The sequence below is a fragment of the Bradyrhizobium sp. ARR65 genome, from assembly GCF_000472385.1.
Classification (GTDB): Bacteria; Pseudomonadota; Alphaproteobacteria; order Rhizobiales; family Xanthobacteraceae; genus Bradyrhizobium.
This window is the reverse complement of the sequence record NZ_AWZU01000034.1, coordinates 1-57,671: the sequence shown is the minus strand read 5'-3', so window position 1 is coordinate 57,671 and position 57,671 is coordinate 1. Positions and strand designations below refer to the sequence as shown.

The window sequence follows — 57,671 nt, the reverse complement described above, 5'->3', positions numbered from 1 at the left end:
CGCGAGCTGCACAGGCTCGGCCATCACGTCGTCGTCTACGAGCCGGCAGATGGCTGGAGTCGCTTGAATGCGATCCGTGACGGGGGCCACCAAACGCTTCGCGAAGTGCCGCAGATGTTCCCGGGCATTTCGGTCCGGCTCTACGATCAATCGTTCGACTTCGACGAGGCGCTCGATGTGGCCGACTTGGTCATCGTGCATGAGTGGAATTCGCCTGATCTGATCGAACGCGTCGGCCGGCGTCGTGCACAAGGCGCGCCGTTCACGCTGCTGTTCCACGACACGCACCATCGCGCCGTCACCGCGCGCGAGGAACTCGCACGCTTCGACCTCGACGGCTTCGACGGGGTTCTCGCCTTCGGCGAAGTGCTGCGCCAGATCTACCTTGGCCTCGGCTGGGCGAACAGGGCTTTCACCTGGCACGAGGGCGCCGACACAGAGCTTTATCGCCCGCTAACGCACATCACGAAGACTCAGGACCTCGTCTGGATCGGAAACTGGGGGGATGACGAGCGCAGCAGCGAACTGCGGGAATATCTCATCGAGCCCGTGGCAACCCTCAGGCTCCGCGCCACGATTTTCGGGGTCCGCTATCCCGAGCAGGCGCTCGACGAAATCAAAGCGGCCGGGATCGAATTCGGCGGCTGGCTTCCGGCACATCGGGCTCCGCTCGCCTTCGCCGGCGCGCGGATGACCGTTCACGTGCCGCGCGGTCCGTATGTTCGTGCGTTGCCGGGCATTCCGACCATCCGGATGTTCGAGGCCATGGCCTGCGGAATTCCGATTGTCTCGGCGCCATGGGAGGATGCAGAAGACCTTTTCACGCCGGGGTCCTACGTCAGGGCAGCCGATGGCGCGCAGATGCGCAACGCGCTGCGGACGCTCTCGCATGATGCGGAGTTTGCGGCCGCGACCGCCAGTGCCGGCCTCCGCCTCGTAACGGAACGTCACACCTGTCGGCACCGCGCGCGCGAGCTCCTCGATTTTGTCGACCAGATCCGCACTTCGCGGCCCCTCGCGGCGCGGCCGGAATGCGAGGGAGCTGTCGCATGAAGATCTGCTTCTTCGGTTCAAGCCTGGTCTCATCCTACTGGAACGGTGCCGCGACCTACTATCGCGGCATCCTGAAAGAGATCGCGGCGCTCGGCCACGACATCACCTTCTTCGAGCCGGATGCATTCGCCCGCCAGGCACATCGCGACATCGACGATCCGTCCTGGGCCACGGTTGTGATCTATCCCGCGACGTCAGAAGGGTGGCAGCGCTCGCTCGCCGCCGCCGCACGATCGGCCGACATCCTGGTCAAGGCCAGCGGCGTCGGGGTATTCGACATCGAATTGGAAAACGCGGTCGCCGAAATTCAGTCAAGGGCGCTGCGCCTTTATTGGGACGTCGATGCGCCGGCGACGCTGGAAGCAATTGCCGCCGATCCAGGCCATCACCTCCGGGGCGCCATCCCTTGTTACGACCTCGTACTCACTTACGGCGGCGGCGAGCCCGTCGCGCAGGGCTATCGCGCAGCGGGGGCGCGCGACTGCGTCCCAATCTACAACGCGCTCGATCCGGCGACACACCATCCGGCGCCGCCGATACCGGAATTTGCCTGCGACCTCAGCCTGCTCGCCAACCGTCTGCCGGATCGCGAACGGCGCGTCGAGCAGTTCTTCATCGAGGTGGCCGACCGTCTGCCGGCAAGGAGCTTTGTACTGGGCGGAGCGGGCTGGGATTCCAAACCGATGCCGCAGAACATTCGCAAATCCGGCCATGTCGGCACCGGTCAGCACAATGCATTCTTCGCATCAGCGCTCGCCACCCTCAACATCAACCGAGACAGCATGGCCAAATACGGCTTTTCGCCGCCAACCCGCGTGTTTGAGGCGGTCGGCGCGGGCGCCTGTCTGATCACCGATGCCTGGGACGGCATCGATCACTTTCTCGAGCCCGGCACCGAAGTGCTGGTGGCCGCGAACGGCGACGAGGTGGCCGGGCATCTCGATATGCTCGAACCCACGCGCGCGAGCGCCATCGCGCGGCGCGCGCGAGCGCGCATCCTGGCCCATCACACATACAGGCATCGGGCCCGCCAATTTCAGCAACTGCTCGAAGGCATGAACATCAGGACAGAGGCCGCGGAATGAACCTCAAAATCGTCGTCATCGGACTTTCGGTTACCTCGTCATGGGGCAACGGGCACGCGACCACCTATCGCGCCCTGCTCGAAGCGCTGGCCCGGCGCGGCCACCGGGTCACCTTTCTCGAGCGCGACATGCCCTGGTATCGCAACAACCGCGATTTGACCAAGCCCTCGAGTTGGACCGTCCGGCTTTATCAGCACCTGCAGGACATGCCGCGGCTGTTCGGTCCGCTCATTCGCGATGCCAATCTCGTCATCATCGGCTCCTATGTGCCCGATGGAATCGCGATCGCCGAATGGGTCACCGCACACACGCAAGGCCTCACGGCGTTCTACGACATCGATACGCCGGTCACGCTCGCCGGTCTCGATGACGGCCTTGAGTATATTTCGGCGGCGATGATCCCGCGCTTTGATCTGTATCTGTCGTTCTCGGGCGGCCCGGTCCCCGGCATGATCGAGGACGTCTATGGCAGCCCGATGGCGCGCACCTTGTATTGCAGCGCGGACCTCGCATTGTATCGGCCGCGCAAGGCAAAACCCAAATGGTCACTCGGCTATCTCGGCACGTACAGCGACGACCGCCAGTTGCAGCTTGAAAAGCTGCTGCTGGCGCCAGCACTGGAGCATCCGGAGCAGCGCTTCGCTGTCGCAGGTTCGAAATACCCCGACCATCTCGCTTGGCCGGGGAATGTGGAACGCATCGAGCACATCGCTCCGCAGGACCATCCGACCTTCTATGCACAGCAGCGCTTTACGCTCAACGTGACACGGGCCGATATGCGCTCGCTCGGCTTTTCGCCCAGCGTGCGCCTGTTCGAGGCGGCGGCCTGCGGCGCGCCGATCATTTCGGACCGCTGGTCCGGTCTCGAGACGATCTTCGCCCCCTCATCGGAGATCCTGCTTGCCAGCAGCCCGCGCGAGGTCATCGAGATCATCAATGAAATGCCCGAGGACACACGCCTGTCGATTGCCGAGCACGCGCGTCAGCGCATCCTGCGCGACCACACGCCCGACCACCGGGCCCAGCAATTGGAGAACTATTATCTGGAAGCGGCAAGCCGACGGCTGGAAGTACCGCGTCGAAATGTCGCCGGCCGAACCATGCATGTCGCGGAAATGTAACTTGAGGAGATGATGACGATACATACGCCCATCACCACCCGAAACTATGATCGCAGCGCTCGCCACACGCTCGTCACCGGAGGCGCCGGCTTCATCGGATCGCACTTGTGCGACTCGCTTCTGCAGCGCGGCGACACCGTGATCTGCGTCGACAACTTTTTCACGGGATCGCTCCGTAACATCCGGCCGCTGCTGAACCACCCGAACTTCCACTTCATCGAGCACGACGTGCGCAACCCGCTTTCCGTGGAGGGTGACGTCGACCGCATCTTCAATCTCGCCTGTCCGGCCTCGCCGCGGCACTATCAGAGAGACCCGATCGGAACGATGAAGACCTGCGTCATCGGCACCATCAATGTGCTCGAACTTGCGCGGAAGAAATCTTCCCGTGTTCTGCAGGCTTCGACCAGCGAAGTCTACGGGGACCCCGAGGTGCACCCGCAGCCGGAAAGCTATCAAGGTCACGTCAATCCGACCGGGCCGCGGGCCTGCTACGACGAGGGAAAGCGCGCGGCCGAGACGCTGATGTTCGACTATCACCGGCTTCACGGGCTTGAAGTCAAGGTCGCGCGCATCTTCAACACCTATGGTCCGCGCATGCTCGAAAACGACGGTCGCGTGGTCTCCAATTTCATCGTGCAGGCGCTGCATGGCGAGCCGATCACCGTCTATGGAAGCGGAAGCCAAACCAGAAGCTTCTGCTTTGTCGACGATCTCGTCCGCGGCCTGGAGATGTTGATGCAGAGCCCGACCTCCGTCACCGGGCCGTTCAACCTGGGCAATCCGCAGGAAATGACGATCGAGGAAGTCGCCCGCGAGGTGCTGGCCTGCACCAACTCGACGTCTCCGCTCCAATTCCGGCCGTTGCCGCAGGACGATCCCAAGCGGCGCAGACCGATCATCGACGCGGCCGAGCAGGTGCTCGGCTGGCGCCCGCGCGTGCCGCTCAGGAAAGGCATCGAAGCCACGGTCGCCTATTTCGCCCTGCAGCTCGCAAGCGGCAACACCACGGTCGCGCTTTCGAGGCAAGGCCCGGCGAAGGCATCTCGCGGCCGCCTGACCCTGGCGAGCCAGCAATAGCCGATGGAACCTGCAATTATGCGCTGCGACGCTCCGGACCGTCGCTCCCAAGGGGATAGAACCGTGGGTTTTTAGTCACACTTTACTCGCTTTTTGCGGGAGTCGATCACCGGCGCTCGCGGGAATTAACATATGAAAACGCCTGACTGGAATACCTGTGGAACAAGTTTGGCGGTGCAAGCATCCGTTTCGGGGCGTTCAGTCATGAAGTTTGGCGATTCGACCGATGAGAGTTTGTTGGCCTACTATGAGAGCGTTCGGCGGCAGGTCGCCGCGGATAATCGGCTGGGAGGACGTTACCGTCTGATCGGCGCGAGCGTGAGAGCATATGCCGACCAACTGCAGCGCGAGATGAGCCGCCGGCAGTTGCCGTTCAAGCCGATCGAATGGCCCTGAGGCGTACTGAACCCGAGCGCGATGAAATCAGGTTGAATCGTCATCGCGCTTTTGAAGTTTTTGCTTAAGCATGATCTTTTCGGAAAACCGCTGCACACTTTTTCCGGACCATGCCCCAGCAGCAGGCAATCATCTTTGCCGGCCGCCGTTCTCGGCTGACGCCTCCTTTTGGTTCTTCTGGTCGCCTTGATCGCCGCCCTCCGGAGCAGTGCGTACCTTCTGTCCTTCGTGAATCGTGGTGGGTGGGTTCAACACCACTTGTTGGCCGCCATTAAGCCCGTTCGTCAATTCGAGGGTCTGACCCAGATCGCGGTAGATTTCCACGGGCTGCAAATGGATCTCGTTGTCCTTGACGGTCGCGGCCCGGAGGCCCTGCGCGTCGAAGATCAACGCCTCGGCCGGAACCAAGACATTCGGGCGTTCCCGCGGCACGTCTATCTCGACATTGACGTATATCCCAGCCTTGAGCGCGTGGTCCGGGTTTTTCACATCGACCTGAACCGGCAGGGTGCGGCTCACCGACTGAAGCGCACCTGCATTGCGCGCGACCGTGCCGGCGAAGGTCCGGTCAGGCAACTCGAAGACGTGGACCTTGGCCGGCAAGCCATCCCTGATCCCCACGGCCAGAGTCTGCGGCACATTCACAGCGACCCGCAGCACGTCGTCTTTGACCACCCCGAACATCGACGTACCGGTACCGGTATCGGCATTGACGAGATCGCCGACATCGACGTTGCGGAAGCTCACCACGCCGTCAAAAGGTGCGCGCACCTCTTCGAAGCTTGTCAGCGTTCTCAGCCGATTGACGGTTGCCTGTTGCGCTTCCACGTTGGCTTCGGCGACCTTCACCCCGGCATTGGCAGCGTCGACATTGGCCTGCTGGCTCGACACGTTGGCCTGTTGATTGTCCCGATTCTGCATCGTCTCGTAACCTTTTGCAGCGAGCGAGCCGATTCGTGCATAGGTGACGTTCCCGAGCTTCAGGTTCGCCTCTGCCACGCTCACTTGGGCGGTCGCCTGCGCAACCGCCGCCTTGAGCTGCGCCAGTTGCGCTTCCGCCTGATCGAGCTGGCGATCGAGATCGGGAGAGGCGATTTTCGCGAGCAATTCGCCCTGCTTCACCCGGCTGCCGATATCCACCTTCCGTTCGGCCACGTAACCCGTGGCGCGCGCATAGATATTGGCTTGATCAAAGGCCAACGTCTGCCCCGGCAGGGTCGTTTTGATCGGATCTGAAAGCTGCTTTGCAGCCGCGGTGCGCACCTGCGGCTCGTCGCTATTGGTCTCCTCTTGAGTCTGTTTCGCCGCAGTACTGGTTCGCCAATGGCCGAGCACCCCTATTGCGAGCACGGCAACGATGGCGGCCGCAACCAGCCACGACCACCTTGCGGAAGGAGGATTCGGCCGCCGCTCCACGCGTCGCCGCTCTTCAGTCGCTGGCTGGCGTCGTCCGTCTTCTCTCATATGTAGTCCTTCACGGATGTTACCCTGCCCCGCCGCAGCACCGAATAAAGCAAAGGCACGAACAGCAGGGTCGAGCACGTCCCAACGAGAACGCCGCCGAGCACGGCGCGCGCCAGCGCGGCGTTTTGCTCGCTGCCTTGCCCCAGTCCCAGCGCCATGGGAATGAGGCCGACGAACATGGCGGCGGCCGTCATCAGCACGGGCCGCAGTCTCGTCTCGCCGGCCTTGATCGCGGCTTCGGCAGCACCGCAGCCGGTTCTCTCGCGATGCTCGCGCGCAAAGGTCACGAGCAGGATCGAGTTGGCGCTCGCCACGCCGACGCTCATGATCGCGCCGAACAGCGAGGGAATCGAGAACGAGGTCTGGGTGACGAACAGGCTCATGACGATGCCGCAGAAGGCAAGCGGCAACGCCGCCAGGACCACGAAAGGATCGCCCCAGCTCTGAAAATTCACGGCCATCAGCAGATAGACCGCGATCATCGCGATCGCGAGCCCCAGCCCGAGATTCCGAAAGGCGCTTTTCATGTCGGAGATCTGGCCAAGCACCGATATCTTGTCCGGCACCGGCAGATTCTTCTGCTCGTCCTGCATGATCTTCGATATTTCGTCGCTGACCGAACCCAGATCGCTGTTCTGCACGCTCGCAAATATGTCGAACTTGGGCTGAGTATTGAGATGATTGACGACTGTCTGCTCGGACTGGCGGCGAAGCTTGGCGATATTGTTGAATAGCGTAACCACGCCCGCGCCCTGCCCCTGGTTCGGCGCAGTCGATACGAACAGCGGAGTGTTGCCGATGTCGGCCAGCGAATTGTTGCGATATTCCGGCGTCTGCACCCAGAGCTGGTAGGGAATGCCGGTGTTCGGGTCGGCCCAGAAATTCGGGTTGACCTGGAAGCTGCCCGCCAGGGAGACGTTGAGCGCATTGGAGACCTGCTGTTCGCTCAATCCGATCTCCTGGGCCATCTGCCGGTCGACGTCGGCGAAGAATTCCGGCGCATCGGTGATCTGCTGGATGTGAACGTCGACCGCCCCGCGCACTGCGCGCAAACGCGCCTCGATGTGCTTGGCGACCTCGAGGTCTTTGGCGGCATTGCGGCCCGTGACCTGGACGTCGATCGGCGTGATCGTGCCGAAATCGAGGATCTGCGTGATCATGTCCGAGGGCTGAAAGTAGAAGATGACATCCGGGAACGCTTCGCGCAGCACCCGCCGCAGCGTCGCGCGATAGGCGTTCGTCGAGGCGTGCCCTTCCTTAAGCGAGATCAGGATCTGGCCGTCATTGTTCGCCACGAACGATCCGTCGCCGAAGGCGAAATTGTAGTTGCTCGCGGGAAGGCCGATATTGTCAAGCACGAGGCCGAGGTCGCTGGCGGGTATCACCACGCGGATCTTGTCTTCGATCGCGGCGAAGGTCCGTTCGGCGGTCTCGATCCGCTGTCCGGGTCTGGTGCGGACGTGCAGCGTCAGCTCTCCCGCGTCGATCTGCGGGAAATAGTCCTGGCCAACGAAAAGAAACAGCCCACCGGCCAGTGCGGCGACGCAGCCCGCCACCGCAAAGGAGATGATACGCCTCGCCAGCACGACATGGAGCAACCCGACATAGCCTTCGTGAAAGCGGGCGAACGCCCGCTCGAAACCGGCGTGAAAGCGCGCGAAAATGCCTTGCCTTGTCCCGCGCGAGGCATGCACTCGCTCTGCCGGTGCCTCCTGATCCGGGCGCTGGTGCGCTCCGAAGCGCTGCTCGTGCTCCCGCTGCACGAATATGTCGATGAAGATCGGGACCACCGTGCGCGACAGCAAATAGGAGGCGAGCATCGCAAAGACCACGGCGAGCGCTTGCGGCGTAAACAAGAACTTCGGCGTATCCTTTAGAAACAGCACCGATACGAAGGCCGCACATATCGCAAGTGTCGAGATCAAGGCCGGCTTGGCGATGCCGGCGGCTCCCTCCACCACGGATTGTCGGAACGGCCGCCCGTCCTCCATCAGGCGGTAGGTGTTCTCGACTGCCACCGTCGCATCGTCGACCAAAATGCCGACGGCAAGCGCGAGCCCTCCAAGCGTCATGATGTTGATGGTGTGGCCGAGCAGCCCCAATATCGCCAGTGATGTCAGGATCGAAAGCGGGATGGATATCAGGACAACTAGAGTCGAGCGCCACGAGCCGAGAAACAACAGGATCATGAGCCCAGTCAGGCCTGCCGCGATGACCGCCTCCCGCAGCACGTCCATGATCGCGCCTGACACGAACACGGACTGATCGAACAACATGTCTATCTTGGCGCCCTTCGGCGCCGCCTGCCGGATTTGCGGCAGATAACTCTTGACGTTGTCGACCACCGAGAGCGTCGAGGCCGGGCCGTTCTTCAGGATCGTCAGCAGCACCGATTGCCGGCCGTCCGCACGCACAATGTTCTGCTGCGGCGGCGAACCGTCGCGCACATAGGCGACATCGCGAACCAGCACGGGTGTGCCCCCGGCCATTTTGATCGGCAGCGCATTGAGCGCCGCAATCGCCTCGGGGGTGGAATTGAGCCGGATCGGATATTGCCAATTTCCGATCTTTGATTGACCCGAGGGAACCGTCAGGTTCTGCGTCGACAATGCATTCGTCACATCGAGTGGGGTGAGCCCATAACCCTGCAGCGCGTGCAGGTCGAGATCGACCATGATCTGGCGCGGCGCGCCGCCATAGGGCGATGGCAGCGTGCTGCCCGGCACCTCGGTCAACGTCTGGCGCACCCGATATTGCGCATAGTCGTAGAGCTGCGACTGACTTTGCTGATCGGAGGACAGTGCGAGCTGCACCACGGGCACGGAGGAGGCAGAAAACCTCATGATCACGGGCGGCTGAATTCCGGGTGGCATCAAGGCCCGGATCGAATTCATGGCCGACACCACTTGCGTGATCGCAAGATCGATCGAGACGTCCGGCTGGAAGTAGACCCGCTCGATCGCCACGCCCTGCAGCGTCGTGCTCTCCATTCGCCTGATGCTGTTGACGTTGTTGGAAAGCGAAAACTCGCTGTAGGTCGTAATGCGCTGCGACATGTCGGTGGTGTCGAGGCCGGTATATGTCCACACTACTACGACCACGGGAATATCGACCGTCGGCAGCACGTCCTTTGGCATCACGACCGCCGCGCCCGCGCCGCCCAGCAACATCAATATCGACAATACAAAAAAAGATACGCGATATTTCAGCGCGTATTTGACGAGACCCATGTGCGTCCCTTCGGTTTGGCTGAAAATTCAACCCACGGCGAAAAGTTCGCACCCGCGTCCGGGACGCAACTCATTGTGATGGGGCCGATTTGCCGAGGCGATAGGCAGCGGGCGCGCACGGCGGGCGATCCTCAAATGAACGGCTTGCCCCCGGTGACCGCGATCGTCGTTCCCGAGGTGTAGCTCGAGAGCGGATCGGCCAGCATGACATAGGTCGTCGCAAGCTCGGCCGGTTGTCCGGCCCGCTTCATCGGAACTTGCCTGCCGAAATTCTTCACCGCCTCCTCCGGCATGGTCGACGGGATCAGCGGCGTCCAGATCGGTCCCGGTGCGACCGCATTGACCCGGATGCCCCTCTCCGCCAGCATCTGTGCGAGCCCACCGGTGAAATTCTGGATCGCGCCCTTCGTGGTGGCATAGGCGAGCAGGATCGGGTTTGGCATGTCCGAGTTGACGGACGCCGTGTTGATGATTGCGCTGCCGGGCTTCATATGCGGCACGGCGGCCTTGGTCAGATAGAACATCGCATGAATGTTGGTCTTGAAGGTGGTCTCCCATTCCTCGTCGCTGATCTCGGTGATCTCACTGAACGTCGCCTGATGGGCCGCATTGTTGACGAGGATGTCGATGCCGCCGAGTTGGTCGACGGAGCGTTGAATGACGGATTGGCAGTGGCGTGGATCACTGAGGTCGCCGGGGATAAGCACCGCCTTCCTCCCCTCGTGCTCGATCCGTGCTTTGACCTCCTGCGCGTCCTCGCTCTCATTGAGATAGGCGATCAGGACGTCGGCACCCTCACGGGCATAAGCGATCGCGACCGCGCGGCCGATCCCGCTATCACCGCCGGTGATGACGGCCTTCATGCCCGCAAGCTTGCCCGATCCTTTGTAGCTGGTCTCGCCATGGTCGGGCCGCGGATTCATTTTCGATGTTAATCCGGGCATCGGCTGCTTTTGGTTCGGATAGGGCGGCTGCGGAAATTCGCGTTGCATCATGAACTCCTGCGGCAAGATGAATGCTCAATCGGCGAAGCAGGTCGATGTTCCTCTGGCAGGCTGCGCGCCTTGGCGCGTTAAGGTTGCGGAACTCCTGACTAGAAGCCTCACATCCGTTTGAGACGAAAGCTTTGGGTTCCGGAAACGCCCGTGGCCGGCATGCGTTGGCTTGCCTCACGAGGACGGAGACAACTTATGAACTTGAAGCTCTTGACCGTAACTGCCGTTATGACGGCTGCAGTGGCCTCGCCTGCACTCGCCGATCCTCATGCGCGGTCCATGCCGGTACAAAACAAGCTCCAGCAGGAGCGCGCCTACTATCGGCATGGCTACTACGGTGGCGGCTACTACGAGCCGGGCTACTACGGCTCCTATAATCGCGGTTTCTGGCCGGGCGACGTCGCCGCGGACGTCATCGGCGGCGCGATCGGAACGGCAGGCGCGATTGCAACCGCACCGTTCGCCTACAACGCCTATGCCTATAACGGCTATTATAATAATCCCTATAGCGGCTTTGCCTGTGAGCCCGGAACGGCCTTCATAGGCGCGGATGGCTTACGGCATCTCTGCCAGTAACGATCCGGTACGCAGCAACGATGAAGCAAACGGAAGAGGCGGCCTTTTGGACCGCCTCTCTTGTTTTGATATTCCGACGTTTGCCGCCTCAACCGATCTGCGTATGCTGGCCGCCCGGCTGGCAGATCTGGTGCAGCGAGGCCGCGGTGACATCACCCGCCTGGCTTCGTGCGATGTCGCCAAGCGAGATGATTCCGACCAGCCGCTTCCGACGATTGAGCACCGGCAGGCGCCTCACCTGGATGTCGCCCATGGTCCAGGAAACCTCCTCGACATCCTGATCATCGAAGCAATATTTCACGTCCGGCGTCATCACCGCTCTGATCCTGGTGTCGGGACCACGCCCCTTTCCGATCGCGCGGACGGCGATGTCCCGATCCGAAATCATTCCGACGAGATGATCATCCTCCGCAACCGGCAGCAGTCCGACGTCAAGCTCCGACATCGCCTCCGCTGCATCTCTCACCGTGTCCTCGGGAGTGCAAAGCTGAACATCCGCCGTCATTACTTCAGAGACTCTCATGACGTCCTCCGCTTAAGTTTGGCCACCAACCGGCGACGGTGTCTCCCGTTCCCGATCTCCCAGCGATTTCATGAACACATTCACTCGCTGGGAACGCGCCCTTGCTTTGCGCATTAGCCATCGACAGATGTCGTCAGCACCGGAAGGAGTGTTCCGTGGCCAAACCTCGCGAGCCAAACGGCATTGAACCCGAGCATTCCGAAGAAGACATTCAGCGCCGGCAGTTCGGCCCACGTGGCGTACCGGGTGAGCCGGATCCCGCCAAGATGACGCCGCAGCGTGAGAAGAAGCAGCCCAAGAACGTCGATCCCGGCCACACGGCGTGAGCGTGCGGAGACGATGATGCCGGAGCATCAGGAACCTCGTCGCACTCGTCGCGGTGCCGATCCGAGATCGGAACGCAGTCTCATGATCCAGCATTTGAGCTGTGTAAAAAGAAGAAAGTGAGCTGTGTAAAAAGAAGAAAGCCTCGGATTGCCGAGGCTTAAATGATTGTATGGAAGAGGCCTTACTGCTGCTTCTTCGCTTTCGTGGATTTCATCTGCTTGTCTTTGGCGGCCTGATTGTATCCCTTCGTCGCCCAGTCTCCCTTGCCACTCATGGCCCCCGGGGCCGCCGCATATGACGGTACAGTGGTCGATGCGAGGGTCAGGCCAAGCAACGCAGCGATAGCGAGCAAAATTACCGATTTCATAAAGACCTCCTCCATAATTGGAAACGACGACAATATAAAACCAATTCAATTTAAATGCGAATACATTTATTAAGTTGAATCATTTAAATATATCGAATCTTCGGTCCGTACTCCCCCGGAGCTCCCGCCGGCACCTCGACCGCCGCCGAATTCCCACATTTCTGGTATTCCTGGCACGTACAAGGCGGCACGACCGAGGTTCGGGTTCGCGCCGCAAATTCACGAATTAAAATTTCAACTTTTCACAAGCCGTCTTTTTATTTAAATTTTGCTCCCCAAAAGTATTTTCATATTTTATATTTGCGAGACGCATGACAATGGACCAGACGATTGCCCGTTTGCGTGCCCACAAGAGCAACATTGAGAGGTATCGCCGCCTGCTCACAACCAAGCTGACCGAGGTTGAAAGGCGATATCTCGAGAGGCGCCTGTGCGAAGAACAGTCGGCCTTAGAGGCTGTCGCTGTGCTCGACCACGCTGGACTGTTCAGCGTACGCTCATAAGCCAAGCATCGACGGAGAGGATAGCCGTGGCGCTTCGCGTCGCGTTTCAGCCGCCCGCGGCTGAAACGCGCCAGACGGTGTTGCCGACGTCGTCCGCGATCAACAGGGCGCCGGTCTTGTCGAACGCTACGCCCACGGGGCGACCACGCGCCTGTCCCTGGTCGTTGAGAAATCCGGTCACAACGTCCTGGGCCGGGCCGTTCGGCTGTCCATTGCTGAAGGGCACGAACACGACCTTGTAGCCATTCAGATTTGGCCGGTTCCAACTGCCGTGCTCGCCGACAAAGGCGCCACCGCGATAATTCTGCGGAAGGCTGCTGCCCGTATAGAATGCAAGCCCCAGCGGCGCCACGTGCGAGCTCAGCGCATAATCCGGCACGATGGCTTTCGCGACCAGGTCCGGTCGCTGCGGTTCGACCCGCGGATCGACGTTCTGGCCGAAATAGCTGTAGGGCCAGCCATAGAAGCCGCCCTCTTTGACCGAGGTCATGTAATCGGGCACGAGGTCAGGCCCCAGCTCGTCGCGCTCGTTCACGATCGCCCACAGCGCATGGCTCTGCGGTTCGAAGCTCAAGCCGGTCGGATTGCGCAATCCGCCCGCATAGACGCGCCAGCGCCCGGTGTCGCGCTCGACTTCCAGGATCGCGGCGCGGTTCTTCTCCGCCTCCATGCCATTCTCAGTGATGTTGCTGTTGGAGCCGACCCCGACATAGAGCAGCGAACCATCGGCGCTCGCGGCCATGCTCTTGGTCCAGTGATGATCGATCGGGCCGCCCGGCAGATCGGCAAGCTTGCTGCCGGCCTCCGTCATCTTGGTCTCGCCCTCCGTATAGGGATATCGGACGATGGCATCGGTGTCGGCGACGTAGAGATCATTGCCGACGAGCGCCACGCCGAAGGGCGAATTGAGATGGTCGAGGAAAACGCTGCGCTGTTCCGGCACGCCATCGCCATTGGCATCGCGCAACAACGTGATGCGATTGCTCGGCCCGGTCGACCCGCCGGAGGTCGCCCAGGATTCAACGAGTCCCATCGCGATATCCTTGGGCCGCTTGATGGACGGGGCTGGCGGCGCCTTGGATTCCACCACCAGGATATCGCCATTGGGCAGTACATAGAGCGAGCGCGGATGCTCCAGCCCCGTCGCGAGCGGCTGGATCTTCAGCCCTTGCGCGACGGTCGGCGTCTCGCCCTCTCTCCATCCGATCACATGGGCAATGTGCACCGGCGGCAGAAGATACTGACTGAGAGCAGGAAGATTCGGGTGCGGCCCGATCTGCGCCTTGGGGTCGCCGCCGTCGTCGCAGCCGGCCAATGAAAGCACCGCGCCGCACAGCAGCACGAGGCCGCCGACACGCCTGGCGCGTACCATCGCCGCCTTCGATACCATCATCGCACCGCTCCGACGCCGTGACGATACACCATGGACCAGCCCAGCCAGCCGGTGATCGGCAGGATAAGGACGGTGATCGCCGACAGGATCAGGCCGGTGGGGACGACCGAGGTCCAGGCGTCGCGGGTGTGCACCATGGTGTTGAAGAAAGCGATGATGAGCACGAGCAGGTTGCCGAGCATATGAGGCCATGCTGGCTTCTGCGCCCGGATCATCCGGTTGCCGAGAAAATCGGTGAGACCGGCAATCGCCGCCAGCACGCCCATGATCAGGCCGACCAAAAGCAGCCAGGCCGAGAAATCCGCCCACATCATTTCGGCGGTCAGCGCGAAGGCGATGTCGGTCAGCAAGGCTCCGATGAAACAGACGATCGGAAACGGCACCAGCATTGGGTGGATCGGATGCCCGGCGATATGCAAGGTCGGGCGGAGGACGTTATCCGAGGTCAAATCGACGTCTCCGAGCTGTCATTCTTCGGTGCGGCTGTGTCGGAAACGAAATCTACGAGCGGCCGTTCCTATGGCGCCCGGCATCAACGCGAAGGTGAATTGGAGCTTGGCGCGGTCTGACCCGGCATGGTCGGCGCCGGCCCCGTCGAGCCACCGGCGCCCTAGCTGATCGGCGCGCTGTTGCTGTTGGCGCTATCGCTGGCGGTTTGACTCTTCCAAGGTGTGTAGGCGTACAGCGGGGCCACAATGGCGATGGCTGCCATAATTGCGATCAGCCACGCAATGCCGATGCCGCATCGCTGCGCGCGGGCTCAGCGACTTCTCTTAACCCGTATCGGTCATCATGATTGTCCATTCGCTCGGCGGCAGGCAGCAGCCAGCGTGGCCTTTCAGCTCATGCTGCCCGGCAGGAAGCAACGGATCGTGGTGCCCAGCGAGCCCTTGATCGGCCACACCATGGTGCGGCCGGCGCGATTGGGTTCCGTGATTACGGCATCGTCGGGCACGGTGATCCACTCGCCATCGATGCGGACGCGGTAATGGCCGTCCTTGGAGTCCCAATCCGGATCGGCGACCGCATAGCCGTCAGCCACGGAACAACATAGCCCCTTGCTGCTCTTCAGACTGTCAAACCAGGGTTTGAGCGGAGAATTGGCGTAACGGCCGTCGTCCCGCGCCGTTACGGACTTGACCGGCAGCGCTGCAAGCACGCAGGTGAGCACCAGCACAAAGCGTCCCTGTCTCATCAGCATGACCTAAACGCGTGGCAGGTCTACGATGAAAGCGTAACTTTGCGGCTTCAATATGCCATGCCGCGCATGGCCTGAGTGACCCAGACGCCGCGCATTTCGGGCAGCGGCGATTTCACCAGATTAGCCCAAATCCCGCCGCCAATGAGTAAAATGGCCGTGGTGGCGAACGTCAACTTCCCGAGATAGCTCATGACCTGACGCGTCCCGCACGCATTCAATGTTTGTTGATGTTCCTTCAATTCCCATGTGCGAGTTTCGTTCCTATGTCACAGGACTGCCCGATCGTTGGGCGCCTCCCACTACCGTCCACCACCGGCAGAGCCGAACCTTGCCGCCCCTCTCTGGTTTGATTCAAAAATCGAATTGAGGAGAGAGCGATGGTCGCCAACAGCAAACGCCAGCTTGCCGAGTTCGTGATCGACAAAGCGTTTGAGCCGGTGATGCGGGCAAGGCCGGACGGCAAGTCGGATTCCGACCGACGGACGCTGCAGCATCTGCAGGACGCGACCCGGGCCGAAATCGAGCGCTACCGCGGCTACGGTTCGGCGGCCGAGTTGATCACCAATTTCAAGCGGGATTTGAGGTCCGAGCCCGCCAAGAGGGTGCACGCGCAGTTGCGCCGGCTGCACCTTCCGACCCTTGAAGACATCCAGGACGAATTTGAAGGCAAGGTCCGCTCGCTCGGCCTACGCCGGCGCGACTGAGGCACAGCCGGCTCTAGGGACTGATGGTGCTTCGCAAAAAGGCCGGGCACGGCCCTCCCGGCCTAAACGTCGATCGCGTTGCGCGCGATGACATTACGGTAAAAGGATGCGCTGAGCTTCGGCCTGCGCACCAACGTTTCGAAATCGACATGGTAGATCCCGAAGCGCTTCTCCAGGCCGAAAATCCATTCGAAATTATCCATCAGGCTCCAGAGAAAATAGCCGCGAACCGGCGCGCCCTCCGCGACCGCGCGCTGGAGTTGCGTGAGATAGTTGCGCAGATACATGATGCGGTCGAGATCGTAGATCTTGCCGTCGGGCCTGATCTCGTCAGACGACGACGTGCCGTTTTCGCTGATATAAATGGTCTCGACGTCCCAGATCTTCGCCGCCAGCCGCGGCACCCAATAGGCGGTCTCCGGACCTATCCTGAGCCATTCCGAGCTCATATGCGGAAAAGAACTCGGGAAAGGCAGCACCGAAAAGCCGGGAGCGTGCTCGGCGGCAACCACATAGAATTGCGGGGCATAGATGTTCAGGCCGATGAAATCATTCCTTGAGCCGATGATCTTCAGCTCGTCCTCGGTAAAGGTCGGTGCGTTCGCGCCGGCATAGGCAAGGAAGTGGTCGGTGTATTTGCCCTCGAGGATCACGTTGAGAAAGCCGGCGTTGAGTTCGCGCGTGGCGATCTCCGCGGCGCGGACATTCTCCGGCGTGTCGATCGCAGGCAAGCAGGCAGCGATGTTCTCAGCCGGGCCGACCTTCGTCCCGGCATGCCCATGAGCGCGAACGGCCTGCACGGAAAGTCCGTGGGCCAAGGCGACGTTGTGACGAACCTGATTGAGCTGTTTCTGGGGAAGCTTGAGTCCCGGCGCATCGATGCCGAGGCCATAGCCGAAATTCACGAAGCGCCCCACTTCGTTGATGGTGAAGATGGTCTTCACGCGATCGGTTAGCCGCTCCGCCACATAGGCCGCATAGTCCGCGAAGGCCTTTGAAGTCTCGGTGGACTGCCAGCCGCCCACGCGGTCCTGCAGCGCCTGCGGCAGATCCCAATGATAGAGCGTCGCATAGGGCTCGATGCCATTCGCCAGCAGCTCGTCCACGAGGTGGCTGTAAAAATCGAGGCCCTTAGGGTTGGGCGCGCCGGCCCCTTCCGGAAACACCCGCGGCCAGGCGATGGAGAAGCGATAGGCCTTGACGCCAAGCTCCCTGATCAGCCCGACATCTTCCTTGTAGCGGTGATAGTGATCATTGGCCCGATCGGCATTCGTCCCGTCGGCGATATGGCCTTGTTGATGCGAAAAGGTATCCCAGATCGAGCGCCCGCGCCCGTCCTCATTGACGGCGCCCTCGATCTGATAGGCCGACGTGGCCGTGCCCCAGATGAATCCGCTTGGGAAGCTGCCGGACGCCAGTCGGCCGGCCGCCGGCTGCGCGGGCGTCTCGTCCGCTTTCGCGGGCGCCGCGGCGATGCCGAGCGCAAGGCCCGCAAGCTTCGCAAACGTCCGGCGTGAAAAATCTTCCAGCACCTTCAAATCCCCCTACGCAAAAATCGCTCGGATCGGCTGCCCGGCTCGCGCCGTCCCCCCCAGATTCGGCCGACGACCGCCAATCTGCTCGAAAACCGGAGGCGGGACAACCCGCCCGCGGCAAGTTGATCGGGCAGTTGCGACAAGCGACAGCACCGCTGCGCCTCACCTTGATCTCGATCGCGTGCTACGGTTGACTGGCTGCGATGCTCGCGGACGATCCTACGCGAGGCTTGAAACAACAACGAATGGATAAGAAGACAAGGAGCAAATCGTGATTGGATTCCAGATCCGCAAGCGCGAGCGCAAGGTGGACGCGGCGCTCGTCGCGCGATTCCGCGAACTGCCGGTCGCCAACATCAGTGACTCAATGTCACGGATGACGGCGGGCGGCGCCGGCCTGCGCCCGATGCACCGCGGCGGCGCGCTCGCAGGTCCGGCGTTCACGGTGAAGACAAGGCCTGGCGATAACCTCATGGTGCACAAGGCGCTCGATCTCGCCGAGCCAGGCGATGTCATCATCGTCGACGGCGGCGGCGACCTCACCAATTCCCTGATCGGGGAAATTATGGTGGCGCATGCGCAGGCGCGCGGCATCGGCGGCATCGTCATCCACGGCGCGATCCGTGACTACGACACGCTGCATGCCGGCGACTTTCCGGTGTTCGCGGCGGGCGTTACCCATCGGGGGCCCTACAAGGATGGTCCCGGCGAGATCAACGTGCCGATCGCGATTCAAGGCATGGTGATCGCACCCGGCGATCTCATCGTCGGTGACGGTGACGGCATCGTCTGCGTCCCCTACGATGTCGCGGCGGAGGTGTTGAAGGCCGCCGAAGCCAAGCACCAGGCCGAGATCAAGCAGCTCGCCGCGATCAAGGAAGGCCGCAGCGACCGCGACTGGGTCGATGCGGCGCTGGCAAGGCTCGGCTGCACGATCCAGAGCTGACGGTTCGCGGACATCTGAAGGGAGGACATCGTGCTCAACTATTTCGGGATGACGCATCCAATGGGGTGCGCCTGCTGCGGCCCGCGCCCCAATCCCTGGCGGGCGGTCTCCGCCGCCTCATCGCTTCCGCCGGCGACGAACATCGAAGCCATCGAGGGACTCTCGCACGCGGCCGGCGCGGGCGGCATGATCATCGACTGCCACGGGCATTACACCACTGAGCCGACCGCCATGCTGGACTGGCGCAAGCGCCAGATCGCTGCGATCAACGATCCCTCGCAGATGCCGAGCGTCGATTCCCTCAAGATCAGCGACGACGAGTTGCGCGAATCGGTCGAGGGCGCCCAGCTCAAGCTGCAGCGCGAGCGCGGGACATCGCTGACGCTGTTCTCGCCGCGCGCCTCCGGCATGAGCCACCATTTCGGCGATGCCGGCGTGAGCGCGGCGTGGTCGCGGGTGTCCAACGATATCATCTATCGCCTGACGCAGCTTTATCCGAAGAACTTTGCCGGCGTCTGCCAGCTCCCGCAATCGCCCGGGGTCGAGCCGAAGACCTGTCTCGGCGAATTGACGCGCTGCGTCGAACAGCTCGGCTTCGTCGGATGCAACCTCAATCCGGATCCCAGCGGCGGCTATTGGACCGATCCGCCGCTGACCGACCGCTGGTGGTATCCGCTGTACGAAAAAATGGTCGAGCTCGACGTGCCCGCGATGATCCATGTCAGCGCTGCGGCCAACCCCGTCTTTCACACCACCGCGAGCCACTACATCAACGGCGACACCACCGCCTTCGTGCAGTTCCTGATGTCGGACCTGTTCAAGGATTTCCCGACGCTAAGGTTCATCATCCCGCATGGCGGCGGCGCCATTCCCTATCATTGGGGCCGCTATCGCGGAATCGCCCAGGACCAGAGGCGGCCGCCTTTATCCGAAAGCATCCTGAAGAACGTGTTCTTCGACACCTGCGTCTATCACCAGCCCGGCATCGATCTTTTGACGCGCGTGATCCCCGCCGAGAATATCCTGTTTGCGTCCGAGATGGTCGGCGCCGTCAGGGGCGTCGATCCCGAGACCGGGTTCGATTACGACGACACAAGACGCTATATCGATGGATCCGCGAGCCTGACGCCTGAGCAGAAGCACGCGATCTTCGCCGGGAATGCCCGCCGGGTCTACAGCCGCCTGCCCGCGGAACTCTTCAACTGAATTGCTCAACCCTCACCCTGAGACCTCCGCGGAACCTGTCATCGGGCCGCGCTTCGCCCGGACCCGTTCTGGCCAGCTCCAGGCTCCGCTCTTTTTCGATTGTTTATATGATGACCATACTTTAATATGACGAGAAGAAGGGATGGACAGTATGGAGCCTCGTCATGTCAAGCCAAGCGTGGCGAAAAACGGCGTGCAATCTCTGCTACATCAATTGCGGCATCGAGGTGATGGTCGAGGACGGCCGCATCGCCAAAGTGCGCGGCGATCGTGACAATCCGAAGTCGCAGGGTTATCTCTGTAACAAGGCCGGCCGCATTCCTTTCTATGCCCATCACAGGGACCGGCTGACCGCGCCTTTGCGCCGCCGCGCCGACGGCGAGTTCGAGGCGATCGACTGGGACACCGCGATCGCAGAAATCGCCTCACGCCTGCGCGCGCTGGTCGATCGTCACGGCGGCAAGAGCATCGCGCTCTATGGTGGCGGCGGCCAGGGCAACCACGCCGGCGGCGCTTACGTTCACGCGATGCTGCGGGCCCTGGGCTCACGCCACGTCTTCAATGCACTGTCGCAGGAGAAGACCGGCGACTTCTGGGTCAACGGCCATCTGTTCGGCAGCCAGACCTGCCACACCGCGGAGGACGTGCACCACTGCGACCTCCTGTTCGTGATCGGCGCCAACCCTTGGGTCGCGCACGGCTTTCCGAACGCGCGCGACCAGCTCAACCAGATCCGCAAGGATCCAGCCCGCAAGCTGATCGTCATCGATCCCCGCCGCACCGAAACTGCCGAGATGGCCGATCTTCATCTCGCCGTGCGGCCCGGGGCGGACGCGTTCCTGCTCGGGGCGATCCTCGCGACACTGTTGCGGCGCGATGCGGTGGATCACGAATTTCTCGCCCAGCACACGACCGGCTTTGCCGAAGTGAAAGAGGCGCTCTCGCGCATCCCCGTCGAAGCATGGGCACGAGCCGCGGATATTCCGCTCGGCGAGATCGAGCGCTGCGCGGACATGATCGTTGCCGCCGAGGCGATGACCGTACGCGTCGAGCTTGGCATCCAGCAGGGCGTCAATTCGACGCTCAATTCCTATCTGGAAAAGCTGCTGATCATGTTGACCGGCAGTTTTGGCCGCAAGGGCACCAACCAGCTCCATAGCTGGCTGCAACCGCTGTGGGGCAACACGCCCAACCAGAAATTTGCGCCGACGGACACCGAAGTCATCGCCGGGCTTCTGCCGCCCAACATGTTCCCGCAAGCGGTGCTGACCGATCATCCGGACCGCTTGCGCGGCGTTTGGATCGACAGTTCGAACCCCGCGAATACCGCGGCGAACACGAGCGAGGTGGAGAGGGCGTTGCGGACGCTCGAACTCTGCGTCGTCGTCGACGTCGCCATGACCGAAACGGCGCGGCTGGCGCACTACGTGCTGCCCGCCTCCTCCCAATACGAAAAATGCGAATTCACGCTGTTCAATTTCGAATTTCCGACGAACTACTTCCATGTGCGGCCAGGCGTGGTGCCGCCGCTCCAAGGCACCCTGCCCGAGCCCGAAATCTACACACGGCTCTCCCGCGCGCTGGGACTATTGCCGGGCGATAATGTGCTGGCGCCCCTGCGCGAGGCGGCACTCCGCTCGCGCCCCGCTTTCGCAGCGGCGTTCCGCGCCTTCGTGGCGGAAAACCCAGCCGCCGTGCCGCTCGGCGCGTTCCTGCTCTACAGCACGCTCGGTCCCTCGCTTCCCGACGGAACGGCCGCGGCTGCGCCGCTGTGGGGAGCCGCGCTCGCCTGCGCGAAACGCGCGCCGGAGGCGGTGCGACGTGCACTCAGACTCGGCGACGAGGTGCCGGACGCGCAGCTCGGTGATGCGCTGTTCGACGCGATCGTCAACTCGCGCAGCGGCGCCGCGATCACGACGCATATGTACGAAGAGGTGTGGTCGCTGATCGGTCACCCCGACCACAAGGTGCATCTTGCGATTCCCACCCTGCTCGAATGGCTGAACAGGCTCGATCCCGCGGTCGCAAGCGCGCCGAACGACTATCCCTTCATTCTCGCCGCCGGACAACGGCGGATGTTCAATGCCAACCAGATCTTTCGCGATCCAGCCTGGCGGCGCGACGATCCCGATGGGGCGCTCTTGATCAACGCCAAGGATATGGCCTGCTTGGGCGCCAGCGACGGCGAATGGATCGCGGTGACATCGCGGGCCGGACGCATCGTCGCCCGCTGCAAGGCCGACGACAGCGTACGCGAGGGACAGTTGGCGCTGCCGCACGGTTATGGCCAGTCCTATCCGACGAGGGACGGCGAGCGCCTAAGCAACGGCCCGCGCGTCAACGTGCTGACCGACAGCCGGAATTGCGATCCGATCGCCGGCACGCCCTATCACAAGCATGTCGCCGTCCGGCTCGAGAAGCTGCCGATGGCGGAAGCCGCGGCCTGTGAGGAGCTGTCGCGCCGCATTCATCAGTGACGAGCGTGCCCCCCTCAAGCCCGCGCCGAGCGCGCAAACGCATGCGGGCCCCGCGAAAAGCAAGCGCGTGTGGCAGCCTTCAGCGCACAGGCCGGCGCCTAGCCGACCCAACGCTTGGTGTTCTTGTCCTCGCCGGGCAGCGCGATGTGCAGTTCCTGCGCGCGGGCCTTGATCGTTCTGATCGGGCGGCCGAGCTTCACGGTCATCAGCGTAATGCTCTTCCCGGCCGAGGCCATCGTGCGCAGCAGGTTGTCGTCCTCTTCGGTCCAGAACCGACCGTGACGCTTGATTGGAGTGCTCATGGTGAATGTCTATCGGGCCCATCACGGGCGATGCGGCCTGACTGGCTCAAATCCTGGTTCCGAGAACAGATGATACGCGTGGCCGCGAATTCAAGGAAGGAAGCTGTATTCTATCAATAAGTTAACCCAAGCGCTGGCACCCTTCGGGCGGACTGCGCCCTGCGTCACAGCAGCCAACCACCGGAACGACGCCGCCGGTTCCACGTTGGTTCCATTGCGATTACTTTAGCGGTTTCTCCGGATCGGACAGGTGTACGTGCCCTCTCAGGTCAACATTCCCCTTAGCAATCTGCGGGCGGTCGTAATTGTGATCGTCGTCGCGTTTCACTCGGTGCTTCCGTACCTCGCTTCGCAGCCAGCCCAGCCCTTCGCCTTCGACGTGCCGCCCTACCGGTGGGTTGCGTTTCCCATCATCGACCATGAGCGCTGGTTCGGCTTCGACCTGTTCTGCGCCTGGCAGGACGTCAGCCTGATGTCGCTGATGTTCTTTCTGGCGGGCCTGTTCACGCCCGCGAGCCTGGACCGCAAACGCAGCCGCATCTATTTGCGCGAGCGCTGGTGGCGGATCGGACTGCCGTTCTTTCTCGTGGTCGGGGTACTCAGCCCGCTCGCCTATTATGCCTCCTATCGATTGACCGCCGCCAACCCTTCGCCTTCGGCCTTTTGGGAGCACTGGCTGGCGCTGCCGATGTGGCCGGCCGGACCGGCGTGGTTCTTGTGGCAACTCTTCCTGCTCAGCACGCTCGCGGCGGCGCTCCGCGCGCTAGCGCCGCAAAGCCTGACGCGCTTGGGCCGACTTGCGGGGAGCTTGAAAGACCGGCCGCTTGCGTTCTTCATTGGGCTGACGGCGCTCTCGATCCTGGCCTATGTACCACTGGTGATGGCCTTCAACCCTTGGGACTGGACCTCGTGGGGTCCATTTTCGTTCCAGCTCAGCCGTCCCTTGCTCTATCTCCTCTATTTCTTCGCCGGCTACGCCATCGGCGCGGCCGGTACGCAGCACGGCCTGCTCCGTGGCGACGGCCAGTTCGCAGAGCATTGGTGGGCCTGGCTGGTAGCTGCCGTCGCAAGCTTCGCGCTGTGGGGCGTCCTCACGTCGCTGACCCTAAAGGGCTGGGACAACAGTCCGCTCGCCTATCGCCTGGCGGCGGCATTCGCATATCCGCTCGCCTGCGCGAGCGGCGTACTGTGCATGCTGGCGATCTGTCTCAAGCTGATGCGAACACAACATCGCGTGCTCGACAGCCTCTCGCGCAACGCCTATGGCATTTATCTTCTGCATTATGTCTTCGTCGTGTGGCTGCAATATGCGCTGCTCACGATTCCTTTTGACGCACTGACCAAGGCCGCAATTGTCTTGTGTGGCGCGCTGGCGCTAAGCTGGGGCGCAAGTAGCGGATTGACCGCATTCAACCCGCGCCACTTCGGCACGCCGGGCGGGCGCGCGATGGCGGATCAACCGCGCTAACGGAATAGGCAGATGTCCCTGACGTTCACACTGGCCTCCCGCAATCTATTCCACGACCGACTCCGCTTCGTCGCCACCCTGGTCGGGATCATGTTCTCGGTCGTCCTAGTGATGGTTCAAATGGGCCTGTTTCTCGGTTTCGGCCACATGGTCACGATGATGATCGATCATGCCTCCGGCGATGTTTGGGTAGTGCCGAAAGGAGCGAAGTCCTTTGAAGACCCCTCCCTGCTCGACCTCAAGCTGCGCAATCGCGTTGCAGGCGTCGCCGGTGTCGCAAACGTCATTCCGGTCGTGATCGGCTTTTCGGACTGGCGGCTCGACAGCGGCGAGGTGACGCCTGTTTTTATCGTCGGGCTCGATCTGCACGACGGCGGCTTGCACCCATGGAATGTGGTTGAGGGCGACGTGCAGGCTCTGGGGCAAGGGCCCAACGTCGCGGTCGATCGCTCCTATTTCGAACGGCTCGGCGTCGACGGCGTCGGCGGGACGGCGGAGATCCGCGGCCGCCGCGTCAAGGTTGTCGCGATCACCGATGGAATTCGCTCTTTCACGACGACGCCTTACATCTTTGTCGACGTCAAGAATGCGCGCACCTACACCGGTACGCCACCGGACCGCGCCAGCGATCTGCTGGTGCGGCTTGATCCAGGCACTGATCGCGACAAGGCAATCGAGGCAATCAAGGCCCAGGTCGGCGATGCCGAGGTGCTTTCGGCCAGCCAGTTCCGAAAGCGCAGCCGCGACTTTTGGCTGTTCGGGACCGGCGCCGGCGCCGCGCTGTTCGCCGGCGCCCTGCTCGGCGTGATTGTCGGCACGGTGATCGTAGCCCAGACGCTTTATTCCAGCACCAAGGATCACTTAAGTGAATTTGCGACCTTGCGCGCCATGGGCTCTTCCAACGGCTATATCTATAACGTCATCATCTATCAGGCGCTGCTCAACGCGGTCATCGGGTTCGCCTTTGCGGCCGCGATCGGTGCGGTGGTGGTGCAGATGACCGCGAAGAGCGCGCTGCCGATCGTGATCACGCCCTGGTTGGTCGCCGGCTTGCTGGCGCTCACGATTCTGATGTGCGTGATTTCGGCGATCGGCGCCATCTTCCGCGTGGTGCGCATCGATCCAGCGACGGTGTTCATGGCATGAGCGACTGCATCATTGAAGCCAAGTCCGTCACGCGAAAGCTGGGAAGCGGCGCCCGCGAGGTGCAGGCGCTGCGCGGCATCGACCTTTCTCTAAGCCGCGGCGAACTCACGCTCTTGATGGGACCCTCGGGCAGCGGCAAGACGACCCTGCTGCTTGTGCTCGGATGCATGCTGACGCCGACATCCGGCACCGTTACCGTATGCGGAACATCGACCACCAACCTCGACAAGGAGGCCCTTGCAAAGCTCCGGCGCGACCATATCGGCTTCGTGTTCCAGTCCTATCATCTGTTCCCGACATTGACGGCGGCGCAGAATGTGCAGCTTGCGCTCGATATCCGCGGCGACCATGGCGGCGCGGCCGTGAAACGATCGCGCGAGGCGCTCGCGATGGTCGGACTTGGGTCCAAGATCCGCAGCCTGCCGAACGCGCTGTCAGGCGGCGAGCAGCAGCGCGTGGCGATCGCGCGCGCCATCGTCGCCAATCCCTCCGTCGTCCTCGCCGACGAACCGACGGCCGCCCTTGACGGCGAGAATGGACGCACGATCATGCGCACCCTGGCCGATATCGCGCATCAGCGCGAACGCGCGGTGCTTGTCGTCACCCATGATCCCCGCGTCATCCCCTTCGCTGACCGCATCATCCACATCGAGGATGGATTGCTGGTCGACCAGCCCGCCGGCGAGGTCGAGCGCTTGCGCCTGCCAAAAGCAGCCGGCTAGCAGAGCGGTCGATGAGCCTGCGCGGCGAATTCGTGCGCCTCGGCACTCGCGCTTTTCTCAAATGGCGCAGCCGGCGATTCGATCTCGACGCCTGGCGCACAGGTATGCGCGCCACCAAGCATCTGGTGCCGCATCCGCCGGCGCGCTGCCACACGACGAAAGTCCTGGTCGACCGGCGAACGCTTTACCGGATCGAGACCGATCGGTCCCACGGAGCGCGTCACCTGCTTTATCTTCACGGCGGCGCCTACATTTCCGGCGCGCCCGCCCATTACAGGCACTTCACCTGGAGGATCGCGGACGCGTTCAAGGCCTGCGTCTGGGCCCTGGAATACCGGCTTGCGCCTGAACATCCCTTTCCGGCGGCGCTCGATGATGCGGTGGCGGCCCATACCTGGCTGCTTCACAACACGCCGGATGCCAGCCGCCTGTTTGTGATGGGGGATTCCGCAGGCGGCGGATTGATGCTCGGCTTGCTGCTGCGGTTGCGTGACGAAGGCAGGACGCTTCCGTCCGCTGGGGTGGCCTTGTCGCCGTGGACCGACCTGGCGCTGACGGGCCGATCGCTGCGCGAGAACGCCGCATCCGATCCCATGCTGAATGCCCACCATCTGCCTATCTTCGCTGACTATTACCTGGCCGGCGCCGATCCGCGCGCGCCCTATGCCTCACCGCTTTACGGCAATCCGGGCGGGCTGCCGCCGGTGCTGATCCAGGTCGGCGGCGATGAAATTTTGCGGGACGATGCCGTGCGGATGGCAGAGAAGCTGCAATCGCAAAATCCGCTCAGCCGCCTGGAGGTCTGGCCGCGCATGCCGCACGTTTGGCAACTCTTCGTCCCCTTCCTGCCCGAAGCGAACCGCGCAATCGCACAGATCGGCGATTTCATCGCGGACGTACAGCGCTGAGCCCGGCCCGTTGTCAGGCCGACATGGCAGCGGCGGGAGCTTCGCCGGGACCCGCGAACAGCCTGCGGCCGGGAACGGCATCCAGCAGTGCGCGGGTGTAAGGATGCTGCGGGGCGCGAAACACCTCTCGGGTTTCGCCCTGTTCGACGATCGCCCCGCGCTGCATCACCACGATCCTGTCAGCGATTTCGGCGGCGACCCGCAGGTCGTGCGTGATGAAGAGCATGGCGAGATTCATCTCCTCGCGAAGCTCGGCGAGCAGTGCCAGGATATTGGCCTGCACCGAGACGTCGAGCGCCGAGACGGCCTCGTCCGCGACCAACACCAGCGGCTTTAGCGCCAGCGCACGCGCAATGCAGATGCGCTGGCGCTGACCGCCGGAAAACTCGTGCGGATAGCGGTCCACCGCGCTTTCACTCAGGCCGACCCTCGCCAAGAGCTCCTTGGCCTCGGCCATCGCCTCCCCTGCGGAAGCGCCGTAGGCGATCGGGCCGCTGGCAATGGCAGCGCCAATCTTCTGGCGCGGATCGAGCGCCGCAAACGGATCCTGAAACACGATCTGCACCTTGCGCCGCACTGCCCGCAATTGCGCGCCACGCAGTTTCAGGAAATCCTCCCCGGCGAAATCGAGTGTGCCAGCGTCAGGCTCGATCAGCCGCATGATGATGCGGCCGAGCGTCGATTTCCCCGAGCCTGATTCGCCGACGACGGCGACAGTCTCGCGCGGGCGCAGCGCCAAGGCGACGTCACGAACCGCCGGCACACGCCGCGGCGGACGAAACAGGCCCTGCCGCGTGACGAATGTCTTGTTGAGACCAAGCGCCTCGAACAGCGGCTCACCGCCGATCTCCCTCACCGCAGCCGAAGGCGGGCGTTTGCCGGGAACTGCCCCGATCAGCGCCTTGGTGTAGGGATCTTTCGGAGCCCGCAGGATCTCGTCGACGCTGCCTTGCTCCACCACGCGCCCGCCGCGCATCACCACCACGCGATCGGCGATATCGGCGACCACGCCGAAATCATGGGTGATGAACAGCACGCCCATGCCGCGCTCGGCCTGCAGGCGACGGATCAGCAGCAAGATCTGCTTCTGAGTGGTCACGTCGAGCGCCGTGGTCGGCTCATCCGCGAGCAGGAGCGACGGATTATTCGCCATCGCCATGGCGATCATGATGCGCTGGCGTTGCCCGCCGGAAAGCTGGAACGGATAACTGCGCGCGAGCGTCGCAGGCTCCGGCAAGCCGACCGCAGCGATCAGCTCCAGCACCCGCGCGTCGAGCGCGGCGCGCGTGGGCCTCGGCCTAGCATGGGTGATGATCATCTCCGCGATCTGGTCGCCGACCCGCGCCAGCGGATTGAGCGCGCTGAGCGGCTCCTGGAAGATCATCGAGATGGCGCCGCCCCGCAGCCGCCGCATGGCGGCATCATCGGCGTGCGCAAGATCGTTTGCGCCATAGCGGATAGCGCCGCCGGCAATGGTCACGTTGGGCGGAAGCAGGCCGAGCACCGCATGCGCTGTGATCGACTTGCCCGAACCGGATTCGCCGACCAGGCACACGATCTCGTTGCGCGCCACGGAGATCGAGACATTCTCGACGGCGAGGCCGCGGTCGCCACCCTTCGGCAACGCGACCGACAGCTTCTCGATCGACAGCAGGACCTCGCTCATGCCGCGCGCACCTTTCGCGCCACGCGCGGGTTCAATGTGTCGTTGAGACCTTCGCCGACCAGGTTGATCGCGAGCACCGTCAGCAGGATCGCAATGCCCGGAAACACGCTCATCCACCACGCTTGCCGGATCACAGTGCGCGACGCGCCGATCATGAATCCCCATGACATCAGGTTGGGATCGCCGAGACCCATGAAGCTCAACGCGCTCTCGATCAGGATCGAAGTCGCGATCGTCAGCGAGCCGGTGACGATGATGGGCGACAGCGCGTTGGGAAGGATATGGCGCAGCACGACCACCAAAGGCGGCTGGCCCTGGCAGACTGCAGCCTGCACGAATTCGCGGCCGCGAAGCCGCAAGAACTCGGCCCGCGTCAGCCGCGCCACCGGCGGCCAGCTCACGGCGCCGATCGCGACAACCACGTGCGTCAAAGTCGGCCCGAGTGTCGCAACCAGAAGGATGGCGAGGATGAAGCCGGGGATGGTCTGGAACAGTTCCGTCAGCCGCATCATCGCGTCATCGACCTTGTCGCCGAAATAGCCGGCAACCGCTCCGATCACGACGCCTATCAAAACCGCCGCCAGCGTTGCCGCAATCCCGATCATCAGCGACACCCGCGCGCCATAGGCGATGCCGGCGGCGACGTCCCGGCCAAGCATGTCGCTGCCGAGCAGCAGGCCTTCGCTCAACGGCGGCTGGAACGGCGCGCCGACCATGTCCCAAGGACTATCCGGAAACAGCACCGGTGCCGCCGCGGCCAGCGCGAGCACTGCGACCAGGATGACAAGACCGATCATGCCGGTCGGATGACGTAGGAAGGCTTTGAGCGTATCCATGATCTACCCCGCTCAGGACGCCGCACGCAGCGCGACGCGGGGATCGATCAGCCGGTAGATCGCATCGGTGATCAGATTGAGCACAATGACAATCACCGACATCACCAGAAAGATACCGAGCATCACTGGGTAGTCGCGCTGCAGCACGGCGTCATAGATCAGCCGGCCCAGACCCGGCCACGCGAACACGGTCTCGATCACCACCGCGCCGCCGACCAGCGCACCCGCCTGCATGCCGGCGACCGTCACGACAGGCAGGATGGCGTTGCGCAGGATGTGGCGGGCGATGATGTTACCCTGCGTCAGCCCTTTGCTGCGTGCCGTCTTGATGAAGTCTTGATGCATGACCTCGATCACCGAGGAGCGCGTCAATCGCGCATAGATCGCAAGATAAACCGCGGCGAGCGAGGTGGCCGGCAGCACCAGATGCGCGGCGATGTCGCCAAGCCGCTGCAACGGGCTCATCTCGACGCCGATAGTGACGTAGCCGAAGGCCGGCAGCCAATCGAGCTTGACCGAGAACAACAACACCAGCATCAGGCCAAGCCAAAACACCGGCATGGCATAGAGCAAGAGAGAGACGATCGTCAGCAGCGTATCGGACCATCGTCCGGCGCGGACGCCGGCGAGCACGCCGAGCACGACGCCTGCGGTCAGCGCGATCAGGAACGCCGTCGCGGTCAAGAGCAGGGTCGCCGGCAGGCGCTCGGCGATCAGCGCGCGGACCGGGCGCTGCTGCCGGTAGGAATAGCCCAGATCGAGCGTGACGACGCGCTTGAGATAGATGGCGAGCTGCACCGGATAGGGCTTGTCGAGGCCATATTCGGCGCGCAGTTGTGCCAGCAGTTTGGCGTCGGCTGCTCCGCTCTGGCTGGCGATGACCTGGACCGGGTCGCCCGGCGCGGCGTGCACCAGGATGAAGTTGAACGTGGCGATGACCAGCACCACGCCAACGAACTTGGCCACCCAGCCGACGATCGGAAGCACGATCGCGGCGCCGCGGCCACCTGATACAGCCGACGCCGACATGCTCATCCGAACGACACCGCCCCGAAGGTCTCGTGGACGCCGATCGCGGTCGTGATCACATTCTTCAGCCGCTTGTCCGTGAAGTTCGGGTAGTCCTGCTCGATCAGCCAGACGATCGGGACGTCCTCGACCAGGATCTTCTGTACCGCGCTGTAGAGTTCCTGGCGCTTGTCGTCGCTGGTCGCAACCGCCGCCTCCTCGAACAGGCGATCGACTTCCGGATTGGAATAGCCCGCCGTGTTGGAGAACAGCACGCCTTTCCGGATGTTCGAGCTGATATAGGTGCGCGACACGCCGATCGCGGGATCGCCAAGCTGGTAGACGAGGTTCATCGTCATCGAGAAGTCCCAGTTGCCGCACTTCTCCGCCCAGCCGGCGATATCGGTGCCCTGCAACTGCACATCGATGCCGACACGGCCGAGCGACTGGCGGATGAACTCCGCGGCTCGCTGGTAGATCTCGCCATAGGGAGGTACCAGATAGGGGATCGAGACGCGCTTGCCGTCCGGCCCCGGCTTCAGGCCCATGTCGTCGAGCAGCGCCTTGGCTTTGTCGAGGGAGTATTCGTACTGCTTGACGTCCTTCTCGTAGAAGCGCGTCTTAGACGACACCGGACCGGTTGCGACCTTGCCGAGACCGAAATAGACGCGCTGCAGCAGCGCCTTGCGGTCGATCGCGGACATCACGGCCTGGCGGAAGCGCTTGTCGTTCATCGGCGCGATCCGGTTGTTCAGCTCCAGCCATTGATGCGGCGCGAACAGCTCATAGCCCTTGGTGGTCATGCTGACGTTCGGTAGCTGCGCGAGCCGCTGCACGTCAAAAGCCTCGACGTCGGACCACTGGGTGAGTTGGACCGTGCCCTGCTCGAGCGCGACCGAACGCGAGGCGGCGTCCGGAATCACGCGGTAGATGATCTCGTCGAGATGCGGTTCGCCGGGGCGGTAATATCCCTCATGCTTAACCAGGTGCACATGCGATCCCCGCACCCATTCCTTCAGCTTGAAGGGACCGCAGCCGATCGCCTTTTGGTTGGCCGGGTTCTTCCGGTAGTCGGTGCCTTCGTAGATGTGCTTGGGCACGATCGGCGCGGTTGTGCAGTCGAAGGCGCCGAGGAACGGCGCGAACGGTGTCTTCAGCTTGAACACCACCGTGAGCGGATCCGGCGCCTCGGCGCTCTCGACCCGCACAAAGATGCCGCGGGCGCGCGCGTGCGTTTCGGGCAGAAGTTTTGTCACGGAGAAGATGACGTCGTCGGCCGTCAGCGGTGTGCCGTCGTGGAAGGTGATATTGGGATACAGCTTGAACGTATAGGTCTTGCGATCTTCGGAGACTTCCCAAGATTGGGCGAGCCCAGGCAGAGGCTTCAAGTCAAAATCGTAACGCAACAGGCTCTCATAGATCTTGCCGCCGAGCGTCAAGGTCGGCTGTTGCTGGTTCAAGGCGGTGACGAGGATCGGCGGCTCCGGCTGAATGATGGTGTTCAGCGTGCCGCCGGCCTGGCCCGCGGACCGCGTGATGCCGAGCGGAAACCCGGTGATGCCCATGGCTCCCGCCGCCAGACTCAGCTTGGCGAACTCTCGTCTATTCATTCCGTCCCTCGTTTTCCGTATCACTCAATTGATATTTGCGAGAACTCAAATCAGTCGTGCCGCAGCGCGCAGGCGGAACCGCGACATCGGGTTAAAGCTTCTTCAACCCGCACCATTCGGCGACGAACAGCGCGATGCTCAAGGTGGTCTTGCGCAGGCTTTCAAGCTCGACCCGCTCGTCAAAGGCGTGTGGCCCGATGCCGCTAGGTCCGTAGCAGAGCGCGGGCATGCCGGTGTAGTAGCGCGTGTCGTTCACGGCCGTGGACAGGCGGTCTTCGAGCGCGGTGCCGAACGCCGTTTCATGGGCGGCCGCAAGCACCGCTTCCGCGGCGCTGCCGGGCTCGCATACGGCCGGATCCGCTTGGAATCCGCTCCAGACCAGCTCAGCCGGATTCTCCGACAGGAAACTATCGTTCTTCTGCGCCTCGGCCAGGCATTGCTCGATGCCGCGCATCGCCTGCTGCGGCGTCTCGCCCGGCAAGAGGCCGATCCGGCAATCGAGATCGCACCATGCCGGCGTCGAACTCGCCCAGTCGCCTCCCTTGATGATGCCGACGTTGAATTTGACGGGATTCTTGACCTTGCCGAACCAGGGATCATCGACCGCCCTCGCGTTAAGCGCCTTGGTGTAATCCTGAAAGGCACGCACCAGATGCATCGCGGACAGGATGGCGCTGGTGCCGGTCTCGGAATAGGCGACGTGCACCGGCGTGCCGCGCACCCGCAAGCGAAACCAGATGGCGCCGACCTGGGCGCGGGTCAACGTGTGCGCCGTCGGCTCGGGAATCAGGCAGGCGTCTGCCCGATATCCCCGCATCATCGTCGCCAGCGCGCCGTTGCCAGTGCTCTCCTCTTCGGTCACGGTTTGCAGATGAATGCGGCCGCCCGGCGCATAGCCCGCGCTGCGGATCGCATCGAGCGCATAGATCATGGCGGAGACGCCCGCCTTCATGTCCTGCGCGCCGCGGCCGATCATCCAACCATCGCGCACGGTGGCCGCGAAAGGCGGATCGCTCCAGAGATCCGCGGGACCTTCCGGCACCACATCGATATGGCCCTGCAGGATCAGGCTGCGGCCGTTGCCCTCCGGATCATACGTGGCTACGACCTGCTTGGACCCGGCCAATGGAATGTCATCCATCGGCGCGGCCTTCGGGTGGCTCGTAAGATCGATATCAGCGAGGCTGAAGACATCGACCGCATAGCCGCGCTCGCCAAACTGCTTGGCGAGCCACTGCTGCAGCGGCTCTTCCTTGCCGCGCAGACTGGGAAATTGGACCATGCGCGCCAGGAACGCGACCTGATCCTCAAAATTACGATCGACAGCCGCGCGCAGGCGCTCCGTCACGTCATCCAGCGCGTTGTTTGCCATCCTACTGCCTCCCGTTGCAGATCTTGATCGTTACGATGATTGCTGGCCGCTCTTCTCAGGGTTACGCCGCAAGGCACCGCTCCAGGATCCCCAGTCCTTCGTCGATGATCGCATCCGATGCCGTCAGCGGCACCAGGATGCGGATGGTGCTCGCAGTGGTGCCGCAGGATAAGAGAATCAGGCCGTTTTCGTGGGCGCGCCGGGTGATCAGCTTGGTCATCTCGGGATCCGGCTCATCACTGCCGCGCTGCTTGTAGACGTCGAACGCAATCATCGCGCCTGGACCGCGCGCGGCGGAAATCGGCACCAGCGTATTGGCGCGCGCGAACCGATCGATGGCACCGCGCAGGCGCTGGCCCAGTACATTGGCCCGTTTCAAGAGATCCTCGCGCTCGAAAATGTCGAGCACGGCAAGCGCTGCGGCGCAGGCGAGCGGATGACCGGCATAGGTGCCGCCCAGACCGCCGGGCTCGGCGGCATCCATGATGGCGGCGCGGCCGACCACACCCGAGAGCGGCATGCCGCCCGCGAGACTCTTGGCGACGCAGATCACGTCCGCCTGCACGTCGTAATGTTCCATTGCGAACATCTTGCCGGTGCGGCCAAAACCGGTCTGCACCTCGTCGGCGATCAGGACGATGCCGTTCTCATCGCAGAGGCGCCGAAGACCGCGCATCAGCTCGGGCGGGGCCTGGTGGAAGCCGCCCTCGCCCTGCACCGGCTCGATGACGATCGCGGCGACATGCGAGGCATCGATGTCGGCTTTGAAGATCAGGTTGATGTAATGCAGCGTGTCTTCCACCGTGACGCGCCCGCCAGCCACGGGAAAGGGCGCGTGCAGGATGCCTGGCATCGGCAGGCCGAAGTTCTGCTTGTAGGGCACGACCTTTCCGGTCATCGCGCTCGCAAGCGCGGTGCGGCCGTGGAAACCGCCGGTGAAGGCAATCACGCCGCTGCGGCCTGTGGCAGCGCGTGCGATCTTGATTGCGTTTTCGGTGGCCTCAGCGCCCGTGGTCAGAAAGATGGATTTGAGCGGACCGTTGATCGGCGCCAGCGCGTTGAGGCGCTCGGCGAGCTCGACATAGGGCTTGTACGGCAGCACCTGGAAGCAGGTATGGGTGAAGCGATCGAGCTGCTCGCGGATGGCGCCGATCACATGCGGATGGCAATGGCCGGTGTTGAGCACGGCGATGCCGCCGGCGAAATCCACGTAGCGCTTGCCGTCGACATCCCATACCTCGCTGTTGAGCGCGCGTTCGGCGAAGACCGGAGTGGCATTACTGACGCCACGCACCACCGCCGCCTGTCTTCGTGCCAACAACTCCGCGCTCACTGCCATCGAGAAATCTCCTGAAACTGGGATGACAGCCTATGGCGCGGCAAGCCATGATCCATCAGCTTCTGGTGCGGATCAGGTGACTCTCATGCACCAATGGCCACGGGATGCTTAGGTCTTGGGCGGGAGCTGAGCAGGCGTTAGGCGGCTCTGGTCAAAATACCATCAATCGTACAGAGCGGGCGCGGAGCGGTACCCGACGCGCCTATGCAGCCAAGACCTGCTTCAACCAACGGCGCAGCGCCACGATGGGCGGATCCTCCCAGCGCTCCTTCAGCGCCACGAGCTGATAGGACTCCATATAGATCCGGGACGGCAGCACTTCGATCAGCGCGCCGGAGCGCAACTCCTCCTCGACCAGCACGTCATTGGCGAGCGCGACGCCCTGGCCGAACCGTGCCGCTTCGATGGCGAGATGCGCGTGCCACAAGCGCGGACCGCGAAGAGGCGGCGTATCCTCGATGCCGGCAAGCGCGAACCAGCGCTGCCATTGCTCGGTCGACTCTTCGTGAATCAGCGCGACGTTGGCGAGATCCGCCAGCGTGGTGATCCCCGGGTAACGCGCCAGATAGGCCGGACTTGCCACCGGGAAGACGCGCGGCCGCACCAAGGCTTCGGCCATGAGCGCGCCGCGGGTATCGACCGCGTCGGCATAGACGATCTCGGCATCGGCTTCCGCGCGCGACAGATCGGGATGCGACAGTGTCGGCTGCAGGTTGATGTCCCAATTCCGCGGCGGTCCGGTCAGTTCGGGCAGTCTCGACAGCAGGCGCCTGTTCGCGATCCCCGGGATGCACCAGATGTTCAACGTCGGCCGGGACACCGGCCGGACCATGGAGGTGGCGCGCCCGATGATGTCGAAGGCCTGGGAGATCTGCGTGTGATATTGCTGTCCGGCGCTGGTGAGCGCGACACCGCGCCCCTCGTTGCGCAGCAGTGCAACGCCAAGGCTTCGCTGCAGGTTTTGCAGGTGGCGCGAAACGACGGTGTGGCTGACCGCGAGTTCCTCTCCGGCCGCCCGCACACTCCCCGTGCGTCCGACAGCTTCGAATGCGCGCAGCGCGATGAGCGATGGCAGTCGCGGCCTGCTCATGGCCCCACCGTTTTACGTCGTATCATCCCCCGCAATGTCCTTCCTGCCCCTTTCGTGTCAGCACTTGACGCGGCATCGTTGCTCGTCATGGCCATATGTGTTCGGCGCATATCGGCCGGCGGTCATCTTGTCCGCATAGCCCCGATCGCGTCATAACAATGCGCGCGTTGAATGTCGCTCTTAGCGCCTGCGGCGACGCAACGCCAGCGTTGGAAAAGGGATCGGTAACGCGTCCCCTTAGTTAACTTTTGCGGTTTGCGGAGAAGCCGTGAGGCCGACAATTCGGAGCGAGCGATGAACAAGGCCGCAGCGATCTGGAATCCGCACAGCGCGCACTGGGGCGCGTTCTCAGCGCGCTGGAACGGTACGACGCTCGAGGTTGCGCCTTACGAGCGCGACCCGGCTCCCTCGCCGATGCTTGGCAATTTCACCACCGCGTTGCGCCATAAGGCACGCATCCTGCGTCCCATGGTCCGAAAATCCTGGCTCGACGGCAATGCGCGCGGCAAGCGCGACTTCAACGGAGGCTTTGTCGAACAGTCGTGGGAGGAGGTGATCGACCTTCTCGCCGCCGAACTCGCACGCGTGCGAAGCGAATATGGCGCGAGCGCTGTCTATGGTGGCTCCTATGGCTGGGCCAGCGCCGGACGCTTCCACCACGCGCAGAGCCAGGTCCACAGGTTTCTGAACCTTGCCTTCGGCGGCTATGTGCGTTCGGTCAACAGCTATAGTGCCGGCGCCTCCGCGGTGATCCTGCCGCATGTGATGGGACCGTTCGAAGGCATTTCGCGCCGCAACGTAACCTGGCAGCAGGTCGCCGAACACACCGACACGGTGCTGGCGTTTGGTGGCATGCCACTGAAGAACTCTACCGTCGCCAGCGGCGGGATCAGCGCCCATATCGAACGGGACGCGATGAGGCAGGCCGCGCGCCGCGGTGCGACGTTCTTCTGTATCAGCCCGCTGCGCGACGATATGCCCGAGGAAGCGAGCGCGAAATGGCTGCCAATAAAGGTCGGCACCGATGTCGCCTTGATGCTGGCGCTCGCGCACACGCTCCTGGTCGAGGACCTCTGGGACCACGCCTTCGTGGCGCGCTATTGCACCGGCTTTGAGAAATTCAAAACCTACCTGCTCGGTCAGGACGACGGCACGCGAAAGGATGCGGCATGGGCGGCGGAGATCACCGGCCTGTCCGCAGGCACCATCGTCGATCTCGCACGCCGCCTGCCGCGCGGTCGCACGCTGGTGGCGATCTCGCATTCGCTGCAGCGGGCGCAATTCGGCGAACAGCCGGTCTGGATGGGCGCGGTGCTGGCCGCGATGCTCGGCCAGATCGGCCTGCCCGGCGGCGGCTATAATTATGCGCTCGGTGCGATGGGTCACACCGGGCGCCGCGTCAACGCCGTTCCGATCCCGACGATGCCGCAGGGCAAGAACAACGTCACCGAATTCATCCCGGTCGCGCGGATCAGCGACATGCTGCTCAATCCTGGACAGCCGTTCGAGTACAACGGCAAATCGCTGCGCTATCCCGATATCAAGCTGGTCTATTGGGCCGGTGGCAATCCGTTCCATCACCATCAGGACATCAATCGCCTCCGGCATGCCTTCAACGTGCCCGATACGATCGTGGTGCACGACAGCGCCTGGACGCCGATGGCGAAATTCGCCGACATCGTGTTGCCGGCGACGATGACGCTGGAGCGCGACGACATCGGCGCCGCCGCGACCGATCCCAGGCTGGTCGCGATGCGCAAGGTGGTTGAACCGATCGGCGAGGCACGCGACGATTTTGCTATCTTCGCTGATCTCGCGCGCAAGCTCTCGATCGAGCAGGCGTTCACGGAAGGACGCGACAGCCGCGAATGGCTGGTTCATCTCTACGAGCCGACGCGACGGGCGCTGGCGGAATCCGGCTGGGAGGCGCCCGATTTCGACGAGTTCTGGCGACGGGGCGAGCTCGCCCTGCCGTCCGAGGCCGATGACGGCGGCTTCCTGCGCGCTTTCCGCGACGATCCCGTCAAGAACAAGCTGCCGACGCCGAGCGGCAAGATCGAGATCTTTTCGCAGACGATCGCCGGATTCGCCTACGGCGACTGCCCGCCGCATCCAACCTGGCTGCCGTCGACCGAGCCGGCCACCGCGCGGCATCCGCTGACGCTGATCGCCAACCAGCCTTCAACGCGCTTGCACAGCCAGCTCGATTTCGGCGCCTACAGCCAGTCCCGGAAAATCGCCGGCCGCGAGCCGGTGCGTCTCAACCCGATCGATGCCGAGCGCCGCGGCATCGCGCATGGCGACATCGTCCGCCTGTTCAACGATCGCGGGGCTTGCCTCGCCGCGGCGACCCTCTCCAAGGACGTGATGCCCGGCGTGGTGCAGCTATCGACCGGCGCTTGGTACGATCCGGAGCCAGGTGCGGCCGAGCAGCCGCTGTGCGTCCACGGCAATCCGAACGTGCTCACGCGCGACATCGGCACGTCAAGGCTGGCGCAAGGTTGCTGCGGACAGGTCACGGTCGTCGAATGCGAGAAATATGTGGGATCGCCGCCTCCGATCCGCGCTTTCGATCCGCCCGAACCGATCGAAGCGGCCGTTCGATAGACGTCACTCCGCGAAGACCCACTGATACCCATCGCCGGCGCGAAGGATGCGTCCGGCCGAGGTCTCGGTGAAATGCGAGGAGAAATAGGTCGCGTTGCGCTCGGCGCAATATGCAAGCATGCAAACGCGCGAACGTCTCGCCTGATCGCGATCGGCACAAAAGATCGAAGCGAGATCCGGCGCATGAACCTGGATAGGGCTGTGCATGATGTCGCCACCGAACAGCGCTTCCTCGCCTCGCGAACTCAGGCTGATCGACATGCGCTGAGCTGAGCGAAAGCGCGCCTAACCTCTGGCGTCATTGCGGCGCAAGCGAAGCGATCCAGACTTTCTCCGCTGATGCAGTCCCGGTCGCTTCGTCGCTTTCGTTCCTCGCAATGACCGGCGAATGCGCTAGAAATTTCGGGCCACTGTGAGTCTGGCCGCCAGCGGTTCGGCCGGATGCACGACGTAGTCCATCACCCCATTCTGACACACGGCGGCGGGCGCAATCTGCACGGGGTAACAGAGATTGTACAGGTTGTCGGTCTTGACCATCGAGCCGTAGGCGTAGGAGATCTGATTGGTCCTAGTGTTGAAGATGTTGAGCACGTCGAGCTGAATTCGCCAGCCGTCATCGGTCCGGTAGCCGATACGCCCGTTGAAGAGGCTGATCGGCGTTGAGCGGAATGCATTGTCCTCGGTGAGCGGGCTTGACGCCAGATAGCGCCAGCGCAGGGTGCCGAACCAGCCGGTCCTTTCGCCGAGCGTGATGCCCGCCGACGCTACCATCGGTGGCGCGTTCGGAATGTAATTTCCGGGCGCGTTGCCGATCTGCGCCTGCGGATATCCCGCCAGCGAATCGTAGATTGCGGCCTGATCGCTGTCATAACCGACGAAGCGGGCATGGGTCAGCGCAAGATCCGCATCAAACTCGAGCCACGGCACCGGGCGGTACGTGTTGGTCCATTCCACCCCGTAACGATGGCTCGCCCGGCTCGCCGAGGTGTCGCCGGAATCGCCGCTGAAAACAATCTCGGAGGCTTGGTCGAGCATGAACAGGCTGACCGAGGAGTCGAGGCCCGGCACGAATTTGGTGCGGACCCCCACCTCCGCCCCCTTCGTTCGCACCAGCAAGGGCGAGGCGTCCACCTTCGTCGAAGGATCGTTCGGCGCCTCTGTAATGGTCGCGCCACGCGCATCGTTGCTGTGCATGCCCAAGCCGGCACCTAAGAAAAATTCCGTTTTGTTGAACGGACCGACCACCATGGTGAATTTTGGGCTGCCGATCCGGGCGCTGACCTTGCCGGAATTGTTGGCATCGAACCAGGACGTGACGTTGGCCTCGTAGTAGTCGCCGCGCCAGCCAAGAGTGGTCCTCAACCAATCGGTCCAGTGTACCGTGTTCTGAACGTAGAGACCGAGACTGCCCTCTCCCACCCGGTCGCTGCGCACATTGGACAGGAAGCTTCGCTGATAAGTATCCGTCAGCGCGAGGTCGATGGCATCGTAGCGGGTCTGGATGCCGAAAGTGGTCTCCATCGGGCGGCCGGCCAATGATCCATTGAACGTGCGCGACGCGTTGGCTCCAGCCATCACGCGGTCATCGTGCTGATGAAACTGATCGCCGAGCGTCGGATCGGAGAGAAAGTAGGTGAAGTCATTGAACAGATCGAGCGAACTCTTGACGACAAATGCATTGGCTTTCCACGATCCCGCATCATCGCCGCCCGCGATCCGCGCCGACAGTGCGAAACGATCGGTGTTGCCTCCGTCGGTCGGGTCTTCCGCGCCGTAGCGCGCAAGTTGGCCCGACAAGATGGCGCGCTCCGGGACCTGATCAGTCGAGCTCCATCGGTTGGAATAAGCCATGCCGGTGATGGAGAGACCGTCCAGCGCCGTTCCCTGGGTGTAGCGCACCAAGGTATTCAGCTTGCGCATGTCGTCGGGATTGTCCCACGGTCCATCGTAGGTCCCGGCTTCGCCGGCGACGAGCAGCGTCCCGTCGCCGACATTGGTCGACCCCATGCCGAAAAGCCGTTTGTAGCCGAAGCTCCCGGCAGTCACTTGGGCAATGCTCTTGTCGATGCGGTCGACAAGCCCGATGTGAAGATTGCCAGCCGAGCTGAAATCGCCCTCATCCGCGAAATAGGGGCCCTTGCGTACCTCCAGCGCGTTGATCGTCTCCGGCATCAGCCAGTTGAGGTCCGCATAACCTTGACCATGGGCATGCGTGCGCATGTTGACCGGCACGTCGTCGACGAAGATCGCCAGATCAGTGCCGTGATCGAGATTGTAGCCACGGAGAAAATACTGGTTCGCTTTGCCTTCCCCACTGTGTTGCGTCACGATCAGCCCCGGTACGGCTTCGAGAACTTCGCCCGGGCGCGCCACCGGACGCGCGTTCAGCGCGTCGCCAGCAATCGTGACCTGGCTGGCCATGTTCGGCTGGCCCGCGGGCCCCGACGCCACATTGGGTGCACCGGAGACCGTTGCGGGCGCCCCGGCTGTCGGATCGGATTGCGGCCGGCGTTGGGAAGCTCGCGCGACGTTCCGCGCATTGCGCTTGGCCGATTGATGCAGCTTGTGGGATTGCGCCGTCGACTGAACCGTGATTGCCGGCAAGACGGCTGTGCTGGCCGAGCCGGCGGACTCGGTGCCGGTGGGAGGTGAGCCGGATTGCGTCTGGGCCTGCGCCGTTTGCTGGACTGCTGGCAGCACGAGCATGCCCGCGATCACCAATCCACGCAAACTCCTCGACACGCCTCAACTCCACGTCGCCACAAGGGGATCGCAACGCATCCGGGAATGGCCGCCAGCCGACGCAAGATCAGGATTCGTGGATCGCCCCGGATAGCCCTTATCGACCGAACACAACAGTATGATGTCAAGCAAGAATCATCATACCGCAGCCTGGTGATAACCTGACCGATTGCGAAAGAAAACAAATGCCGCGATGGCCGGTGCGCGTGACAGGCAGCGTTCCTGGCTCTGCGTCGCCCGCCGCCGAACCGGCGCGTCGTGCGTCAAACTGTGCGATCTGTGCGTCGGAAGAAATCCGATTGTGGTCTCCGAGCTCGATGCCAATGGAAGCAATTCCACCGCGCTGTCAAATGGTCGTCATCAATCCCGAGAATATCTGACACGGAGCGGGCGACCGGTTCGTTTGTCCGCCCACAGGCGGACCTTTCCGGACGACTCTGATCTTGAGTTCTCACCAATCCAGAGTTGCTAGTTTGGTCTTCACGCAATCCAATCCGGCCGGCGGCGCGATCGCATCGCGAGATGATGTCGGAATTCCGCTTCACGCCGACGCAGCGCCAGCGCGCCGGCGTCTCCATGACGGCTGGGCGCTGATCCCGATCGTCGCCGCGTCCGGCTTCGCCGGCCTCGGCTACGAGATCGCTTGGACGCGCCAGTTGAGCCTCGCGTTCGGGACCGAAATGATGGCGGTGCTGGGCGCGATCGCCGGATTTTTCGCGGGACTGGCGCTGGGCGCCTTTGCTCTCGACGGCCCGATCCGACGCGCCAAATCACCGCGAACCATCTATGCAGCGCTTGAGGCCGTGATCGGGCTCTGGAGCCTGGTGAATGTGTGGCTGCTGCCCGCTGCTGGTCGAGTTCTGTCGCCTCTGCTCGGGACCGAGCCTGCGCCGGCCCTGCTTTGGGGTGCGAGTTTTGTGTTCCCGACACTCGTCCTGCTTCCCGCAACCATGGCGATGGGCGGAACGTTGGCTGCGCTTGAACGGATGACAAGGGAAGCTTTCGCCGACGCTCGCATCAGCGCTGGCGTTTTTGGCGCGAACACCGCGGGTGCGGTGGCCGGTACCCTCGTCTCCACATTCGTGCTGATCCCTGCGTTTGGATTTTCCGGGACGCTGTTTTGCCTCGCCGCCGCAAACGCCGCATGCGCCCTGGGCACGCTCGTGATCGGAACCTCCTCCAATCGGACCACGCCTGAAGCTGACGAACGGCAGCCGCATGCGATCAGCGAGCTGCGGCTTACAATCACCCTGTTTGCCACCGGCCTGCTCGGAGTGGCTTTCGAGATCCTCGTCGTCCGACTTGCGGCGCAGGTGATGCAGGACACGGTGTACACTTTCGCGGGACTACTCGCTGCATATTTGCTCGGCACCGCGACCGGTGGGCTCATCTGGCAGCGCGCGGGACGCCATGCCGGGGATGGAGGCCTGCGATGCTTGCTGGCCGGCACCGCACTCGCCTGCCTGACGACGGCTGTTCTCGCACCTCACATCACCCGTATCGCCGAGAGCGCCGTCGAGGCCGGTATCGTCGGCGAATTGGCCGTGGCCACGGCGCTGTTCCTGGCGCCGTCGACCGCGATGGGGGCGCTGTTCGGGCTGCTCGCGCAACGGGTGCGAGACCAGCGCGGATCGCTGGGATGGGCGGTCGGCATCAACAGCATCGGCGCCTCGATCGCCCCACTGCTCGCGGCGCAACTTCTGATCCCGACCTTCGGCGCATGGACAGCACTCATTCCCGTCGCGCTCGGTTATCTGCTCCTGCTTCCGCTCAGCCGGGCAGCGTTCGCCTGGTCTGCCGCCCCGGCAATCGTCGCGCTTGTCCTGTGGGTACGTCCCACCCCCTCGCTGACGAAGGTGCCCCCAGGCGGCGCGCTGCTTGCCGTCCGTGAAGGGCCGATGGTGACTGCAAGCGTCGTCGATGACGCGTCGGGCACAAGGTATCTCGACGTCAACGGCCACTTCCGCATGGGCGGCACGAGCTCGGTGCGATCCGACTATCGGCAGGCGATGCTGCCGCTGTTGCTACATCCGGCGCCGCACCGCGCCTTATTTCTCGGCATCGGCACCGGCGCCACCGTGGTCGGCGGCTCGCAGATGCCGGGAGTTACGGTGCAAGCCGTCGAATTGTCGCGCGAGGTGGTCGACCTGTTGCCGTGGTTTGCTACCCCCGCAGCAGGCGGCCCGAAGCCTCGCGTCACCGTGGCTGACGCGCGGCGCTACGTCGCCGCGGACACCGACAGCTATGACGTGATCGTTGCCGACCTCTTTCATCCGGCGCTCGACGGCAGCGGCTCGCTCTACACGATCGAGCACTTCGAGGCCGTCAAAAAACGGCTTGCGCCCCAGGGCGTGTTTTGTCAGTGGTTGCCCTTGTATCAGCTCGATCTGCCGTCCTTGCGCGCGATCGTCCGCGCCTTTCTCGAGGTCTATCCCGGCGGCTCGGCCTGGCTCAACCACTATAGCGTTCGCACCCCCATGCTCGCCCTGATCGGTCCTCGTGATGGGAAGCATTTCGATCTCGACAGGTTGGCCGCACGACTGCGCGATCCTCTGGTCAGGCCTGTCGCAGGCCCGCTGGGGTTCGAGACGCCGATCGACTTGCTTGGACAATACGTCGCAGGCCCTCGCGCCCTGTCCGCGTTTGCCGGCGCAGGTCCCCGCAACACTGACGACTATCCCTTGGTCACCTTCGATGCGCACCGCAACGTCCGGGCTCTGACGGCGCCGCCCTGGTCACTGTTGCTCGCCATCACTCGAGCGATACAGCCAGACCCGGCCGAGCTTCTCGTCGCGCCGCAGCGCGATCACCTAAGCGAGCGGTTGACGGCCTATTGGCGCGCACGCAACCGGTTTCTTGAGGCAGGTGCGGCGCTTCCCGGAGATCCGCGCGGCAGGACGCTGATCGAGGCCGCGTCCCCCGGGCTGCTCGACGCGCTTCGCTTCAGTCCCGAATTTGATCCGGCCTATAGGCCGTTGATCGGCATGGCGAAATCGCTGATGACGTCAGACAGCACAGCGGCTGCGCGGCTGTTGCGCGAGATCAACGAGGCTGCGCCCTCGCGCGGCGAAGCGAGGGAGTTGCTCGCGCGCGAGTTCGGCCAATGAGCGCGTGACTGCTTGTGCCTCCGATCAAGGCGCGAAGGTCACCCGATAGCCCCAGCAATCCAGGTGATCGGGTATTGCGTTGAAGGCGATCGTAATGCGCTGCTCGCCCCGGTTTCTCGGCACCTCGTGATAGAGATAGCTGGGAAAGAGCACGAGATCACCCGGTTCGGCCTCCGGCAGCATGTACTTGCCGGCGTTGTACGGTCCGACTGCAGCGCTTCGGGTGTGATGGCGAAACGAGAAATCAAAACCACCTGGCGGCCGCACGAAAACCGTATTGCTCGCGGGGTGCGACGACGTCAGATAGAAAATGCCGGAGACGAAACTGTTTGCATGCGCATGCAGCGTCTGGTTTCCGCCCGTCTCCAGCATGTTGGTCCACATCTCCTTGACGGTCCACCGCAAGGTCTCACCGAAGAGGAGCACGCCGAAATCGACAAGTTTCGGGATGGCGAGCTCGGCTATTTCCTGAAACAGCTTGTTGCTGCGAGGGTCGGCAACCTCAGTGTGGAAGAGCTGATCCGATCGCAGATTGCTTTCGATCCGGGCGTTGCGGATCGCCGCCACCGCAGCATCTTTGAGCTCCGGGCTCAGCAGGCCGGGCGAACGCATCAGCGGAATCGGGAAAAGCGGTTCGATCTGATCCATGCCACAACGTCCAGACGTCTCGTCCGCCGGACAATGCGCGCATGAGCATGACACGGCAATGACGGTCGCCCGCAATCCTCACAGCGCTGCTGACGCGTGCAACCAAGCTCAGTGCGGCGGCAATTCGCTCGGTTGCAGCACCTGCAGACGCTCGCCGGGCTTGAGCCTGTGACGCCGCTCCCGCAGCTCCTCGGTCGCGCGCGCTGTGGCGTCCAGGCAATCGTCGAATTCCCCATTACCGGCTTCGACCAGGGCCTGGTGCAGATCGCGCTCGGCGAAATACCGCGAAGGGTCATCTTCCGCCAAAGCGGCAGCGAGCTGACGCGCCTCCGCGACCGCCACCTCGCAAGACTCCCGGGTCGCTTCCTCCGCACCGCCTGCAGCGCTCCCAGGCGCGGCCGCAGCGCTCACGAGCGTGATCAGGATCAGAAGGAGAAAACAGGTTTCGCGCAAGAGAAATCCATTTGCAACGAGACAGCGATCGTGCTGATCGGCGGGCGCGACCAGCCTTCGGAAAAGATTCTGGCGGGGTCTACCGCTTTGGTATCCCCGCCAGAGAGGCGCAATTTCAGCGCGCGACAGCGTCAGTCACCATTGCGCGCGATAGTGGCGCTTCACCGGGACCTACGTTACGCAGAACCGACACCGCGGGTCCTGGTCACGCCTTGGTCTTAGTCGCGATCCCAGCGCCAGTCGTCCCAGTCGTGGTCCCGATCGTTCTCGGCGTGGCCGCCAAGGGCGCGCGCGAGCTCCGCATTCTTTTCGACCAGGAGCTTCGGCGAATAATGCGGACGAATGAAGATCGGGTTCGCATAGAACCAGACGTTCGAGTAAGCCTGAACGTCATAGGTGACCTTCTTCACGCCGCTGCCATCGGTCTGCAGATGCGAGGGGCACGCGGGATCCGTGCAGCTCACATTGGCGTTAGTGAGGTCGATCAGCGGGTTACCGGCGCTATCGGTAACGTTCGGCGTCGCAACGGGGATGTTGGTGCCGCGGGCACGGATATAGAAGGGCGTATTGCCGGCCGTGAACGTCGTCGTGAAGCGCAGCTTGGTCGAGCCGTCATGCCGCTTCCAGCTCTGCATCTTCGTGACCGGGATCTGCTGAGCGATCTTGGCCGAAGAGTTGTACACGATCGTCGCACCGGCCGTTCCGGCCGCATTCGCCACCGCATAACCCGGGGCGCCCGGCTGGATCACACCGGTGATATCGCCGGTGATGAGGTCGACGTGGTCGAGCGACGGCTTGTTCAGCGGCTGCTTGATGCCGACCTGCGCGAGGAGCGGATTGTCGAAGCTGTACGGGCTATTGTTCTTAGCCGGGATGCTCATCTCCATCTCGACCGTGATCTTCTCGCCCGGCCGCACGACCAGCGTCTCGCCCATCGTCTTCCAATCGTCGTCGTGCTGACCGCGTGCGCGGTACAGCAGGTCCGGGCCAATGATATCGGCATTGACCGAGTAGGAATTTCCAGAGCGCATGCCGTCGATGATCGACTGCTCACTGAAGCGCCGGGAGTTCGGAATGTAGAGCTTGGTGTACTCGCCGGGAATGAAGTCCGACGTCGTCGCCGCGTCGCGCGCACCGAACGCACCGCGATTGTGCCAATCGGAGCTGACGAACAGGAAGAAGTTGCGGCCTTCGCCGAGCAGGCCGTCCCAGAGGCCGCCGACCTTCGCGGTATAGATGCCGCTCATACCGTAAGTACCGCCGCCGACCGCGCCGGATTCGTAGGAGCCGGAGCCGCCCGAGATTGTGCCCTGCGCCATGTGGCCGGGCGATTCGATGCCGAACGCTACCGTCGGACCGGCATTGTTGAAATCGCGGAAGTGCTCGATGTTATAGCCCTTGCTGCTGGTGGCGCTGAACGGACCCTGACGCTCGGTGTGCGTCGGAATGGCGTACGACTTCAACGGATGGTTGGCCTGAAGCCATGCAATGCCGGCAAGCGCCTTCTGGTGACCGGCGGTACCGTTATTGTTGACGTTGTCCTTGCCGGCCCAGACCTGATTATTGCGTGCATCAACCGGCCCGATCGCGTCGGTGTCAGCGCGGTCGAAGCGGTACTCGAACTCGGCCATCATGTTGGCATTGCCGTAACCGCGCGGATTCTGGCCGGTAACGACGGCAACGTCGGTGTGCTCGTGACCGGGCACGATCCATTCCAGACCTTCGACCAGCACCTTGTTGTACATTTGCGTGCGGTTGACGATGATCGGATATTCGACCTCCTCGATCGATTGCCAGCGCCACATGGTCGCATTGGTGCCCGAGCCGTTCGGCGTGCCCTTCAGGCTCGTGATGGTTATGCCGTCGATGGTCTTGCCGAGTGTCTGGCTCCAATAGGTCGTCGTATTGTCGCCCGTGATGTTGGCGCTTGCATCGCTGAAGCGGCAGTCGCGGTTGCCCGAACCGCCATGGTTGCCGAGCGTGAACCAGTCGAGACCGAAATTGTTGCCGCCCGCAGCGGCGACGCCGGTACCAACCGAACGATCAATGGAGTAGCCGGCTGCAACGGAGCCGTCCGTGCAGGTGTTGTGGTTGTGCATATCGCCGGCAACATAGGGATTGCCCCTGTGGCGCTTCTCGCCCCACTCCCAGCGGTCGTTGCCGGAGGCCCCCTGCGTCAACGCCAACGAGACCGAAGCCGCCGTCAGCAAGATCTTCTTGGAAGATGAAACCATGTAGTCGCCCCTACAGGAATTGATCTGAATCGAAAACGTCAACGACGCTGCATGCGCCATGCGGCGATTTCAGCGCGGGCGGACAAGATCAAATGTCGGAGACAGTTTGGTGAAGGTTTTGTTTTGAATCACCGTCGCGTCCGCAATCGACACTGCGGCTTGTCGACGCAGTTTTTTCATCGACTGCACGATTGCCCGGTGACAAGTGCGCGCGGCTCGTTGCATAAGCTTGGCCGCACGTTGTGCTCGAGAGAAATGTAAAAGATTTATGTCAACGCCAATGATCCAGAACGTGACAGAGACGATCGATTTGTCGACGCAGCGCACGAACCGCGCGACAGAAAATTCATCGAATATAGCAGCTAAAATTTCTCAACCGACCGTGTTGGCGGCAGTGCATTTTCTTCGGCGCGAACCACTCGTGCATTTCGTTCTGCTTGGCTCGATTATCTTCGGCATCAATGCGGTGCTGCATCCGCCGACGAAGGACGAGAAGGTCATTACCGTCACCAAGGTGATGCGGCAATCCTTCATCGACAACTTCGACGAGGACAAGGCGCGTACTCCGACCGATGCCGACCTCCAGAAGATGATCGATGCATGGGTCGCCAGCGAGATTCTTTATCGCGAAGGCAAGGCACTCGGCGTCGATCGCGGCGACGAGATGATCCGCGATCGTGTTGCCTTCAAGCTGCAACTCCTGATCTTCGACCAGGTGCATGTGCCGCAACCCACCGAAGATCAGCTACGCGCCTGGTTTGCGAGCAATCATACGCGCTTCGATCAGCCCGAACAGGTCGGCTTCTATCTGACGCCTCCGACCGACCAAGCCACCGTGCAACGACAGCTCGAGGACATTCGGGCGCAGCGCGAATCCGAAGAGCTCCGCAATCAGACCCGGGCGATCCTCGGACGCCCAGTCGACAGTCTCGCAGCATCCTTCGGTGAGGGCTTCCGCGACGCTCTGCTCACGCTTCCGCAGGGAGAATGGCACGTCCTGCAGTCGAAGGAGGGCTGGCACGTCGTTCGCCTTGATTCCCGTCGGCCGGGTGCACTCGCCAGATTCGAGGATGTGCAGGATGAGGCCGCGAGGATCTGGCACACTGAAGAGACGCGCAAGCAAGCCTGGGAGGCAGTCAATCGGTTGAAGGCCAACTACACTGTGCGGTACGAGCAGTGAGCACGATGCGATATCTCGCAGCGGCGCTGCTCGTTCTCGCCGCGCTCATCCTGCCGTCTCAGACCCGCGCGCACGAAGCCTCGCTCGGCGTGCTTGAATTGCGCGAGGTGCGACCTGGTGCCTTCATCGGGCATTGGACCATGGAGCCCACGATGGGCGCCGACCATGTCGACTTGCGCATGCCGCCGCATTGCTTCGTGCGGCTGCCCGAATTGAACTGCGGCGAGAAGGGATTGGTTGGGCCGGTTACCATCACCAATCTCGGCGCCGACATGTCGGCCGTGCTGATCCGCATCATTCCACTCGCCGGCGAGGCGCGCAGCTATACGATCTCGAGCGCAAATCCGGTGGTCTCGGTACTCGCCGCCGGCGCGCCGACCCTACAGACCTGGATCGAGCTGGCCAGGACCTATGTCAACTACGGAATCGACCACATTCTGCTCGGAGCCGACCATCTGTTGTTCGTGCTGGGATTGATCTGGATCGTGCGTGGCGGATGGCGCCTGACCAAGACGATTACGGCGTTTACCGTCGGACACAGCGTCTCGCTCGCCGCGGCGGCCTTCGGCCTGATCGGCGTGCCCGAGCGTCCGCTCAACGCCTGCATTGCGCTGAGCATCGTCTTCGTCGGCATCGAGATCATCAAACAGCAGCGCGGCGAGGCCGGGCTGACGGCCCGCTATCCCTGGGCGATCGCGTTCACCTTCGGGCTGGTTCACGGTATCGGCTTTGCAGGCGCGTTGGCCGCACTGGGACTCGAGCGGCGCTTGTTGCCCGCGGCCCTGCTCTTCTTCAACCTCGGCGTTGAGATCGGACAACTTGCCTTTGTGCTCCTTGTGCTGGCCTTGATCTGGGCCCATCGGCGCCTCGATGCCGTCTTGCCGCGCTGGGGCGACACTCTTCCGGCCTACACCATCGGCTCGGTATCCATGTTCTGGTTTTTCGGCCGTCTCCTGAGCGTGTTCGCCGCCACATGACCATGACACAGAACGGTGAAGCCATGTCTTTGCGTATTGTCCGAGCTCTGGCGGTGGCGATCGCGGGTCTCGTCCTCGCGCAACCCGCCTTCGCGCATGAGCAGGTCGGCGTCGGTGGCGGGCTCGTCAGCGGGCTCTTGCATCCGCTGACGGGACTGGACCACCTGATTGCAATGGTCGCGGTCGGAATCTGGGGCGCGCAGCTCGGAGCGCCTGCCATTTGGGTGCTGCCCATCACCTTTCCGCTGGTGATGGCCGTCGGTGGCGTATTGGGCGTCCTGCGAATCCCGCTGCCGATGCCTGAGATTGTAATCGCGCTGTCGGCGCTCGTTCTCGGCGCGGCGGTTGCAATGCGCCTGCGCCTGCCGTTTGCCGCCGCGGCTGCGGTCGTTGCGGTGTTTGCGATCTTCCACGGTCATGCGCACGGAGCGGAGCTTCCGAATTCCGCAAATCCGCTCGCCTACGGCGTCGGCTTCATCGTCGCAACCGGCCTGCTCCACCTTTGCGGCATCACCATCGGTACGCTGACGCGCTGGCCCGCCGGCGAGAGATTGATCCAAGGCCTCGGCGCGGTGATCGCCTTGCTTGGCGGATACTTTCTCGCGCAGAGCCTCGGAGCTGTCGCATGAATATGAGGTTCCGGCGCGGTGTTGTCGCCGCAGCGGTGTTACTCGCTCAGGCCAATGCGGCGGAGGCACACATTGCGGCCTCGCGTCTTGGTGACTTCTACGCCGGTGCGTTGCATCCGTTGACGGACCTCCAGGACATCATCCTTTGGGGCGCGATGGGCGTACTGGCGGGTTCGCTTGGCGCCGCGACGGGACGTTGGCTGGTGCTGGTGTTTCCGCTCGGGCTATTGGCTGGACTGGTGCTCGGACAATCTTTCGGTGTCGCTTCGATGTGGGCGACGGTTGATGCGGCCATGATGCTCGTGCTCGGCTTGCTCCTGGCCGCAGCCACGCGGATTCCGACCGGCCTGCTTTGCGCACTTGCTTTCGCATTGGCGCTCATCCGAGGAGCGGCGAACGCGAGCGACCTCGGGCCTGAGACTGATCGGCTGCTGTTCGCGGCGGGGCTCGCATGCGCGGGCTATGCAGCAATCACGCTCGCGATGGCCTTGGCGCTTGCGTTCCGCGGACTGGATAGCAGCCCCTCGACCAGCTGGCAGAAGATCGCCCTCCGTGCGCTCGGCGGGTGGATCGCCGCGATCGGGCTCATGATGGTCGGATTTGGTCTCGCCTCATGAGCGAGGCGTGCGCAGCCAGTCGGACTGGCGCTTCCGAAATCAACTGCAAGCGCTTGATATTGCGATGGTGGGCGCACCAGGGCTCGAACCTGGGACCCGCTGATTAAGAGTCAGCTGCTCTACCAACTGAGCTATGCGCCCGGAGCTTGTCCGGAAAGCCTTCGCAAGCGGGCGTCGTTTAGCAAAGCGCCCCCCCGATGTCCAGCAAAGGTGACGAAGTTTTCCCAATCCGTTTGTGGTCCAAATCGCGGAGAGGCCGCCAGAATTCGGCGACCTCCCCTAATCCAATCGGCAACCCCCGAACCAGCCGGCCGTCAGAGCCGCTCGGGCCCACCACTGTCGCGGTCCGGGCCCGGGCCGCCGTCATGGCCGTCATGCTCCATCCAACGGTGCCGCCAGCCCTCGCCGAAGCGGCGGCCGTGATGGGTCAGCAGGGCAAGACGCCGCTTCTGGCCGTCGTCGAGCGTCTTGTAGAGCGGATCGGCCGCATCCGCGATCTTCTTCAAGGCCGCGGAGGTCGCCGCCAAGTCGTCAGCGCGCTGGCGCAGCCGCGCGACCGGATCAGGCGGCGTCTGCTGCTGATCCTGGGCTTCGTCGTGCGCCTTCATCCGCGCGCTCGCCCGATCGATCCGCATCTTGGCGAAATCCCGGACCGCGGCCTCGACCGGTGGCCACAGCTTTTCCTGATCGGGCGTGAGCTTCAATCCGGCGTGCACCGCGGCAATCCGCGCATCGACTAGCGCCGCCCGGTCCTCCGGGCTCAGCCGCATGTGCTGCATATGCTCACGGAACCAGCCCTGATTGGCGTACACCGCGGTCGACGCGGCGATGGCGAGCGCGGCCATACCGGCTATGGAAAACTTCCTCATGAGAACCTCCTTGGAAGAGTTCCCCTCAAGGATGGGCGCAGCGAGAGCCCCGATCAACTTACAGTTTGGACAGACTGCGCCTTCTTACCAGGATGTAACCGAGACAGACCAAGCATCGCCGCCTAGATCATACCGAGCAGTTTGGGCAGCCACAGAGAAATCTCCGGCACGTAGGTAATCAGGCCAAGGAAGGCCAGCATCGCGCACAGCCACGGCAACACCGCGATCGTGATCTCGCTGATCCCCATCTTGGCAATACTCGAAGCAATATAGAGGTTGAGTCCGACCGGCGGATGACACAGCCCGACCTCCGTATTGACGATCATCAATATGCCGAGATGCACGGGATTGACGCCGAGCTTGGTCGCGAGCGGATACAGGATCGGGGCCATGATCAAGAGGATCGACGACGGATCCATGACATTCCCGGCCAAGAGCAGGATGACGTTGACGACCAGCAGGAACATCCACACCGAGAAATTCTTGTCGATGATCCAGGCCGCCATCGCCTGCGGAATCTGCTCGTGCGTCATCAGGAAGGAGAACAGCACCGCGTTGGTGATGATATAGAGCAGCATCGAGCTCATGCTCGCCGCCTGCAGCAGCACCTTGGGCACTTCCGTGAGCTTCAGCTCCTTGTAGACGAATACCGTGATGAAGAAGGCGTAGACCGCGGCGACGGCGGCTGCTTCGGTCGGCGTGAAGACGCCGCCATAGATGCCGCCCAGCACGATGCCGATCAGCAGCAGGCCCCAGAGGCTCTCGCGGAAAGCCGTGAACTGCTGGCCGATGGTCGCCCGCTTCATCCTGGGATACCCATTGCGGTAGGCAACGAACCAGGTCACCGCGGCGAGCATCATCGCCAGGATGATGCCGGGCACGATGCCCGCCATGAACAGCGCGCCGATCGAGGTATTGGTGGAGACGCCGTAGAGCACCAGGATAATTGAGGGCGGCACCAGGATGCCGAGCGCGCCCGAGGTCGAGATCACGCCGACGCCGAACCGCTTCGGGTATCCATAGTCCACCATCGCCGGCATCATGATCGAACCGATCGCCACCACCGTGGCGACGCTGGAGCCGGAGATCGCGGCAAACATCGCGCAGGCTGCGACGCCGGCAAGCCCGAGCCCGCCCGGCAGATGACCAACCAGCGACGTGGTGAAGGCGATCATTCGTCGCGCCACGCCGCCGCGCGTTAGGAACGTGCCGGCGAGGATGAAGAACGGGATCGCCATGATGCCGAAATTGTCGAGGCCCGAGAATAATTTCAGGCCGACGCTCTCGATCGGCACTTCCGTCATGGTGAACAGGAAGGTGAGCACGGTCAGGCCGAGCGCAATCGAGATCGGCATGCCCGTCAGCATCAGGGCAAACAGCAGTCCGAAAATAAGCGCCGCGCTCATCAGGCTTCTCCGAGCGCAATCGGCGCTTTCGGGCTGACCTCGATGTCGTCGACATGAGCCGCGTCATGGTGCGGCAGGTCGCCGGTGCGGTAGTAGGCCCACATCACCTGCAGGAAGCGGAAGCACATCAAATACGAGCCGAGCGGGATGCAAGCATAGACCAGCCAGCTCGGCAGCTCGAGATCCGGCGAGACCTGGTCGGTGTGCATCAATTCGATGACGAATTTGGCGCCCATGGTGCCGACGATCGCGGTGAACAACGCACCGCCGAACAGGCCGAACAGGATCACCCATTTCCGCCAGCGGTCGTTAAGTCGATTGATCAGCACGTCGACGCCGACATGGATGCCGGTGCGCACGCCATAGGCCGCGCCGAACTTCGCCATCCAGATGAACATGTAGATGCAGAGTTCCTGCGACCAGGCGAGATTGATCCCGAACAGATAGGGATAGAGCAAGGGCACATCGACCAGAAAGCGATGCGCCACGGCGATGAAGGTGATCAGCGTCGCCGCGCCCATCAGGCTCGCGATGATGATCTCCTCTAACCTGTCGAGAATGCGTAACAGCATCAGTGTCCCCTCTAGACAATCGGGCGGGTCGAGACCCGCCCGATCAGTACCTGTGGCGGCCGCGCCAGGCCGCGAATCGCAGGCCCCCTAGTTCATCGGGCTGCGGCCGGTCTCCTTCAAAAACTCGTCGATCAAGGGCTGGCCGACGCGCGATGCGACCTCCTTGTAGACCGGCAACATCGCCTTGCGCATCGCCTCGTTCTGCTCAGGGGTCAGCGTGACGATCTCGGTCTTGCCGGACTTCTTGATCGCTTCCAGCGCGTCGTCGTTTTCCTTGGCCGACTGGCTGTTGCCGTAATCGGTCGCTTCCTTCATCGCCTTCGAAAGTTCGTCGCGAATGTCGCCCGGCAAGCCGTCCCAGAACTTCTTGTTCACGACCACGACGTAACCGATATAGCCGTGGTTGGTGACCGTGGCGTATTTCTGCACCTCATGCATCTTCTGGGTGTAGATGTTGGACCAGGTGTTCTCCTGCCCATCGACCACGCCGGTCTGCAGCGCCTGATAGACGTCGGAGAACGCCATCACCTGCGGAATTGCGCCGAGCGCCCGGAACTGCGCTTCCAGCACCTTCGACGACTGGATGCGGAATTTCAGGCCCTTGTAGTCGGACGGCGCGACCAGCTTCTTGTTGGCGCTCATCTGCTTGAAGCCGTTGTCCCAATAGGCGAGGCCCGTCATGCCCTTGCTGTCCAGAAGCTTCAGCAGCTTGGCGCCGAGCGGACCGTCGGTGACTTTGCGCAGCGACTGCAGATCCGGCAGGATGTAAGGCAGGTCGAAAACCTCGAACTCCTTGATGCCGATCGGACCGAACTTGGAGTTGGACGGCGCCAGCATTTGCACGGCCCCTAACTGCAACGCCTCGAGTTCTTCCTTGTCCTTGTAGAGCGTCGAGTTCGGGTAGACTTCGACCTTCACCTTGCCATTGGTGTACTTCTCGGCGAGTTCCTTGAACTTGTCCGCCGCCTTGCCCTTCGGGGTGTCGGACGCCACCACGTGACTGAACTTGATCACGATCGGCGAATCCGCGGCAACTGCCGGGCCGACCGAGACGAGCGCCGCGATCGATACGGCCGCCAAAATCAACTTACGCATATTTCCTCCCGCAACCTTGCGGGACGCGCGCCATTGCGCCCGCCCCCTGCTTTCAAGTCAGCGGCACCAATACAGAGAAGCCGCCTGGAATACCATTGCCCGTTAGAAGGATGCGTGGGAAACCTTTGCTGCAATGCAAAACGCGACGCCGGGCGTCGTGTTTTTCCCGATTGTCATTCCGGGGCTGCTCGAAGAGCAGAACCCGGAATCCGGAGATTCCGGGTTCGATGCTGGCGCATCGCCCCGGCACCACAAATCAGCTTGCCGCGGCCGCGGCGGTCGGCAAATCGCGCTGGCGCTTCATCACGATCTTGTTGAGCGCGCCCAGATAGGCTTTCGCCGAAGCGACCAGCGTGTCCGGATCGGCGGCGCGGGCCGTCATCGACCTGCCGTCCTGGGACAGCCGCACCGAGACCTCGGCTTGCGCGTCGGTACCCTCGGTCACGGCATGCACCTGGTACAGTTCGAGCTTGGCCTCGTGCGGCACCAGGGCCTTGATGCAGTTGAACACCGCATCGACCGGCCCGTTGCCCTCGGCCTCCTCGATGCGGGTCTGGCCGTCGACGTCGAGCTTCATGGTGGCGCGCTGCGGCCCGTGGGTGCCGGCGATCACCGTCAGCGAGGTCAGCTTGATGCGGTCATGGGCGGCCGCGATCTCTTCGTCGAGCAGCGCCTCGATGTCCTCGTCGTAGATGTCCTTCTTGCGGTCGGCGAGCGCCTTCATCCGCACAAAGGCATCCTCGATCTGGTTGGCCCCTAACTTGTAGCCCATCTCCTCCAGCTTGTGCACGAAGGCGTGGCGGCCGGAGTGCTTGCCCAGCACCAGCGAGGACTGCTTCAAGCCCACCATCTCGGGCCGCATGATCTCGTAGGTGGAAGCGTCCTTCAGCACGCCGTCCTGATGGATGCCGCTCTCATGCGCGAACGCGTTCCGGCCGACGATCGCCTTGTTGTACTGCACCGGGAACGACGTCGCGGCCGAGACCAGCTTCGAAGCGCCGGTCAGCTTGGTGGTGTCGATCTTGTTCCAGAACGGGAACTTGTCGTTGCGGACGTTGATCGCCATCACGACTTCCTCAAGCGCGGCGTTGCCGGCCCGCTCGCCGATGCCGTTGACGGTGCACTCGATCTGCCGCGCGCCGCCCATGATGCCCGCCAGCGAGTTGGCGACGGCCATGCCGAGGTCGTTATGGCAATGGACGGAGAAAATCGCCTTGTCCGAATTGGGTACGCGCTCGATCAGGGTGCGCATGAAGTGGGTGTATTCCTCCGGCACCGTGTAGCCGACCGTGTCCGGAATATTGACCGTGGTGGCGCCGGCCTTGATCACGGCCTCGACGATGCGGCAGAGGAAATCCATCTCGCTGCGGGTGCCGTCCTCGGCCGACCATTCGACATCGTCGATCTGGTTGCGCGCGCGGGTGACATTGGCGATCGAGGTCTCGATCACCTGCTCCGGCGTCATGTTGAGCTTGACCTTCATGTGCAGCGGCGAGGTCGCGATCACCGTGTGCACGCGGCCACGCTTGGCGAACTTCACCGCCTCCGCGCAGCGGTCGATATCCTTGGGATGCGCCCGCGACAGGCCGGCGATGACGGCGTTCTTGGAACGGCGGGCGATCTCGCTCACCGCCTGGAAGTCGCCCTCGGAGGTGATGGGAAAGCCGGCCTCGATGACGTCGACGCCCATGTCGTCCAGCATTTCGGCCACTTCGAGCTTCTCCTCGAAGGTCATGGTGGCGCCCGGGCACTGCTCGCCATCGCGCAGCGTGGTATCGAAAATAATGACGCGGTCCTTTTCGGACTTGTTCACCTTAGTCATGTCGAAAATTTCCTTTTGGGTGGTACGCCCTGTCCTGAGCGCCGAAGGGTCTCTGGTCTCCAAAACCCCTGAGTGCCCAGGCGCATGCCGCCCAGCCGGCCCTCAGGGGCAGGTAAGAAGCAGCCCGCCAATAACGAGGGTGGGCAGGGACGCAGCGGCAATTGCGCCGGGACGAACGGCCAGCGCCGCTTCCCCCGCAATTTCATCGATTTCGCTGCGAATCAGCATTGCCAGACCCTTGGAGCGGGAGGAATCGTCGGTCAAAACCGTTGACGCTTGGTTGCCGGCGCCCGCTCCGTGCTGCTCTTCTAAACGAGAAAAGGGCATAGCCGCAACGCCAAAAAGAGGGTCAGGATGGCTGACCTGGTTACGAATGGCACTGCATCTGGGCCTCATGGTTCGAGACGGCGCTGCGCGCCTCCTCACCGTGAGGGTTTAACCGCGCGCCACGCATGAAACCTCATTCCGGAGGAGCCGCCAACGGGTCCGCGCAAAGCGCGGCCCGATGACAGGCTCCGCNGCGTCTCGACGGATGGGCCGCGCGAAGACCGCTGCCAAACAGCCGCGTTCTCGCGGCGAAGTTCGCGCGAGTTTTGTATCATCGATGTCCCTCCTTGAAATCAGAGGGCGCAGGGAAGGCCGGGTGGCCGCTGCACCCGGGGCCTCCGCGCAAAGAAATTGCGCGAAGCGCGCGTTGACCACAGGTACAGGCGGGAATCACACCGGCCTTCCCTGCGCAGTGGTTTACGGNTTACTTCGTGCTCTCCTCGGTGAGCCAGACTTTGTTGTCACCGTCATCAGCGCGATGCGAGACGCATCGTCGCCAACTTAGCGCCAGCCTTGGGGCGCCAGGACCACACGNCTTCGCCGTCCGCAAAGAGCGCCGCTCGTCTGTCGGCCCCTTCGCGTCCACCGCATTCCGCTCCACGTTCGTGACGACGCGTACGCCCCTCTTGCCGGTGCGGAACGCGCGAAGGGTGGGACTGATTCGCCCGACGCGGCAAGCCGACGGGATGCGGCACATTAACGCGACGGGCGAATCAAATCGCGGCCCCGAAAGCCGG

General features: G+C 62.9%; 51 protein-coding genes and 1 tRNA gene (1 of these 52 running past the window's edge). 21 read left to right on the top strand and 31 right to left on the bottom strand.

Translation table 11 applies throughout. The features are described 5' to 3' along the window. The 5 genes from F758_RS0129530 to F758_RS0129510 all read left to right on the top strand — a co-directional run. Positions 1 to 1,053: the 3' portion of a CgeB family protein gene (locus F758_RS0129530; RefSeq protein WP_024511277.1), read on the top strand. Its footprint begins 78 nt before the window's first position; 1,053 of the gene's 1,131 nt are visible here — the last part of the coding sequence; its start codon lies off the left edge, out of view; its stop codon occupies positions 1,051 to 1,053. Next, entirely contained in the window at positions 1,050 to 2,138 is a 1,089-nt protein-coding gene (locus F758_RS0129525; protein ID WP_024511276.1) for a CgeB family protein, read from the top strand. Before F758_RS0129530 ends, F758_RS0129525 begins: the two co-directional genes overlap by 4 nt. Then, complete coding sequence (locus tag F758_RS0129520) at positions 2,135 to 3,259, top strand: CgeB family protein (protein ID WP_024511275.1); 1,125 nt, start codon at positions 2,135 to 2,137, stop codon at positions 3,257 to 3,259. The genes F758_RS0129525 and F758_RS0129520 overlap by 4 nt, the downstream gene beginning before the upstream one ends. Positions 3,260 to 3,271: 12 nt before the next feature. Next, a complete protein-coding gene (locus tag F758_RS0129515; RefSeq protein WP_024511274.1) occupies positions 3,272 to 4,339 on the top strand; it encodes a UDP-glucuronic acid decarboxylase family protein in 1,068 nt (355 codons plus the stop codon). A gap of 132 nt (positions 4,340 to 4,471) precedes the next feature. Next, complete coding sequence (locus F758_RS0129510; protein WP_245286614.1) at positions 4,472 to 4,735, top strand: hypothetical protein; 264 nt, start codon at positions 4,472 to 4,474, stop codon at positions 4,733 to 4,735. Between the two features lie 129 nt (positions 4,736 to 4,864). Here F758_RS0129510 and F758_RS0129505 read toward each other — a convergent pair whose 3' ends face one another. The 3 genes from F758_RS0129505 to F758_RS0129495 form a co-directional block, all read right to left on the bottom strand. Continuing rightward, complete coding sequence (locus F758_RS0129505; protein WP_245286613.1) at positions 4,865 to 6,151, bottom strand: efflux RND transporter periplasmic adaptor subunit; 1,287 nt, start codon at positions 6,149 to 6,151, stop codon at positions 4,865 to 4,867. Between the two features lie 44 nt (positions 6,152 to 6,195). Next, the gene (locus tag F758_RS0129500; RefSeq protein WP_024511271.1) at positions 6,196 to 9,429 is read right to left on the bottom strand and encodes an efflux RND transporter permease subunit; all 3,234 of its coding nucleotides are present in this window, start codon (positions 9,427 to 9,429) and stop codon (positions 6,196 to 6,198) included. A gap of 131 nt (positions 9,430 to 9,560) precedes the next feature. Further along, positions 9,561 to 10,421 (bottom strand): SDR family oxidoreductase, encoded by an 861-nt coding sequence (locus tag F758_RS0129495; protein WP_024511270.1) that lies wholly within the window; start codon positions 10,419 to 10,421, stop codon positions 9,561 to 9,563. 198 nt (positions 10,422 to 10,619) lie between these two features. Between F758_RS0129495 and F758_RS0129490 the strand changes: the two genes are divergently transcribed. Beyond that, entirely contained in the window at positions 10,620 to 11,000 is a 381-nt protein-coding gene (locus tag F758_RS0129490; protein ID WP_024511269.1) for a hypothetical protein, read from the top strand. An 88-nt stretch (positions 11,001 to 11,088) separates the two neighbouring features. Here F758_RS0129490 and F758_RS0129485 read toward each other — a convergent pair whose 3' ends face one another. Beyond that, positions 11,089 to 11,523, bottom strand: a complete 435-nt coding sequence (locus tag F758_RS0129485) for a CBS domain-containing protein (protein WP_024511268.1) — start codon at positions 11,521 to 11,523, stop codon at positions 11,089 to 11,091. A gap of 155 nt (positions 11,524 to 11,678) precedes the next feature. On the opposite strand from F758_RS0129485, the gene F758_RS50995 reads away from it, so the two are divergent. After that, on the top strand, positions 11,679 to 11,849 hold the full coding sequence (locus F758_RS50995) for a hypothetical protein (RefSeq protein ID WP_198026588.1): 171 nt from the start codon (positions 11,679 to 11,681) through the stop codon (positions 11,847 to 11,849). Between the two features lie 182 nt (positions 11,850 to 12,031). Here F758_RS50995 and F758_RS0129475 read toward each other — a convergent pair whose 3' ends face one another. From F758_RS0129475 to F758_RS49885, 5 genes are all read right to left on the bottom strand, one after another. Further along, a complete protein-coding gene (locus tag F758_RS0129475; protein ID WP_157450197.1) occupies positions 12,032 to 12,217 on the bottom strand; it encodes a hypothetical protein in 186 nt (61 codons plus the stop codon). A gap of 549 nt (positions 12,218 to 12,766) precedes the next feature. Next, positions 12,767 to 14,092, bottom strand: coding sequence for a PQQ-dependent sugar dehydrogenase (locus F758_RS0129465; RefSeq protein ID WP_024511264.1), 1,326 nt, complete (start codon positions 14,090 to 14,092; stop codon positions 12,767 to 12,769). Positions 14,093 to 14,109: 17 nt separating this feature from the next. Beyond that, positions 14,110 to 14,562 carry a DUF2231 domain-containing protein gene (locus F758_RS0129460; protein ID WP_035723465.1) on the bottom strand — a complete coding sequence of 151 codons (453 nt, stop codon included), beginning with the start codon at positions 14,560 to 14,562 and terminating at the stop codon, positions 14,110 to 14,112. 389 nt (positions 14,563 to 14,951) lie between these two features. Then, positions 14,952 to 15,308, bottom strand: a complete 357-nt coding sequence (locus F758_RS0129445) for a hypothetical protein (RefSeq protein ID WP_502689187.1) — start codon at positions 15,306 to 15,308, stop codon at positions 14,952 to 14,954. Positions 15,309 to 15,361: 53 nt separating this feature from the next. Continuing rightward, the gene (locus F758_RS49885) at positions 15,362 to 15,505 is read right to left on the bottom strand and encodes a hypothetical protein (RefSeq protein WP_157450196.1); all 144 of its coding nucleotides are present in this window, start codon (positions 15,503 to 15,505) and stop codon (positions 15,362 to 15,364) included. Positions 15,506 to 15,691: 186 nt separating this feature from the next. On the opposite strand from F758_RS49885, the gene F758_RS0129435 reads away from it, so the two are divergent. Continuing rightward, the gene (locus F758_RS0129435) at positions 15,692 to 16,018 is read left to right on the top strand and encodes a hypothetical protein (RefSeq protein WP_024511261.1); all 327 of its coding nucleotides are present in this window, start codon (positions 15,692 to 15,694) and stop codon (positions 16,016 to 16,018) included. 62 nt (positions 16,019 to 16,080) lie between these two features. On the opposite strand, the gene F758_RS0129430 is transcribed toward F758_RS0129435, so the two are convergent. Beyond that, on the bottom strand, positions 16,081 to 17,550 hold the full coding sequence (locus tag F758_RS0129430; protein ID WP_024511260.1) for a GH1 family beta-glucosidase: 1,470 nt from the start codon (positions 17,548 to 17,550) through the stop codon (positions 16,081 to 16,083). 271 nt (positions 17,551 to 17,821) lie between these two features. Here F758_RS0129430 and F758_RS0129425 point away from each other — a divergent pair, with 271 nt between their 5' ends. From F758_RS0129425 to F758_RS0129415, 3 genes are all read left to right on the top strand, one after another. Continuing rightward, positions 17,822 to 18,499, top strand: a complete 678-nt coding sequence (locus F758_RS0129425) for an RraA family protein (protein WP_024511259.1) — start codon at positions 17,822 to 17,824, stop codon at positions 18,497 to 18,499. Positions 18,500 to 18,685: 186 nt separating this feature from the next. Beyond that, positions 18,686 to 19,705 carry an amidohydrolase family protein gene (locus tag F758_RS0129420; RefSeq protein WP_024511258.1) on the top strand — a complete coding sequence of 340 codons (1,020 nt, stop codon included), beginning with the start codon at positions 18,686 to 18,688 and terminating at the stop codon, positions 19,703 to 19,705. A 164-nt stretch (positions 19,706 to 19,869) separates the two neighbouring features. Next, entirely contained in the window at positions 19,870 to 22,182 is a 2,313-nt protein-coding gene (locus tag F758_RS0129415) for a molybdopterin-dependent oxidoreductase (protein ID WP_024511257.1), read from the top strand. Positions 22,183 to 22,280: 98 nt separating this feature from the next. On the opposite strand, the gene F758_RS0129410 is transcribed toward F758_RS0129415, so the two are convergent. Continuing rightward, positions 22,281 to 22,484 carry a hypothetical protein gene (locus F758_RS0129410; protein ID WP_024511256.1) on the bottom strand — a complete coding sequence of 68 codons (204 nt, stop codon included), beginning with the start codon at positions 22,482 to 22,484 and terminating at the stop codon, positions 22,281 to 22,283. Between the two features lie 250 nt (positions 22,485 to 22,734). Between F758_RS0129410 and F758_RS0129405 the strand changes: the two genes are divergently transcribed. Genes F758_RS0129405 through F758_RS44730 form a run of 4 tightly spaced genes read left to right on the top strand, consistent with a single transcriptional unit; the run spans position 22,735 to position 26,728 of the window. Beyond that, positions 22,735 to 23,952 (top strand): acyltransferase family protein, encoded by a 1,218-nt coding sequence (locus F758_RS0129405; RefSeq protein ID WP_024511255.1) that lies wholly within the window; start codon positions 22,735 to 22,737, stop codon positions 23,950 to 23,952. 12 nt (positions 23,953 to 23,964) lie between these two features. Then, positions 23,965 to 25,098 (top strand): ABC transporter permease, encoded by a 1,134-nt coding sequence (locus F758_RS0129400; RefSeq protein ID WP_024511254.1) that lies wholly within the window; start codon positions 23,965 to 23,967, stop codon positions 25,096 to 25,098. Next, positions 25,095 to 25,820 carry an ABC transporter ATP-binding protein gene (locus F758_RS0129395; RefSeq protein WP_024511253.1) on the top strand — a complete coding sequence of 242 codons (726 nt, stop codon included), beginning with the start codon at positions 25,095 to 25,097 and terminating at the stop codon, positions 25,818 to 25,820. Before F758_RS0129400 ends, F758_RS0129395 begins: the two co-directional genes overlap by 4 nt. 11 nt (positions 25,821 to 25,831) lie before the next feature. Then, positions 25,832 to 26,728: an alpha/beta hydrolase gene (locus tag F758_RS44730; protein WP_024511252.1), complete on the top strand. Its 897-nt coding sequence runs from the start codon at positions 25,832 to 25,834 to the stop codon at positions 26,726 to 26,728. A gap of 13 nt (positions 26,729 to 26,741) precedes the next feature. On the opposite strand, the gene F758_RS0129385 is transcribed toward F758_RS44730, so the two are convergent. The 7 genes from F758_RS0129385 to F758_RS0129355 form a co-directional block, all read right to left on the bottom strand. Next, positions 26,742 to 28,394, bottom strand: a complete 1,653-nt coding sequence (locus F758_RS0129385; RefSeq protein WP_024511251.1) for a dipeptide ABC transporter ATP-binding protein — start codon at positions 28,392 to 28,394, stop codon at positions 26,742 to 26,744. Next, positions 28,391 to 29,230, bottom strand: coding sequence for an ABC transporter permease (locus F758_RS0129380; protein ID WP_024511250.1), 840 nt, complete (start codon positions 29,228 to 29,230; stop codon positions 28,391 to 28,393). The genes F758_RS0129385 and F758_RS0129380 overlap by 4 nt, the downstream gene beginning before the upstream one ends. A gap of 12 nt (positions 29,231 to 29,242) precedes the next feature. Then, positions 29,243 to 30,265 carry an ABC transporter permease gene (locus F758_RS0129375; RefSeq protein WP_024511249.1) on the bottom strand — a complete coding sequence of 341 codons (1,023 nt, stop codon included), beginning with the start codon at positions 30,263 to 30,265 and terminating at the stop codon, positions 29,243 to 29,245. Further along, a complete protein-coding gene (locus tag F758_RS0129370) occupies positions 30,262 to 31,848 on the bottom strand; it encodes an ABC transporter substrate-binding protein (RefSeq protein WP_024511248.1) in 1,587 nt (528 codons plus the stop codon). Before F758_RS0129370 ends, F758_RS0129375 begins: the two co-directional genes overlap by 4 nt. A 91-nt stretch (positions 31,849 to 31,939) precedes the next feature. Continuing rightward, a complete protein-coding gene (locus tag F758_RS0129365; protein WP_024511247.1) occupies positions 31,940 to 33,220 on the bottom strand; it encodes an ArgE/DapE family deacylase in 1,281 nt (426 codons plus the stop codon). Positions 33,221 to 33,281: 61 nt separating this feature from the next. Next, positions 33,282 to 34,559, bottom strand: a complete 1,278-nt coding sequence (gabT, locus tag F758_RS0129360) for a 4-aminobutyrate--2-oxoglutarate transaminase (protein WP_024511246.1) — start codon at positions 34,557 to 34,559, stop codon at positions 33,282 to 33,284. Positions 34,560 to 34,761: 202 nt separating this feature from the next. Continuing rightward, entirely contained in the window at positions 34,762 to 35,649 is an 888-nt protein-coding gene (locus F758_RS0129355) for a LysR substrate-binding domain-containing protein (RefSeq protein WP_024511245.1), read from the bottom strand. Positions 35,650 to 35,943: 294 nt separating this feature from the next. On the opposite strand from F758_RS0129355, the gene F758_RS0129350 reads away from it, so the two are divergent. Further along, a complete protein-coding gene (locus F758_RS0129350; protein WP_024511244.1) occupies positions 35,944 to 38,256 on the top strand; it encodes a molybdopterin guanine dinucleotide-containing S/N-oxide reductase in 2,313 nt (770 codons plus the stop codon). 3 nt (positions 38,257 to 38,259) lie between these two features. Here the strand turns inward: F758_RS0129350 and F758_RS0129345 are convergent, their stop codons facing one another. Beyond that, a complete protein-coding gene (locus F758_RS0129345) occupies positions 38,260 to 38,517 on the bottom strand; it encodes an MBL fold metallo-hydrolase (RefSeq protein WP_024511243.1) in 258 nt (85 codons plus the stop codon). A gap of 132 nt (positions 38,518 to 38,649) precedes the next feature. Further along, positions 38,650 to 40,677: a TonB-dependent receptor gene (locus tag F758_RS0129340; RefSeq protein WP_245286618.1), complete on the bottom strand. Its 2,028-nt coding sequence runs from the start codon at positions 40,675 to 40,677 to the stop codon at positions 38,650 to 38,652. 854 nt (positions 40,678 to 41,531) lie between these two features. Between F758_RS0129340 and F758_RS0129335 the strand changes: the two genes are divergently transcribed. Continuing rightward, positions 41,532 to 44,105, top strand: a complete 2,574-nt coding sequence (locus F758_RS0129335) for a spermine/spermidine synthase domain-containing protein (RefSeq protein WP_035723475.1) — start codon at positions 41,532 to 41,534, stop codon at positions 44,103 to 44,105. A 24-nt stretch (positions 44,106 to 44,129) separates the two neighbouring features. On the opposite strand, the gene F758_RS0129330 is transcribed toward F758_RS0129335, so the two are convergent. The 4 genes from F758_RS0129330 to F758_RS50990 form a co-directional block, all read right to left on the bottom strand. After that, positions 44,130 to 44,753 (bottom strand): 2OG-Fe(II) oxygenase family protein, encoded by a 624-nt coding sequence (locus F758_RS0129330; protein ID WP_024511240.1) that lies wholly within the window; start codon positions 44,751 to 44,753, stop codon positions 44,130 to 44,132. 108 nt (positions 44,754 to 44,861) lie between these two features. Next, positions 44,862 to 45,206, bottom strand: coding sequence for a hypothetical protein (locus F758_RS0129325; protein WP_024511239.1), 345 nt, complete (start codon positions 45,204 to 45,206; stop codon positions 44,862 to 44,864). Positions 45,207 to 45,424: 218 nt separating this feature from the next. Then, positions 45,425 to 47,440 (bottom strand): hypothetical protein, encoded by a 2,016-nt coding sequence (locus tag F758_RS0129320; RefSeq protein ID WP_024511238.1) that lies wholly within the window; start codon positions 47,438 to 47,440, stop codon positions 45,425 to 45,427. A gap of 69 nt (positions 47,441 to 47,509) precedes the next feature. Further along, positions 47,510 to 47,767 carry a hypothetical protein gene (locus F758_RS50990; protein WP_198026590.1) on the bottom strand — a complete coding sequence of 86 codons (258 nt, stop codon included), beginning with the start codon at positions 47,765 to 47,767 and terminating at the stop codon, positions 47,510 to 47,512. A 94-nt stretch (positions 47,768 to 47,861) separates the two neighbouring features. On the opposite strand from F758_RS50990, the gene F758_RS0129315 reads away from it, so the two are divergent. Genes F758_RS0129315 through F758_RS0129300 form a run of 4 tightly spaced genes read left to right on the top strand, consistent with a single transcriptional unit; the run spans position 47,862 to position 50,843 of the window. Further along, on the top strand, positions 47,862 to 48,620 hold the full coding sequence (locus F758_RS0129315; RefSeq protein ID WP_349543498.1) for a peptidylprolyl isomerase: 759 nt from the start codon (positions 47,862 to 47,864) through the stop codon (positions 48,618 to 48,620). Between the two features lie 5 nt (positions 48,621 to 48,625). Further along, positions 48,626 to 49,597 (top strand): HupE/UreJ family protein, encoded by a 972-nt coding sequence (locus tag F758_RS0129310; protein WP_157450195.1) that lies wholly within the window; start codon positions 48,626 to 48,628, stop codon positions 49,595 to 49,597. A gap of 23 nt (positions 49,598 to 49,620) precedes the next feature. Beyond that, positions 49,621 to 50,226, top strand: coding sequence for a HupE/UreJ family protein (locus tag F758_RS0129305; RefSeq protein ID WP_024511235.1), 606 nt, complete (start codon positions 49,621 to 49,623; stop codon positions 50,224 to 50,226). Continuing rightward, complete coding sequence (locus tag F758_RS0129300) at positions 50,223 to 50,843, top strand: HupE/UreJ family protein (protein WP_024511234.1); 621 nt, start codon at positions 50,223 to 50,225, stop codon at positions 50,841 to 50,843. The genes F758_RS0129305 and F758_RS0129300 overlap by 4 nt, the downstream gene beginning before the upstream one ends. Before the next feature lie 65 nt (positions 50,844 to 50,908). On the opposite strand, the gene F758_RS0129295 is transcribed toward F758_RS0129300, so the two are convergent. The 7 genes from F758_RS0129295 to F758_RS44725 all read right to left on the bottom strand — a co-directional run bounded on the left by F758_RS0129295 (position 50,909) and on the right by F758_RS44725 (position 56,934). Beyond that, positions 50,909 to 50,984 (bottom strand) — tRNA-Lys (locus F758_RS0129295). Positions 50,985 to 51,157: 173 nt separating this feature from the next. Next, a complete protein-coding gene (locus F758_RS0129290; protein WP_024511233.1) occupies positions 51,158 to 51,712 on the bottom strand; it encodes a Spy/CpxP family protein refolding chaperone in 555 nt (184 codons plus the stop codon). Between the two features lie 122 nt (positions 51,713 to 51,834). Continuing rightward, on the bottom strand, positions 51,835 to 53,118 hold the full coding sequence (locus F758_RS0129285; RefSeq protein ID WP_024511232.1) for a TRAP transporter large permease: 1,284 nt from the start codon (positions 53,116 to 53,118) through the stop codon (positions 51,835 to 51,837). Then, a complete protein-coding gene (locus F758_RS0129280; protein ID WP_024511231.1) occupies positions 53,118 to 53,690 on the bottom strand; it encodes a TRAP transporter small permease in 573 nt (190 codons plus the stop codon). The genes F758_RS0129285 and F758_RS0129280 overlap by 1 nt, the downstream gene beginning before the upstream one ends. 87 nt (positions 53,691 to 53,777) lie before the next feature. Next, a complete protein-coding gene (locus F758_RS0129275; protein ID WP_024511230.1) occupies positions 53,778 to 54,785 on the bottom strand; it encodes a TRAP transporter substrate-binding protein in 1,008 nt (335 codons plus the stop codon). Between the two features lie 256 nt (positions 54,786 to 55,041). Continuing rightward, on the bottom strand, positions 55,042 to 56,607 hold the full coding sequence (locus F758_RS0129270) for a 2-isopropylmalate synthase (RefSeq protein WP_024511229.1): 1,566 nt from the start codon (positions 56,605 to 56,607) through the stop codon (positions 55,042 to 55,044). Between the two features lie 102 nt (positions 56,608 to 56,709). Further along, a complete protein-coding gene (locus F758_RS44725) occupies positions 56,710 to 56,934 on the bottom strand; it encodes a hypothetical protein (RefSeq protein ID WP_035723457.1) in 225 nt (74 codons plus the stop codon). Positions 56,935 to 57,671 lie beyond the last annotated feature (737 nt).

Excerpts from the sequence above, each read along its gene's own strand:
- F758_RS0129495 (WP_024511270.1), bottom strand. The coding sequence starts at position 10,421 with ATGCAACGCGAATTTCCGCAGCCGCCCTATCCGAACCAAAAGCAGCCG.
- F758_RS0129415 (WP_024511257.1), top strand. The coding sequence starts at position 19,870 with ATGTCAAGCCAAGCGTGGCGAAAAACGGCGTGCAATCTCTGCTACATC.
- F758_RS0129305 (WP_024511235.1), top strand. The coding sequence starts at position 49,621 with ATGTCTTTGCGTATTGTCCGAGCTCTGGCGGTGGCGATCGCGGGTCTC.
- F758_RS0129395 (WP_024511253.1), top strand. The coding sequence starts at position 25,095 with ATGAGCGACTGCATCATTGAAGCCAAGTCCGTCACGCGAAAGCTGGGA.
- F758_RS0129400 (WP_024511254.1), top strand. The coding sequence starts at position 23,965 with ATGTCCCTGACGTTCACACTGGCCTCCCGCAATCTATTCCACGACCGA.
- F758_RS44725 (WP_035723457.1), bottom strand. The coding sequence starts at position 56,934 with ATGCCCTTTTCTCGTTTAGAAGAGCAGCACGGAGCGGGCGCCGGCAAC.
- F758_RS0129465 (WP_024511264.1), bottom strand. The coding sequence starts at position 14,092 with ATGGTACGCGCCAGGCGTGTCGGCGGCCTCGTGCTGCTGTGCGGCGCG.
- F758_RS0129375 (WP_024511249.1), bottom strand. The coding sequence starts at position 30,265 with ATGAGCATGTCGGCGTCGGCTGTATCAGGTGGCCGCGGCGCCGCGATC.
- gabT (WP_024511246.1), bottom strand. The coding sequence starts at position 34,559 with ATGGCAGTGAGCGCGGAGTTGTTGGCACGAAGACAGGCGGCGGTGGTG.
- F758_RS0129385 (WP_024511251.1), bottom strand. The coding sequence starts at position 28,394 with ATGAGCGAGGTCCTGCTGTCGATCGAGAAGCTGTCGGTCGCGTTGCCG.
- F758_RS0129270 (WP_024511229.1), bottom strand. The coding sequence starts at position 56,607 with ATGACTAAGGTGAACAAGTCCGAAAAGGACCGCGTCATTATTTTCGAT.
- F758_RS0129525 (WP_024511276.1), top strand. The coding sequence starts at position 1,050 with ATGAAGATCTGCTTCTTCGGTTCAAGCCTGGTCTCATCCTACTGGAAC.
- F758_RS0129370 (WP_024511248.1), bottom strand. The coding sequence starts at position 31,848 with ATGAATAGACGAGAGTTCGCCAAGCTGAGTCTGGCGGCGGGAGCCATG.
- F758_RS0129410 (WP_024511256.1), bottom strand. The coding sequence starts at position 22,484 with ATGAGCACTCCAATCAAGCGTCACGGTCGGTTCTGGACCGAAGAGGAC.
- F758_RS0129275 (WP_024511230.1), bottom strand. The coding sequence starts at position 54,785 with ATGCGTAAGTTGATTTTGGCGGCCGTATCGATCGCGGCGCTCGTCTCG.
- F758_RS0129485 (WP_024511268.1), bottom strand. The coding sequence starts at position 11,523 with ATGAGAGTCTCTGAAGTAATGACGGCGGATGTTCAGCTTTGCACTCCC.
- F758_RS0129355 (WP_024511245.1), bottom strand. The coding sequence starts at position 35,649 with ATGAGCAGGCCGCGACTGCCATCGCTCATCGCGCTGCGCGCATTCGAA.
- F758_RS0129380 (WP_024511250.1), bottom strand. The coding sequence starts at position 29,230 with ATGGATACGCTCAAAGCCTTCCTACGTCATCCGACCGGCATGATCGGT.
- F758_RS44730 (WP_024511252.1), top strand. The coding sequence starts at position 25,832 with ATGAGCCTGCGCGGCGAATTCGTGCGCCTCGGCACTCGCGCTTTTCTC.
- F758_RS0129490 (WP_024511269.1), top strand. The coding sequence starts at position 10,620 with ATGAACTTGAAGCTCTTGACCGTAACTGCCGTTATGACGGCTGCAGTG.
- F758_RS0129320 (WP_024511238.1), bottom strand. The coding sequence starts at position 47,440 with ATGGTTTCATCTTCCAAGAAGATCTTGCTGACGGCGGCTTCGGTCTCG.
- F758_RS0129310 (WP_157450195.1), top strand. The coding sequence starts at position 48,626 with ATGCGATATCTCGCAGCGGCGCTGCTCGTTCTCGCCGCGCTCATCCTG.
- F758_RS0129285 (WP_024511232.1), bottom strand. The coding sequence starts at position 53,118 with ATGAGCGCGGCGCTTATTTTCGGACTGCTGTTTGCCCTGATGCTGACG.
- F758_RS0129500 (WP_024511271.1), bottom strand. The coding sequence starts at position 9,429 with ATGGGTCTCGTCAAATACGCGCTGAAATATCGCGTATCTTTTTTTGTA.
- F758_RS49885 (WP_157450196.1), bottom strand. The coding sequence starts at position 15,505 with ATGAGCTATCTCGGGAAGTTGACGTTCGCCACCACGGCCATTTTACTC.
- F758_RS0129435 (WP_024511261.1), top strand. The coding sequence starts at position 15,692 with ATGGTCGCCAACAGCAAACGCCAGCTTGCCGAGTTCGTGATCGACAAA.
- F758_RS0129290 (WP_024511233.1), bottom strand. The coding sequence starts at position 51,712 with ATGAGGAAGTTTTCCATAGCCGGTATGGCCGCGCTCGCCATCGCCGCG.
- F758_RS0129350 (WP_024511244.1), top strand. The coding sequence starts at position 35,944 with ATGAACAAGGCCGCAGCGATCTGGAATCCGCACAGCGCGCACTGGGGC.
- F758_RS0129330 (WP_024511240.1), bottom strand. The coding sequence starts at position 44,753 with ATGGATCAGATCGAACCGCTTTTCCCGATTCCGCTGATGCGTTCGCCC.
- F758_RS0129445 (WP_502689187.1), bottom strand. The coding sequence starts at position 15,308 with ATGAGACAGGGACGCTTTGTGCTGGTGCTCACCTGCGTGCTTGCAGCG.
- F758_RS0129340 (WP_245286618.1), bottom strand. The coding sequence starts at position 40,677 with ATGGCCAGCCAGGTCACGATTGCTGGCGACGCGCTGAACGCGCGTCCG.
- F758_RS0129420 (WP_024511258.1), top strand. The coding sequence starts at position 18,686 with ATGATCATCGACTGCCACGGGCATTACACCACTGAGCCGACCGCCATG.
- F758_RS0129520 (WP_024511275.1), top strand. The coding sequence starts at position 2,135 with ATGAACCTCAAAATCGTCGTCATCGGACTTTCGGTTACCTCGTCATGG.
- F758_RS0129365 (WP_024511247.1), bottom strand. The coding sequence starts at position 33,220 with ATGGCAAACAACGCGCTGGATGACGTGACGGAGCGCCTGCGCGCGGCT.
- F758_RS0129475 (WP_157450197.1), bottom strand. The coding sequence starts at position 12,217 with ATGAAATCGGTAATTTTGCTCGCTATCGCTGCGTTGCTTGGCCTGACC.
- F758_RS0129515 (WP_024511274.1), top strand. The coding sequence starts at position 3,272 with ATGACGATACATACGCCCATCACCACCCGAAACTATGATCGCAGCGCT.
- F758_RS0129345 (WP_024511243.1), bottom strand. The coding sequence starts at position 38,517 with ATGTCGATCAGCCTGAGTTCGCGAGGCGAGGAAGCGCTGTTCGGTGGC.
- F758_RS0129300 (WP_024511234.1), top strand. The coding sequence starts at position 50,223 with ATGAATATGAGGTTCCGGCGCGGTGTTGTCGCCGCAGCGGTGTTACTC.
- F758_RS0129280 (WP_024511231.1), bottom strand. The coding sequence starts at position 53,690 with ATGCTGTTACGCATTCTCGACAGGTTAGAGGAGATCATCATCGCGAGC.
- F758_RS0129510 (WP_245286614.1), top strand. The coding sequence starts at position 4,472 with ATGAAAACGCCTGACTGGAATACCTGTGGAACAAGTTTGGCGGTGCAA.